The organism is Geomonas azotofigens (genome assembly GCF_018919395.1).
Taxonomy (GTDB): Bacteria; Desulfobacterota; Desulfuromonadia; order Geobacterales; family Geobacteraceae; genus Geomonas; species Geomonas azotofigens.
On sequence record NZ_JAHLME010000003.1, the window covers coordinates 575,697 to 631,025 of the forward strand.

Annotated in this window: 55 protein-coding genes and 1 riboswitch (1 of these 56 cut by a window edge); of the genes, 40 read left to right on the plus strand and 15 right to left on the minus strand. The window is 62.0% G+C overall.

Annotated features, from left to right (window positions below; all coding sequences use genetic code 11):
* From KOL99_RS12340 to gltX, 12 genes are all read left to right on the plus strand, one after another.
* A protein-coding gene (locus KOL99_RS12340) for a PhoH family protein (protein WP_216510761.1) crosses the window boundary here: on the plus strand, positions 1-101 show its 3' end. Its footprint begins 1,222 nt before the window's first position; 101 of the gene's 1,323 nt are visible here — the last part of the coding sequence; its start codon lies beyond the left edge, outside the window; the stop codon is at positions 99-101.
* A gap of 66 nt (positions 102-167) precedes the next feature.
* On the plus strand, positions 168-1,196 hold the full coding sequence (tsaD, locus tag KOL99_RS12345; RefSeq protein ID WP_216510762.1) for a tRNA (adenosine(37)-N6)-threonylcarbamoyltransferase complex transferase subunit TsaD: 1,029 nt from the start codon (positions 168-170) through the stop codon (positions 1,194-1,196).
* Complete coding sequence (gene rsmA, locus KOL99_RS12350) at positions 1,196-2,026, plus strand: 16S rRNA (adenine(1518)-N(6)/adenine(1519)-N(6))-dimethyltransferase RsmA (RefSeq protein WP_236026075.1); 831 nt, start codon at positions 1,196-1,198, stop codon at positions 2,024-2,026. Before tsaD ends, rsmA begins: the two co-directional genes overlap by 1 nt.
* A gap of 59 nt (positions 2,027-2,085) precedes the next feature.
* Positions 2,086-3,438: a UDP-glucose dehydrogenase family protein gene (locus KOL99_RS12355; RefSeq protein WP_216510764.1), complete on the plus strand. Its 1,353-nt coding sequence runs from the start codon at positions 2,086-2,088 to the stop codon at positions 3,436-3,438.
* Between the two features lie 134 nt (positions 3,439-3,572).
* Positions 3,573-4,508, plus strand: coding sequence for a UDP-glucuronic acid decarboxylase family protein (locus tag KOL99_RS12360; protein ID WP_216510765.1), 936 nt, complete (start codon positions 3,573-3,575; stop codon positions 4,506-4,508).
* A gap of 6 nt (positions 4,509-4,514) precedes the next feature.
* The gene (locus KOL99_RS12365) at positions 4,515-4,934 is read left to right on the plus strand and encodes an FtsB family cell division protein (RefSeq protein WP_216510766.1); all 420 of its coding nucleotides are present in this window, start codon (positions 4,515-4,517) and stop codon (positions 4,932-4,934) included.
* Positions 4,935-4,969: 35 nt separating this feature from the next.
* The gene (locus KOL99_RS12370) at positions 4,970-5,140 is read left to right on the plus strand and encodes a hypothetical protein (protein WP_216510767.1); all 171 of its coding nucleotides are present in this window, start codon (positions 4,970-4,972) and stop codon (positions 5,138-5,140) included.
* Positions 5,137-6,801, plus strand: coding sequence for an arginine--tRNA ligase (gene argS, locus KOL99_RS12375; RefSeq protein ID WP_216510768.1), 1,665 nt, complete (start codon positions 5,137-5,139; stop codon positions 6,799-6,801). Before KOL99_RS12370 ends, argS begins: the two co-directional genes overlap by 4 nt.
* 9 nt (positions 6,802-6,810) lie before the next feature.
* Entirely contained in the window at positions 6,811-7,620 is an 810-nt protein-coding gene (locus KOL99_RS12380) for an SPOR domain-containing protein (RefSeq protein WP_216510769.1), read from the plus strand.
* Positions 7,621-7,688: 68 nt separating this feature from the next.
* Positions 7,689-8,531 (plus strand): response regulator, encoded by an 843-nt coding sequence (locus tag KOL99_RS12385; protein ID WP_216510770.1) that lies wholly within the window; start codon positions 7,689-7,691, stop codon positions 8,529-8,531.
* 82 nt (positions 8,532-8,613) lie between these two features.
* Complete coding sequence (locus KOL99_RS12390) at positions 8,614-8,799, plus strand: DNA gyrase inhibitor YacG (protein WP_216510771.1); 186 nt, start codon at positions 8,614-8,616, stop codon at positions 8,797-8,799.
* Between the two features lie 83 nt (positions 8,800-8,882).
* Positions 8,883-10,289: a glutamate--tRNA ligase gene (gene gltX, locus KOL99_RS12395; RefSeq protein ID WP_216510772.1), complete on the plus strand. Its 1,407-nt coding sequence runs from the start codon at positions 8,883-8,885 to the stop codon at positions 10,287-10,289.
* Positions 10,290-10,435: 146 nt separating this feature from the next.
* Here gltX and KOL99_RS12400 read toward each other — a convergent pair whose 3' ends face one another.
* Positions 10,436-10,606, minus strand: a complete 171-nt coding sequence (locus KOL99_RS12400) for a DUF362 domain-containing protein (protein WP_183346266.1) — start codon at positions 10,604-10,606, stop codon at positions 10,436-10,438.
* A 230-nt stretch (positions 10,607-10,836) separates the two neighbouring features.
* Between KOL99_RS12400 and KOL99_RS12405 the strand changes: the two genes are divergently transcribed.
* Positions 10,837-12,102 carry an acetate kinase gene (locus tag KOL99_RS12405; RefSeq protein ID WP_216510773.1) on the plus strand — a complete coding sequence of 422 codons (1,266 nt, stop codon included), beginning with the start codon at positions 10,837-10,839 and terminating at the stop codon, positions 12,100-12,102.
* Positions 12,103-12,204: 102 nt separating this feature from the next.
* Here KOL99_RS12405 and pta read toward each other — a convergent pair whose 3' ends face one another.
* The 4 genes from pta to KOL99_RS12425 form a co-directional block, all read right to left on the minus strand.
* Positions 12,205-13,206, minus strand: a complete 1,002-nt coding sequence (gene pta, locus KOL99_RS12410; protein ID WP_216510774.1) for a phosphate acetyltransferase — start codon at positions 13,204-13,206, stop codon at positions 12,205-12,207.
* 89 nt (positions 13,207-13,295) lie between these two features.
* A complete protein-coding gene (locus KOL99_RS12415; RefSeq protein WP_216510775.1) occupies positions 13,296-13,793 on the minus strand; it encodes a MogA/MoaB family molybdenum cofactor biosynthesis protein in 498 nt (165 codons plus the stop codon).
* A 15-nt stretch (positions 13,794-13,808) separates the two neighbouring features.
* Positions 13,809-14,285: a cyclic pyranopterin monophosphate synthase MoaC gene (moaC, locus tag KOL99_RS12420; RefSeq protein ID WP_216510776.1), complete on the minus strand. Its 477-nt coding sequence runs from the start codon at positions 14,283-14,285 to the stop codon at positions 13,809-13,811.
* Between the two features lies 1 nt (position 14,286).
* Entirely contained in the window at positions 14,287-15,498 is a 1,212-nt protein-coding gene (locus KOL99_RS12425; RefSeq protein ID WP_216510777.1) for a molybdopterin molybdotransferase MoeA, read from the minus strand.
* A gap of 73 nt (positions 15,499-15,571) precedes the next feature.
* A riboswitch (molybdenum cofactor riboswitch) is annotated at positions 15,572-15,693 on the minus strand.
* 321 nt (positions 15,694-16,014) lie between these two features.
* Between KOL99_RS12425 and moaA the strand changes: the two genes are divergently transcribed.
* Together moaA and KOL99_RS12435 are read left to right on the plus strand one after the other, a co-directional pair.
* Positions 16,015-16,995, plus strand: a complete 981-nt coding sequence (moaA, locus tag KOL99_RS12430; RefSeq protein ID WP_216510778.1) for a GTP 3',8-cyclase MoaA — start codon at positions 16,015-16,017, stop codon at positions 16,993-16,995.
* Between the two features lie 17 nt (positions 16,996-17,012).
* Positions 17,013-17,441, plus strand: a complete 429-nt coding sequence (locus KOL99_RS12435) for an MOSC domain-containing protein (protein WP_216510779.1) — start codon at positions 17,013-17,015, stop codon at positions 17,439-17,441.
* 149 nt (positions 17,442-17,590) lie between these two features.
* Here KOL99_RS12435 and KOL99_RS12440 read toward each other — a convergent pair whose 3' ends face one another.
* Positions 17,591-19,579: a cache domain-containing protein gene (locus tag KOL99_RS12440; RefSeq protein ID WP_216510780.1), complete on the minus strand. Its 1,989-nt coding sequence runs from the start codon at positions 19,577-19,579 to the stop codon at positions 17,591-17,593.
* Positions 19,576-20,943, minus strand: a complete 1,368-nt coding sequence (locus KOL99_RS12445) for a sigma-54-dependent transcriptional regulator (protein ID WP_216510781.1) — start codon at positions 20,941-20,943, stop codon at positions 19,576-19,578. Before KOL99_RS12445 ends, KOL99_RS12440 begins: the two co-directional genes overlap by 4 nt.
* A 269-nt stretch (positions 20,944-21,212) precedes the next feature.
* Between KOL99_RS12445 and fdnG the strand changes: the two genes are divergently transcribed.
* From fdnG to KOL99_RS12475, 6 genes are all read left to right on the plus strand, one after another.
* Positions 21,213-24,242 carry a formate dehydrogenase-N subunit alpha gene (fdnG, locus tag KOL99_RS12450; protein ID WP_216510782.1) on the plus strand — a complete coding sequence of 1,010 codons (3,030 nt, stop codon included), beginning with the start codon at positions 21,213-21,215 and terminating at the stop codon, positions 24,240-24,242.
* Entirely contained in the window at positions 24,239-25,078 is an 840-nt protein-coding gene (locus KOL99_RS12455; protein WP_216498883.1) for a 4Fe-4S dicluster domain-containing protein, read from the plus strand. Before fdnG ends, KOL99_RS12455 begins: the two co-directional genes overlap by 4 nt.
* Positions 25,079-26,281, plus strand: coding sequence for an NrfD/PsrC family molybdoenzyme membrane anchor subunit (nrfD, locus tag KOL99_RS12460; protein WP_216510783.1), 1,203 nt, complete (start codon positions 25,079-25,081; stop codon positions 26,279-26,281).
* A 151-nt stretch (positions 26,282-26,432) separates the two neighbouring features.
* The gene (gene fdhD / locus KOL99_RS12465) at positions 26,433-27,833 is read left to right on the plus strand and encodes a formate dehydrogenase accessory sulfurtransferase FdhD (protein ID WP_216510784.1); all 1,401 of its coding nucleotides are present in this window, start codon (positions 26,433-26,435) and stop codon (positions 27,831-27,833) included.
* 72 nt (positions 27,834-27,905) lie between these two features.
* Positions 27,906-28,079: a twin-arginine translocase TatA/TatE family subunit gene (gene tatA / locus KOL99_RS12470; RefSeq protein ID WP_129126225.1), complete on the plus strand. Its 174-nt coding sequence runs from the start codon at positions 27,906-27,908 to the stop codon at positions 28,077-28,079.
* Between the two features lie 176 nt (positions 28,080-28,255).
* Positions 28,256-28,717: a bacteriohemerythrin gene (locus KOL99_RS12475; RefSeq protein WP_216510785.1), complete on the plus strand. Its 462-nt coding sequence runs from the start codon at positions 28,256-28,258 to the stop codon at positions 28,715-28,717.
* Between the two features lie 206 nt (positions 28,718-28,923).
* Here the strand turns inward: KOL99_RS12475 and KOL99_RS12480 are convergent, their stop codons facing one another.
* On the minus strand, positions 28,924-29,679 hold the full coding sequence (locus KOL99_RS12480; protein WP_216510786.1) for an SDR family oxidoreductase: 756 nt from the start codon (positions 29,677-29,679) through the stop codon (positions 28,924-28,926).
* 288 nt (positions 29,680-29,967) lie between these two features.
* On the opposite strand from KOL99_RS12480, the gene KOL99_RS12485 reads away from it, so the two are divergent.
* The 7 genes from KOL99_RS12485 to KOL99_RS12515 all read left to right on the plus strand — a co-directional run bounded on the left by KOL99_RS12485 (position 29,968) and on the right by KOL99_RS12515 (position 36,307).
* Positions 29,968-30,864, plus strand: a complete 897-nt coding sequence (locus tag KOL99_RS12485) for a DUF302 domain-containing protein (RefSeq protein ID WP_236026077.1) — start codon at positions 29,968-29,970, stop codon at positions 30,862-30,864.
* Positions 30,865-30,868: 4 nt separating this feature from the next.
* Complete coding sequence (locus KOL99_RS12490; RefSeq protein ID WP_216510787.1) at positions 30,869-31,222, plus strand: DUF488 domain-containing protein; 354 nt, start codon at positions 30,869-30,871, stop codon at positions 31,220-31,222.
* 68 nt (positions 31,223-31,290) lie between these two features.
* Positions 31,291-33,228, plus strand: coding sequence for an aconitate hydratase (locus tag KOL99_RS12495; RefSeq protein WP_216510788.1), 1,938 nt, complete (start codon positions 31,291-31,293; stop codon positions 33,226-33,228).
* Positions 33,221-34,198, plus strand: a complete 978-nt coding sequence (gene pdhA, locus KOL99_RS12500) for a pyruvate dehydrogenase (acetyl-transferring) E1 component subunit alpha (RefSeq protein ID WP_216510789.1) — start codon at positions 33,221-33,223, stop codon at positions 34,196-34,198. The genes KOL99_RS12495 and pdhA overlap by 8 nt, the downstream gene beginning before the upstream one ends.
* Positions 34,199-34,407: 209 nt before the next feature.
* Positions 34,408-35,592, plus strand: coding sequence for a tyrosine-type recombinase/integrase (locus KOL99_RS12505; RefSeq protein WP_216510790.1), 1,185 nt, complete (start codon positions 34,408-34,410; stop codon positions 35,590-35,592).
* A 177-nt stretch (positions 35,593-35,769) separates the two neighbouring features.
* Positions 35,770-36,003 (plus strand): type II toxin-antitoxin system RelE/ParE family toxin, encoded by a 234-nt coding sequence (locus KOL99_RS12510; RefSeq protein WP_236026198.1) that lies wholly within the window; start codon positions 35,770-35,772, stop codon positions 36,001-36,003.
* A complete protein-coding gene (locus KOL99_RS12515) occupies positions 35,993-36,307 on the plus strand; it encodes a helix-turn-helix domain-containing protein (protein WP_216510792.1) in 315 nt (104 codons plus the stop codon). The genes KOL99_RS12510 and KOL99_RS12515 overlap by 11 nt, the downstream gene beginning before the upstream one ends.
* Before the next feature lie 128 nt (positions 36,308-36,435).
* On the opposite strand, the gene KOL99_RS12520 is transcribed toward KOL99_RS12515, so the two are convergent.
* The 3 genes from KOL99_RS12520 to KOL99_RS12530 all read right to left on the minus strand — a co-directional run bounded on the left by KOL99_RS12520 (position 36,436) and on the right by KOL99_RS12530 (position 38,727).
* Entirely contained in the window at positions 36,436-37,290 is an 855-nt protein-coding gene (locus tag KOL99_RS12520; RefSeq protein WP_216510793.1) for a hypothetical protein, read from the minus strand.
* A gap of 131 nt (positions 37,291-37,421) precedes the next feature.
* Positions 37,422-38,243: a restriction endonuclease gene (locus tag KOL99_RS12525; protein WP_216510794.1), complete on the minus strand. Its 822-nt coding sequence runs from the start codon at positions 38,241-38,243 to the stop codon at positions 37,422-37,424.
* A 139-nt stretch (positions 38,244-38,382) separates the two neighbouring features.
* Positions 38,383-38,727 carry a hypothetical protein gene (locus tag KOL99_RS12530; RefSeq protein WP_216510795.1) on the minus strand — a complete coding sequence of 115 codons (345 nt, stop codon included), beginning with the start codon at positions 38,725-38,727 and terminating at the stop codon, positions 38,383-38,385.
* Positions 38,728-38,898: 171 nt separating this feature from the next.
* Here KOL99_RS12530 and mobF point away from each other — a divergent pair, with 171 nt between their 5' ends.
* The 7 genes from mobF (at position 38,899) to KOL99_RS12565 (ending at position 47,550) form a co-directional block, all read left to right on the plus strand.
* Positions 38,899-42,093, plus strand: a complete 3,195-nt coding sequence (gene mobF, locus KOL99_RS12535; RefSeq protein WP_216510796.1) for a MobF family relaxase — start codon at positions 38,899-38,901, stop codon at positions 42,091-42,093.
* Positions 42,094-42,356: 263 nt separating this feature from the next.
* The gene (locus KOL99_RS12540; RefSeq protein WP_216510797.1) at positions 42,357-42,710 is read left to right on the plus strand and encodes a hypothetical protein; all 354 of its coding nucleotides are present in this window, start codon (positions 42,357-42,359) and stop codon (positions 42,708-42,710) included.
* 4 nt (positions 42,711-42,714) lie between these two features.
* Complete coding sequence (locus KOL99_RS12545; protein ID WP_216510798.1) at positions 42,715-43,305, plus strand: hypothetical protein; 591 nt, start codon at positions 42,715-42,717, stop codon at positions 43,303-43,305.
* Positions 43,306-43,799: 494 nt separating this feature from the next.
* Positions 43,800-43,985, plus strand: coding sequence for a helix-turn-helix transcriptional regulator (locus KOL99_RS12550; protein WP_216510799.1), 186 nt, complete (start codon positions 43,800-43,802; stop codon positions 43,983-43,985).
* 305 nt (positions 43,986-44,290) lie between these two features.
* On the plus strand, positions 44,291-45,277 hold the full coding sequence (locus tag KOL99_RS12555) for an alpha-ketoacid dehydrogenase subunit beta (RefSeq protein WP_216510800.1): 987 nt from the start codon (positions 44,291-44,293) through the stop codon (positions 45,275-45,277).
* Between the two features lie 9 nt (positions 45,278-45,286).
* The gene (locus tag KOL99_RS21805) at positions 45,287-46,894 is read left to right on the plus strand and encodes a dihydrolipoamide acetyltransferase family protein (protein ID WP_216510801.1); all 1,608 of its coding nucleotides are present in this window, start codon (positions 45,287-45,289) and stop codon (positions 46,892-46,894) included.
* 260 nt (positions 46,895-47,154) lie between these two features.
* A complete protein-coding gene (locus KOL99_RS12565) occupies positions 47,155-47,550 on the plus strand; it encodes a response regulator (protein WP_216498868.1) in 396 nt (131 codons plus the stop codon).
* 67 nt (positions 47,551-47,617) lie between these two features.
* On the opposite strand, the gene KOL99_RS12570 is transcribed toward KOL99_RS12565, so the two are convergent.
* Positions 47,618-49,237, minus strand: a complete 1,620-nt coding sequence (locus KOL99_RS12570; RefSeq protein ID WP_236026079.1) for a methyl-accepting chemotaxis protein — start codon at positions 49,235-49,237, stop codon at positions 47,618-47,620.
* Positions 49,238-49,458: 221 nt separating this feature from the next.
* On the opposite strand from KOL99_RS12570, the gene KOL99_RS12575 reads away from it, so the two are divergent.
* Together KOL99_RS12575 and KOL99_RS12580 are read left to right on the plus strand one after the other, a co-directional pair.
* The gene (locus tag KOL99_RS12575; protein WP_216510802.1) at positions 49,459-49,881 is read left to right on the plus strand and encodes a PaaI family thioesterase; all 423 of its coding nucleotides are present in this window, start codon (positions 49,459-49,461) and stop codon (positions 49,879-49,881) included.
* A 195-nt stretch (positions 49,882-50,076) separates the two neighbouring features.
* Positions 50,077-50,499: a hypothetical protein gene (locus KOL99_RS12580; protein ID WP_216510803.1), complete on the plus strand. Its 423-nt coding sequence runs from the start codon at positions 50,077-50,079 to the stop codon at positions 50,497-50,499.
* A 3-nt stretch (positions 50,500-50,502) separates the two neighbouring features.
* Here the strand turns inward: KOL99_RS12580 and KOL99_RS12585 are convergent, their stop codons facing one another.
* Entirely contained in the window at positions 50,503-51,540 is a 1,038-nt protein-coding gene (locus KOL99_RS12585; RefSeq protein WP_236026081.1) for a rhomboid family intramembrane serine protease, read from the minus strand.
* A gap of 317 nt (positions 51,541-51,857) precedes the next feature.
* Between KOL99_RS12585 and KOL99_RS12590 the strand changes: the two genes are divergently transcribed.
* The gene (locus KOL99_RS12590; protein WP_216510804.1) at positions 51,858-52,253 is read left to right on the plus strand and encodes a pyridoxamine 5'-phosphate oxidase family protein; all 396 of its coding nucleotides are present in this window, start codon (positions 51,858-51,860) and stop codon (positions 52,251-52,253) included.
* A gap of 20 nt (positions 52,254-52,273) precedes the next feature.
* Here KOL99_RS12590 and KOL99_RS12595 read toward each other — a convergent pair whose 3' ends face one another.
* Together KOL99_RS12595 and KOL99_RS12600 are read right to left on the minus strand one after the other, a co-directional pair.
* A complete protein-coding gene (locus KOL99_RS12595; RefSeq protein WP_216510805.1) occupies positions 52,274-52,453 on the minus strand; it encodes a hypothetical protein in 180 nt (59 codons plus the stop codon).
* 30 nt (positions 52,454-52,483) lie between these two features.
* On the minus strand, positions 52,484-52,993 hold the full coding sequence (locus KOL99_RS12600) for a DoxX family protein (protein ID WP_216510806.1): 510 nt from the start codon (positions 52,991-52,993) through the stop codon (positions 52,484-52,486).
* A 484-nt stretch (positions 52,994-53,477) separates the two neighbouring features.
* On the opposite strand from KOL99_RS12600, the gene KOL99_RS12605 reads away from it, so the two are divergent.
* Positions 53,478-53,834: a response regulator transcription factor gene (locus KOL99_RS12605; protein ID WP_216510807.1), complete on the plus strand. Its 357-nt coding sequence runs from the start codon at positions 53,478-53,480 to the stop codon at positions 53,832-53,834.
* Between the two features lie 427 nt (positions 53,835-54,261).
* Entirely contained in the window at positions 54,262-55,161 is a 900-nt protein-coding gene (locus tag KOL99_RS12610; RefSeq protein WP_236026083.1) for a hypothetical protein, read from the plus strand.
* The last annotated feature ends 168 nt before the right edge of the window (positions 55,162-55,329 follow it).

Consider the following 55,329-nt stretch of genomic DNA (forward strand, 5'->3'; position numbering starts at 1 on the left):
ACGTGGTCGAGCGGCTGAAGGAGCAGACCATCTCCAGCCACGTCACCATGACCAAGGGGGAACGCAGCGACCTGGCCGAACTGGCCGCGAACCTGCTGTAGTTGACGCGACAACCTTAGAACGGGAGAAAAAAGGGGGCACGCTGCTGGTGCCCTCTCTATTTTTTTATGCTTTTACTTGCGCTGGAATCTTCATGTGACGAAACCGCGGCCGCGGTGGTGAAAGACGGCAGGACGGTGCTCTCCAGCATCGTGGCGAGCCAGATCACCACCCATGCCGAGTACGGCGGGGTGGTCCCCGAAATCGCCTCGCGGCAGCACCTGGAGGCCGTCTCCGTCGTGGTGGAGCAGGCGCTCCAGGAAGCCGGGGTGGCGATCGCCGACGTCGAGGGGGTGGCCGTGACCCAGGGGCCCGGCCTCGCCGGCGCGCTCCTGGTGGGCGTTTCCGCCGCCAAGGGGATCTCCTTTGGCAGGAACATCCCGCTCGTCGGGGTGAACCACATCGAGGGGCACCTTTTGGCCGTCTTCCTGGAACGTCCGGTCGAGTTCCCCTTCATCGCGCTGGCGGTGTCCGGGGGGCACTCGCACCTGTACCGGGTTGACGGCATCGGCCGCTACACGACCCTCGGGCAGACGGTGGATGACGCGGCCGGTGAGGCGTTCGACAAGGTGGCCAAGCTGATCGGCCTGCCGTACCCCGGCGGCGTGGCCATAGACCGGCTGGCGGCCGGGGGGGATCCGCACGCCATCAAGTTCCCGCGCCCGCTGCTGCACGACGGGACCTTCAACTTCAGCTTCTCCGGGCTAAAGACCGCCGTGCTCACCCATGTCAGCAAGCACCCGGAGGCGAAGGAGGCGGGCATCAACGACCTTGCTGCATCCTTTCAGGCCGCGGTCTGCGAGGTGCTTACCAAGAAGACCGCCGCCGCCGTCGCGCAGACCGGGATCAAGCGGCTGGTGGTCGCGGGCGGGGTCGCCTGCAACAGCGGCCTGCGCCGCTCCATGGCCGAGTACGCCCATGCGAACGGGGTGGAACTTTCCATCCCCTCACCGAAGCTGTGCGCCGACAACGCCGCCATGATCGCGGTTCCCGGCGATTTCTACCTGGGTGCCGGCTACCAAAGCGGATTCGACCTGGACGCCCTCCCGGTCTGGCCGCTCGACAAACTTGCCGCACGTTTCCAGGGAGGGAAGTGATGGAAAAAAAGATCAAGGCCAAGAAGGAGTTCGGCCAGAACTTCCTGGTGGACGACAACGTGCTGCACCGCATCGTTTCCTGCGTGGCGCCCGCCAGCGACGACTGTATCCTCGAGGTCGGTCCGGGGAGGGGGGCGCTCTCCCGGCTCCTGGTGGCCAGCGGCGCGCGTTTCGTGGCGGTCGAGTGGGACCGCGAGCTGATTCCCTTGCTGAACGCCGAGTTCGCCGGCAATGACCGCGTCGAGATCGGCCACGGCGATATCCTGAGGGTGGACCTTCCCCAGATCCTCACCAGCCGCGCTCCGGGGCGGAAGTGGAAGGTCGCCGCGAACCTCCCCTACAACATTTCCTCGCAGGTGCTCTTCAAGTTCATGGAGCACTGCGACCTCTTCGAATCCCTCGTGCTCATGCTGCAAAAGGAGGTGGGGGACCGCCTCACCGCCCCTCCCGCCTGCAAGGACTACGGCGCCCTCACCGTGCTGCTCAGGCTCCACTTTGACATCCGCCGGGAGTTCATCGTGAGGCCGGGTTCCTTCCGTCCCGTCCCCAAGGTCGACTCGGCGGTACTCACCTTCACGCCGCTGGCTGCGCCGCGGGTCGAAGTGGGAGACGAGGAACTGTTTCGCCGCGTGGTGAAGGGAGCCTTCAACCAGCGCAGGAAGACCCTGTTGAACTCGCTGCGCTCGGCGGGTTTCGACGACGGCGACGGCCTCCTCTCCGCCGCGCTCTCCCGCTGCGGTATCGACGGACTGCGGCGCGGGGAAACCCTGTCGCTGGAAGAATTCGCGGCGCTCTCCAGGGACTTGTGCTCCGGGAAAACTCTGGCATAAACACACATGAGTATGCTATATAAGAACGCTAATTTTTTATCCCGAGAGGAGTGCGCCTCATGAAAGTATGCGTGATCGGTTCCGGATACGTCGGCCTGGTGGCCGGCACCTGTTTCGCCGAGAGCGGCAACGACGTCATCTGCGTCGACGTCGACCAGGAGAAGATCGAAGGTCTCAAGCGGGGCGTGATCCCCATTTACGAGCCGGGGCTGAAGGAAATGGTGCTCAGAAACGGCGAGGAAGGGCGCCTGAAGTTCACCACCGACCTCGACGCCGCCGTCAAGGAGTCGCTGGTCTGCTTCATCGCGGTGGGTACCCCGCCGGGTGCGGACGGCTCCGCGGACCTGCAGTACGTTCTCTCCGTGGCCCGCAACATCGGCCGTGCCATGGAAAGCTTCAAGATCATTGTGGACAAGTCCACCGTTCCCGTGGGGACCGCGGACAAGGTCCGCGCCGCCGTGAAGGAAGAGCTCGACGGCCGCGGCGTGCACATCGAGTTCGACGTGGTTTCCAACCCCGAGTTCCTCAAGGAAGGGGCGGCCATCGACGATTTCATGAAACCTGACCGCGTGGTGATCGGCACCGACAACGTGCGCACCGCGGAAATAATGAAAGAGCTGTACTCGGCCTTCATGCGCAAATCCAACCGCATGCTGGTCATGGACATCAGAAGCGCCGAGATGACCAAGTACGCCGCCAACGCCATGCTGGCGACCCGCATCACCTTCATGAACCAGATCGCCAACCTCTGCGAGGTGATGGGCGCCGACGTGATGGCGGTGCGCGAGGGGATCGGCTCCGATTCCCGCATCGGCTACGATTTCCTCTTCCCCGGCGTCGGTTACGGCGGCTCCTGCTTCCCGAAAGACGTCAAGGCGCTGGTGCGCACCGCCGACGAGTGCAGCTACGACTTCATCCTCCTCAAAGCGGTGGAGGAGGCGAACGAGCGGCAAAAGCGCATCCTCTCCGACAAACTGGAGCGCCGCCTTGGTGAAGGTGGGGACAGGCCGCTCGCCGGCAAGAGCATCGCCGTCTGGGGCCTCTCCTTCAAGCCCCGCACCGACGACATGAGGGAGGCCCCCTCGCTTACCATCATCAACCGGCTCCTGGAGCTGGGCGCGACGGTGCGGGCCCACGACCCGGAGGCCCTCAACGAGGCGAAGAAGCATTTCGGCGACCGGATCGGCTACCACATGAACCCGTACGAGCCGCTCAAGGGGGCCGACGCCCTGGTCATCATCACCGAGTGGAACGAGTACCGTAACCCCGACTTCGACCGGATCAAGACGCTCCTGGTCAACCCGCTCATCTTCGACGGCAGGAACCTGTACCAGCCCGGCCGCATGCGCGAGATCGGGTACGAGTACCACCCCATCGGCAGAAACGGCGCCGCATCCTGCGAGATGGAATAACTACTAACTGCTGTTCTACGTTCTAAGTTCTACGTTACTGAAAAGGCAGGCGTTGCTGGGCAACTTCGGTGCGCCTGGTGGCGGCAGTTAACCTAGAACGTAGAACGTAGAACTGTTTCACGTTGCGAGGTTTTATGCGCATTTTAGTCACCGGCGGCGCCGGTTTCATCGGTTCACATCTTTGCGAAAGGCTTTTGAAGGAGGGGCACGACGTCATCTGCCTCGACAACTTCTTCACCGGCAGCAAGCGCAACATCGCCCACATGCTGGATCACCGCAGCTTCGAACTGATCCGGCACGACGTCACCGAGCCCATCCTTTTGGAGGTGGACCGGATCTACAACCTGGCCTGCCCCGCCTCGCCGATCCACTACCAGTACAACCCCGTGAAGACCACCAAGACCTCCGTCATGGGCGCCATCAACATGCTGGGGATCGCCAAGAGGGTCCGGGCCAGGATCCTGCAGGCCTCGACCTCCGAGGTGTACGGTGACCCCCAGGTGCACCCGCAGACCGAGGCCTACTGGGGCAACGTCAACACGCTCGGGCTGAGAAGCTGCTACGACGAGGGAAAACGCGTCGCCGAGACCCTGATGATGGACTACCACCGCCAGAATCACGTGGACGTCAGGATCATCAGGATCTTCAACACCTACGGCCCCAAGATGGCCGAGAACGACGGCCGCGTGGTCTCCAACTTCATCCTGCAGGCCCTCAAGGGTGAGGACATCACCGTCTACGGCGAGGGCGAACAGACCCGTTCCTTCTGCTACGTCTCCGACCTCGTGGAAGGGATGGTGCGCATGATGGAGACCCCCGGGTTCACCGGGCCGGTCAACCTGGGCAACCCGGCGGAAACCACCATCCTGGAGTTCGCCAAGAGGATCATAGAGCTGACCGGGTCCACCTCGCGCATCGTCTACCGACCGCTCCCCGCGGATGACCCGAAGCAGAGGCAGCCGGATATCTCCCTGGCCAAGCAGATGCTCGGCTGGGAACCCACGGTGAGCGTGGACGACGGGCTCAGGCAGACCATCGACTATTTCCGCTCCGTCCTCACCTCGGCATAGGAACGCATGCAGAAACGATTTTTCTTAATACCCGGCGCGGCGATCCTCTTCATCCTCTGCTTCACCGTTTTCGGTGACCGGGGACTGCTGCGCATCAACCACCTGCACCGCGACCTGGACGACACGCAAAAGCGCCTGAACGAACTGAAAGATGAAAACGACAAGCTGAAACGGGAGATCGCCGCCCTGCAGTCGGACCGGCGCTACCTGGAGAGCATCGCCCGGCGCGACTTCGGCCTGGTGCGCGGTAACGAGGTGATCTACCAGTTCTCCCCGGCTCCCGCAAAGCCCGCGACGGCCGGAAACGCTCCGGCTCAAGGGGACGCCCCTGGCGCGACGACACCCGCCGCCGCGACGCAGGGGGGGGTACCGGCTCAACGCGAGGCGGCACGCCCGGCCCAACCGGCGGCACGCTCCGGCAAGTAACCAACAGCCCCTGGCGGGGCGCTGAGGGAAATGGCATGAATCAAGCTGGCAAACAACACTGCGTGGTCTGCGCCTGGCGCGAACACTGCTCCAAGAAATTTTGCGTGGCCGACGGCGGCGCCCGCTGCCCGGACTTCACACGCGACGTGACCATAAAACCCGTGCCCGACGCGGAAAAGGATAAGGAAAGGGAGGAGAAGATATGAAGGAGCAGCTGCGCGCATGCATCCTGAAGGGAATCGAGGGGTGTTTCGCCGACGGCACGCTCACCTCTGGTGTGGTTCCGGCCATCAACGTGGAGAAGCCGGCGCACGCCGAGCACGGAGATTTCGCCACCAACGTCGCCATGCAGATGGCCAAGCAGGAGCGCAAGGCGCCGCGCGCCGTCGCGGAGGCCCTGGTCAAGAAGCTCGCCGAGGCGTCGGACCTGATCCAGTCCGTCGAGATCGCCGGCCCCGGTTTCATCAATTTCTTCGTTAAAGACGCGGCCTGGAGGCAGGTGCTCACCGCGATCGACCGCGCCGGCGACCAGTACGGCAAGAGCAGGGTCGGCGCCGGCAAGAAGGTGCAGGTCGAATTCGTCAGCGCCAACCCGACCGGCCCGCTGCACATCGGCCACGGCCGCGGCGCCGCGACCGGCGACGCCGTCGCCTCGCTCCTCTCCGCCGCCGGCTTCGACGTGCAGCGCGAGTACTACATCAACGACGCCGGGAACCAGATGAACACGCTGGGGCTCTCCGGCCTGTTGCGCTACAAGGAACTGCTGGGAGAGAAGATCGATTTCCCGGAGAACTGCTACCAGGGCGACTACATCAAGGACATCGCGCGTGACGCCATCGCCAAGCACGGCGACCGCTTCCTCAAGGCTCCCCAGGAGGAGGGGGTGGCCTTCTTCGCCAAGATGGGGGGCGACCTGATCCTCAAGGGGATCGACGACGACCTGCAGGACTTCGGCATCCGCTTCGACAACTGGTTCTCCGAGCAGTCGCTCTTCGACGACGGCAAGGTCACCTCGGCCATCGCCGAGATGCAGGAGAAGGGGCACATCTACGAGCAGGAAGGGGCGCTCTGGTTCAGGACCACGGCCTTTGGCGACGACAAGGACCGCGTCGTGGTCAGGAGTAACGGCGTCACCACCTACTTCGCCTCCGACATCGCCTACCACCGCGACAAGTACGCGCGTGGCTTCGACTGGGTCATCGACGTCTGGGGCGCCGACCACCACGGTTACGTGCCCAGGCTGAAGAGCGTGGTGCAGGGGCTGGGGCGCCAGGCGGACGATCTCGGCATCATCCTGGTGCAGCTGGTTTCGCTTTTGCGCGACGGCCAGCCGGTCGCCATGTCCACCCGAAGCGGCGAGTTCGTGACCCTGAAGGAGGTCGTGGACGAGGTCGGCCGCGACGCGGCCCGCTTCTTCTTCCTGATGCGCCGCTCCGACAGCCAGCTCGACTTCGACCTGGAGCTCGCCAAGCGCCAGAGTAACGACAACCCGGTGTACTACGTACAGTACGCCCATGCCCGGATCAAGAGCATCTTCGACACCGCCAGGGAGCGCGGCGTGGAGCCGAAGTTTAACGGCGTGCGCCTGGAGCTTCTGGAAAGCGCCGACGACATGAGCCTCGTCAAGAAGCTTTCCCTCTACCCGGAGATCCTGGAAGGGGCGGCGGTCAACTTCGAACCGCACCGCATCACCTACTACCTGCAGGACCTGGCGGGCGAGTTCCACAGCTTCTACAACAAGAGCAGGGTGATCACCCCCGAGGAGCCCGAGTTGACCCAGGCCCGGTTGTTCCTGCTGCACTGCGTCGCCGTCACGCTGAAGAACGCGTTGAGCGTGCTCGGGATCTCCGCTCCGGAGAGGATGTAGGAGGGGCGCATGCGGCTTGACTACAGCGACAAGATGAAGGCGGTCAGGGAGAGCGCGGAACGCGCCAAACCCGTGCAGAAGAACCGCCCGCGCCGCGAGCCGATCGGCACCTTCGCGGTGGTCGGCCTGCTGCTGCTCGTTGTCGGTTACGGCGCCGGGTTGTTGACCGGATGGTTCCTCTTCAAGGGGAAGGTCGACCCCAAGGCGCTCGCCGCCGCGCAGGCCGCCGCCCAGCCCAAGGCACAGGCCGCCGCGGCGCCGCAGGCCGCTATGCCCGCTCAACCCGGACAGCCGGCGCAGCCGGGGCAACCCGCTCCCGACGTGCCGCTCACCTTTTACAAGACCCTCCCCTCGGGCGGGAAGGGGGCCATGGGGAGCGGCATCAACACGAAGCTCCCCGAGGTGCAGTCCAAGGCGACCGTAGCGGCGCCTGCTCCAGCCGCCACCGCCGCGCCCGGCACTGAACCGGCACCCGCAAAACCGGCCGCCGCTGCCGCACCCGCCGCCAAGGCGGCCGAGGGCAAGCCCGCCGAGAAAGCCGGCGACAAGGCCGCGGCGCCGGCAGACAAGCCGGGAGCCGAGAAGCAGGGGGGCGAAGCGCGCTACCTGGTGCAGGTGGCGTCGTACAAGGACAAGAAAGAGGCCGACCAGGTGCGCGCGAAACTCGTCGCCAAGGGGGTCGCGGCCTATCTCGTGGAATCAAAGCTGCAGGACAAGGGTGTCTGGTACCGGATCAGGGTAGGGCGGCACCTCTCCAAGCAGGAAGCGCAACAACTGGCCGGGAAGGTGGGGAGCGGGGCGACGGTGGTCGCCGAATAGCTTTTTTGCCCTCCGGATAGTTTTTTTCTCTCCCCGAGCTACAGTTAACCCCGGGATGGGGAGGCACTATGGAAAAGCGAAAAAAGCTGGGTGAAATATTCGTCGAGAACGGTCTGCTCACCGAGAAAACGGTGGAGCGCATGCTGGCGCTCTCCAAAAAGCTCGGCAAGCGCTTCGGCACCGTGCTGGAGGATCTCGAGCTGGTTACCGGCGAGGAACTGGCCCAGGCGCTCGCGTCGCAATACGGCTGCCGCGTCGCCAGCAACTTCTCCGGGTACTGCTTCTCGCCGCAGCTGCTGAGCACCATTTCGGTGGACGTCGCCATGCAGAACAACCTCTTCCCGCTCAAGCTGGACGAGAAGAGGCTGGCGGTGGCCATGGCCGATCCCACGGAGACGCGGGTGGTGCGCAACATCTCCGCCAACCTCGGGCTGACCATCACCCCCTTCATCGCCACCAGGAAGGAGATCTACGCCGCCATCTGCAAGAACTACCTGCAGAAGGAGGTCAGCAGCGCCGCCGCCCATACCGTCCTGGTCGTCGAGGACGACAAGCTGATCGGGACCATGTTCGGCGACTTCCTGGGGCGGGAGGGGTTCCGCGTCATCCACGCCGTGGACGGGCTGGAGGCCTACAAGGCCGTCCTGACCGAGAAGCCGCACGTGGTGCTGACCGACCTGATGATGCCCAAGCTGGACGGCTACGGACTCTTCGACGCGCTGCGCAGCGTCCCCGATTTCAGCTCGATCCCGGTGATACTCATCACCAGCTCCCTGCAGCCCGAGGACGAGGTGAAGGCCTTCGAAAAGGGGTTCTTCGACTTCATCGAGAAGCCGGTGCGGGAGGAGACACTGATCACCAGGGTGAAGAGGGCGTTGCAGTACCGGGAGCGTTGCTACCAGCTGACTTAAGCCCCATCACGCCACAATTGGAAACGAACCACGCATCCTCCAGCCCCGCCGGACGCTGGAGGTATTTGTTTGAGGAAGCCCCATGTGCGCCATACAGACCGTTAAATGCCCGCACTGCCGCAAGGAAACGCCCCTGGCCGGGAACCCGTTTCGCCCCTTCTGCTCCGAGCGCTGCAAGATGATCGACCTCGGCACCTGGGCCAGCGAGGGGTACCGGATACCGGGCGAGAAGGCGTCGCAGCACGATGACGATGAGGACGAGGGCTGAGCGCTCGCGCCCGACCGGTCACACCACGAGATACATCATTTTATTGCAGCCATGCAATGATCAAAGCAGCAAAGGAGTCTTTCATGTCAGAAGTACGTCTCCGTTTCGCCCCGAGCCCGACCGGCTACCTTCACGTTGGAGGGGCGCGCACGGCGCTTTTCAACTGGCTTTTGGCCAGGAAGCAGCATGGTACCTTCGTGCTCAGGATCGAGGACACCGACGTGACCCGGTCCACCCAGGAATCGGTCGACGCCATCTTCGAGGGGATGAAGTGGCTGGGACTGGACTGGGACGAGGGGCCCTTCTTCCAGTCCGATTACTTCCCGGTTTACAAGGAGTACATCGACAAGCTGGTCGCCGAGGGTAAGGCGTACAAGTGCTACTGCAGCGTCGAGGAGCTGGAGGCGAAGCGCGAGAAGGCGCTCAAGGAGGGGGGGAAGCCGAAGTACGACGGCACCTGCCGCGACCTGCCGCCCCAGGAGGACGACGGCCGTCCCTACGTGATCCGTTTCCGGACTCCGAAGGAGGGTGCCACCACCTGGAACGACCTGATCAAGGGGAAGGTCTCCTTCGAGAACGCGGAGCTGGACGACCTGATCATCCAGCGCACCGACGGCACCCCGACCTATAACTTCGTCGTCGTCATCGACGACGTCACCATGAAGATCACCACCGTGATTCGCGGCGACGACCACGTCAACAACACCCCGCGCCAGATCCTGATCTACCAGGCGCTTGGCGCGCCGGTCCCGGTCTTCGCCCACGTGCCGATGATCCTCGGGGCCGACAAGGCCCGCCTCTCCAAGCGCCACGGCGCCACCTCGGTCATGGCCTACCGCGATATGGGCTTTCTCCCCGAGGCGATGGTGAACTACCTGGTCCGGCTGGGGTGGAGCTACGGCGACGAGGAGATCTTCTCCCTGCAGGATCTGATCGAGAAATTCTCCATAGAGAACGTCGGGCGTTCCGCCGGGGTCTTCAACCCGGACAAGCTCATGTGGCTGAACGCCCACTACATCAAGACCGGCGACCCGGTGCGCCTGGCCGAGCTCCTGATACCGTTTTTGAAGGAGCGTGGTGTCGATCCCGCCCTGGGTGGACCGGACCTGGTGCCCGTGATCAAGACCCTGCAGGAGCGCGCCAAGACCATGCTGGAGCTCGCCGACGGGGCGCTGTTCTACTACAGGGACGAGCTCTCCTACGACGAGCAGGGGGTGGCGAAAGCATACAACGCCGAAACGCCCGCGCTCCTCACCGCGCTGGTCGAGAAACTGGCGGCACTGCCGGCGCTGGACCAGGCGAACATCGAGCTGGCTTTCAAGGAGCTCATGGCCGAGAAGGGGATCAAGCTCGGGCAGGTCGGTCCCGCCGTGCGTCTCGCCCTCTCCGGCACCACCGCGTCTCCGGGGATCTACGAGATGATCGAGGTGCTCGGCCTCGCCGAGACCAGCAAGCGCATCGAGCGCGCCATCTCTGTGCTGGCGAAGTAGCGCGAGGGAAGGCCGGAAAAGAAAAGGAGGGCGCCCCGCCGGGACGCCCTCCTTTTTCCGTTGTTACGCGGCAAAAAATGAGGCCTGCAGCGGACGAGCCGGCTGCAGGCCATGGCATTACATGTTTCTTTTGGTGCGGTTACTGATTAGGCCGGGGAGATTGCGGACACCGGGCAGGTGTCGACGCAAGCGCCGCAGTCGATGCAGGTATCCGCAGCGATGGTCCTCTTGCTGCCAGCCTCGCTGATAGCGTTGACCGGGCAGGAATCGTCGCAGGCGCCGCAGTTGATGCATTCGTCGCTGATGGTATGTGCCAAAGTATTCACCTCCTTCACCTGGAGTTAAAAGTTGACGTGGAAACTAGCACAGCCCTCGAAAAAAGTCCACCATAAAGCTGTAGACAATAAACTCCTAATCGGGAGAAAAATCTTGAACTGAGGCCCACTCTCCTGTATATATAAAAAAAGGTTTTATTTGTGTACTTTTTGTCCGGTGTGGATCTTCCTCGTATCACTGGACAAACTACTATCACGGGGGATGCTAATCGATGGATATTCTGGCACTTAACTGCGGGAGTTCTTCTGTAAAATACCAGTTGTTTGACTGGGATAAAAAAGTGGTTGTGGCGAAGGGGATGGTGGAACGCGTGGTTATCGGCGACTCCTTCATCCTGCACGAGGTCCCGGGGCGCGAAACCTACCGGGAAGACTCCGATTGCCCGGATCACAAGACCGCAGTTGACCTGATCCTGAGAACCCTGACTTCCCCCACCCACGGCGTGCTGAAAGACATCAAGCAGATCGCCGCTGTCGGTCACCGCGTGGTACACGGCGGCGAGAAGTTCACCAAGTCGGTGCTGATCGACGACGAGGTGCTGGCCGCCGTCACCGAGGTGCAGCACCTGGCACCGCTGCACAACCCCCCCAACATCGCCGGCATCGAAGGCGCTATGGCCGTGCTCCCCGGCGTGCCGCAGATCGCCATTTTCGATACCGCGTTTCATCAAACCATGCCCGAGCACGCGTACCTGTACCCGCTTCCCTACGAGTGGTACGAGAAGTACGGCGTGCGTCGCTACGGCTTCCACGGCACCTCGCACCTCTACGTTTCGAAGCGCATTGCCGCCATCCTGGGCAAGCCCGCCAACCAGTGCAACGTCATTACGATGCACATCGGCAACGGCGTCTCCCACTGCGCCATCAAAAACGGCGTGTCGGTGGACACGAGCATGGGGCTCACCCCGCTGGAAGGCGCCATGATGGGTACCCGTTGCGGTGATATCGACCCGGCCATCCCCGCCTTCATGATGCAGAAGGAGAACCTCTCCGCCAAGGAGATCGACTCCATCCTGAACAAGAAGAGCGGTGTCATCGGCATCACCGGTCGTTTCACCGACCGCCGCGACGTGATCGAGAACGCCAACGGCGGCGACCGTCTCTGTTCGCTGGCGCTGGACATCGAGGCGTACCGCCTCAAGAAGTACATCGGCACCTACATGGCCGTTGTGGGCAGGCTCGACGCGGTGGTCTTCACCGCCGGGGTAGGGGAGATGGGGGCGCCGATCAGGGAGCGCGCCATCTCCGGGCTTGAGCACCTGGGCATTGTCCTCGACAAGGAGCGCAACGCCTCCGCCATGACCAGGAAGCGCGAGACGCTGATCACCACCGACGACTCCCCGGTCAAGGTCTACGTCATCCCGACCGACGAGGAACTGGTGTTCACCGAGGACGTGGCCGCCATCTTGAACGGCACCTACACCGACCACATGAACTTCGAGTACAGCTTCTCCAGGCCCGACTTCGTCAGGAAGTAGCGGCGCGGCAGGCGCTAAGAGAAAAGACAGCAAAAAGGCCGGCGGGGTAACCCAGCCGGCCTTTCTTGTTTTGAAAGCTTAGTCGGACCAGTCGGCGCGCCCCTAGCCTTGCGCCTGCACCGCGGTGATGGCGGTGACGTCCACGATGTCCTGGACGGAGCAGCCGCGGGAGAGGTCGTTGACCGGCTTGGCCAGACCCTGGATCACCGGGCCGATGGCCTTGGCGCCGGCCAGACGCTCGACCAACTTGTAGGCGATGTTGCCGGCATCGAGGGTCGGGAACACGAGGACGTTGGCCTTGCCTGCCACGCCGCTGCCCGGCGCCTTCTTGGCGCCGACCGCGGGGATGAGGGCGGCGTCGGCCTGCAGCTCGCCGTCGATGGAAAGCTCGGGATCCATCCCCTTGGCGATCTCCAGGGCCTTCAGCACCTTGTCCGCATCCTGGTGGCTCGCGCTTCCCTTGGTGGAGAAGGAGAGCATGGCGACGCGCGCGGGGACGTCGAGGAAGGATTTGCAGTTGCGCGCGGTGGCGATGGCGATCTCGGCCAGGGCCTGCGCATCCGGGTTCGGGTTCACCGCACAGTCGGCGAAGAGGATGACGCCGTTCTCGCCGAAGTTCGGGGTCTGGGTGGCCATCAGGAAGAAGGAGGAAACGGTCTTGATGCCGGGGGCGGGACCGACGGTCTGGAAGGCGGCACGCAGCACGTCGCCGGTGGTGCCGGTGGCGCCGGCTACCTCGCCGTCGGCGTCACCTTCGCGCACCATCATCCCCGCGAAGTAGAGGTTGTCCGGCGCGGTCAGCATTTCCTGTGCCTGCTGCGGGGTGAGCCCCTTGGACTTCCTTAGTTCCACGAGCTTCCCGACGTAGGCGTCGAGCTTGGGCGACGTGGCGGGATCGACCAGCTCCACGCCGGCCAGGTTGATCCCCTTGGCGGCGGCAGCGGCCTGGATCGCGTCCGGCTTGCCCAAAAGCACGATCTTGGCCAAACCTTGTTCCATGATCTGCTGGGCGGCGAAGAGCATCCTCTCGTCGTAGCTCTCCGGCAAGACCACCGTCTTCAGTTTCGATTTCGCCTTGTCGTGAATCTGCTTAACCAACGGCATGAGCGTTCCTCCGTAATTGAATTATAAAACCGCGTTAGTTATATAACCCAGCAGGCCGGATCGGTCAATAAAAAAGCCGTCTTTTGGGGTCAGCGGGGGAGCGGCGTGCCGCACTCCTCGGGGTCTCCCTGCAGTTTGGCGACCGCGTGCGGCACCGCGGCCCAGACGAAGCCGATGTTCTCGGTGGCCCCCTTCGGGCTCCCGGGGAGGTTGATGATCAGGGCGTTTTTGCGGATGCCGGCGACGGCCCGCGAGATGATGGCGTGCGGGGTCTTCTTGAGGCTCTCCATACGCATCACCTCGCCGAAGCCGGGGAGCAGGCGCTCCACCACGCGCTCGGTTGCCTCCGGGGTCACGTCGCGCGGCGAGACGCCGGTGCCGCCGGTGGTGAGGATGAGGTCGTAGAGGCCGCTGTCGGCCCATTCGACGAGCTTTTCCGAAATGAGGGGGCCCTCGTCGGGGATGACGTCGGTGCAGGCGACGGTGACGCCGCGTTCCTCGAGCCAGGCTCGCAGCGCCGGGCCGCTGCCGTCGGCGCGCTCTCCGGTGGAACAGCGGTCGCTGAGGGTGAGAATGGCTGCTCGCATGGTGGTCTTTCTCCTTTAGTCCTCGCGCTTGAAGACGCCGCTCTTGCCGCCTTCCTTGTAGTGCAGCTTCACGTCGGAGATGACGATGCCCTTGTCGGTCCCCTTGCACATGTCGTACACGGTGAGCGCCGCCACGGTGGCGGCGGTCATGGCTTCCATCTCCACGCCGGTGCGCTCGAAGGCGCGCACGGTGGCCATGACGCCGATGGTCCCCTTCGCCTCGTCCACTTCGAACTCTATGGCGACGTGGTGGATGGCGAGCGGGTGGGAGAGGGGAATCAGGTCCGGGGTTTTCTTGGCGCCGGCGATGCCGGAGAGCCGCGCCACGCCGAGAACATCCCCCTTGGCCATCTTGCCGGCAACGATCGAGTGAACGGTCTCGGGCTTCAGGGTCAGCACGGCGCCGGCTATGGCTGTGCGCATGGTGGGTGTCTTCTGGCTTACGTCCACCATGATGGCGTTGCCGCTGGCGTCGAAGTGGTTGAACGACATGTTAAACCTCCATTTCCAAAGTGGGATCGAGCAGGTGCAGGTCTACTGCCGCGCCGGCGGCGAACTCGGTCGCCTCGGCCGGGAGGATGGCCAGGGCGTTGCAGCGCAGCATGGTCTTCAGTATCCCGGTGTTCTGGTCGCCCGAGGTGCTGGCGACGAAGCGCCCCCCCTCGATGGCGACATGGACGCGCAGGAAGTTCACCTTGCCCGCCTTCTTGCGCGCCCCTTCCTTCAGGATGCCGCTCACGGTGCGACGGAACACCTTCTCGTGTCCCATCATGCGCAGGATGGCGGGACGGGCGAACTCCTCGAAGGTGATCATGGTGGAGACGGGGTTCCCGGGGAGGGAGAAGACCGGAACGCTCCCCTTCATGCCGAAGGCGGTGGGGCCGCCCGGCTTGATGCCCGGCTTCCAGAACTGTTCGACGACGCCCAGCTCGGCCAGTATTTCGCGCACCAGGTCGCGGTCGCCGGCGGACACCCCGGCCGAGGTGATCAGGACGTCCGCCTGCAGCCCTTGGGAGAGAAGCGCACGGTGGCTCTCCCTGTCGTCGCGGGCGATACCGAGGATGACCGGCTCGGCGCCGCAGAGCTTGACGGCGGTGGCAAGGGCCAGGGTGTTGCTGTTGACGATCTGGCTCTCCTTGGGCTCGGTGCCGACCTCGACCAGTTCGTCGCCGGTGGAGAGGATGGCGACCCGCACCCTGCGGTAAACCGGCACCAGGACCGCCGAGAAGGAGGCGAGCAGGCTCACCTGTGCGGGGCCGATCAGTGTCCCCCGGGTCATGATCACCTCGCCGCCGCGCACGTCCTCGCCCTGGAAGCGGATGTGGTCGTGCTTTTTCACCTGCTGCAGCAGCTTCACGGTCTCCGCCGTGTTCTCGGTCTCTTCGATGGGGACCACCGCGTCGGCGCCGGGGGGGATGGGGGCACCGGTCATGATCCTCGCGGCGCAACCGGGCGTCACCGCGTCGTCGGAACTGACGCCGGCGGGGATGTAGTCGGTTACCTTCAGTACGGTGCCCGGCGCGCAGTCGGCGCTCCTGACGGCGAAGCCGTCCATGGCGGAGTTGTCCCAGCGCGGCATGTCCTTGGGCGCCACGTAGTTCTCGGCCAGCACCCGGCCGGCGGCTTCCAGCAGCAGCACCCGTTCCACGCCGGCGGGCGCGACCTTGTCGATGACCATGCGTCTGGCTTGCTCGTAGTTCGTCATCTCGTCCTCTTTGCTTCTTAGTAATGGCAATAACGAAAAGGGCCCGACTCCGTGTAGGAAGATGGGCCCGTGCGCGATGCGGCGGTGCTTCTCCTTTCCAAGAGGGAGGCGGTGCCGTTTCCGGCAGCACCCATCGGCTGCGGCACCCTGGGGAGTTTCCCTTTAGACGGCCGCGGCTCGGAGACGTTCTGCGTATTTTCCCAAAGGCATAGCATATTTGCGGGAAAATAAACAATTATTTTAACTTAAGGGTGTGTTCCCGCTGGCATGGTGGTATCGCAAACTCGTTGTAACAGCGCGGTTTTACGGTGGAGCTCGATACCCTGGGTCGCCGTATACTTTGAGGGCCCCTCCGCGCCCCGCTCTCCAGGCATGTTCATTAAAGTGGTTGCTTTCCGTTTGACAAACAAGGTATGTTTTTTTAGCGTGTGTTCCAAAAGAAGTTTGCACCATTCATGCAGGGTGTATGCGCCGATTGAAGTTCGGCACGTCAACTACTCGTAATCAGGAATATTTATGTCGCTGATAGACACCTACGGCAGGCGCATCAATTACCTGCGCCTCTCGGTCACCGACCGCTGCAACCTGCGCTGCAGTTACTGCATGCCGGAAGAAGGCGTGGAGAAGCTCAGTCACTGCGAGATGCTCTCCTACGAGGATCTGCTGCGAATCTCCGCCGAAGCGGTTGCTGCCGGGATAGAGAAAATCCGTGTCACCGGGGGGGAGCCCCTGGTGCGCAAGGGGATCGTCGAATTCCTGGCGCGCCTTGCCGCGTTGCCGGGGCTGAAAGAGCTGGTGCTGACCACCAACGGCCTGCTCCTGAAGGAGATGGCCCAGGGGCTGAAGGATGCCGGGGTGCAGAGGCTCAACGTGAGCCTCGACTCGTTGAAGGCTGAAACCTTCGCCGCCATCACGCGGGGAGGCGACCTCAAACGGGTGCTGGACGGTCTCGATGAGGCGGAACGGGTCGGTTTCCCGCCGCACAAGATCAACGTGGTGGTGATGCGCGGGGTGAATGATGACGAGATCCTCGATTTCGCGGCGCTGACCCTGCAGCGTCCCTATGCGGTGCGCTTCATCGAGTACATGCCCACATGCGGCGACGCGAACTGGCGCGACCTCACGGTCCCTGGTGCCGAAATCAGGGAGCGCATCGCCCGCGAATACACCATCGAGGAGAGCACCAACAGCGATCGCTCCGGTCCGTCCAAGAACTTCAGAATCCAGGGGGCGCCGGGATCGCTGGGTATCATCACCGCCATGACCGGACACTTCTGCGACAGCTGCAATCGGCTGCGGGTGACCGCCTCCGGGGTCGCCAAGGGGTGCCTGTTCTCCGGCACGGGCGTGGACCTGAAACCGGTGCTGGCGACCGGTGACGACGAACTGTTAGGCAAGGAAATACGGCGCATCGTGGCGGCCAAACCGGGGCGGCACGAGGTGACGGACGAAGGTGTGGAAACCAAACCATTCGCCATGTCCCGCGTAGGCGGGTAGGGGCAGAAGGAGAACGCATGACCGGAAAGATCATCGCCGTCAATATCAGCAAGAACAAAGGGGAAAGAAAGACCCCGGTACCAGAAGTGACCCTGCGCGAGGAGCACGGCATCGTCGGCGACGGCCACGCCGGCGACTGGCACCGCCAGGTGAGCCTTCTGGCCCAGGAAAGCATCGCCAAGATGCAGGCGCTCGGGCTGGACGTGAAGGAAGGGGATTTCGCCGAGAACATCACCACCGAAGGGGTGGACCTGGTGAGCCTCCCCATCGGCGCCAAGATCGAACTGGGGGAGACCCTCCTCGAGGTGACCCAGATCGGCAAGGAGTGCCATACCCGCTGCGCCATCTACTACCAGGCGGGCGACTGCGTGATGCCCAAGGAAGGGATCTTCGCCAGGGTGCTGAAGGGCGGGGTGGTAAGGCCGGGGGATAAGGTGGTGGTGTAGGGGGCGGTGGGGGCGGCTGCGGCGGACTGGCGTGCACGCTTTTGGTGGACGACATGGACCCGGTGGACCTGGTGGACGCTGTGGACCTGCAAGAATTTGAAAACTGAACGGCCGCGAGGCGCTTTGCGCTCGCGGCCATTTGTTTCTGCTCAGTGCTCGCAGGGGAGCAGCACTGTGAAGCTGCTCCCGCGCCCGGGCACGCTTTCCACGTCGATGCAGCCGCCGTGCTCCCTGATGATGCCGTAACTCACCGACAACCCCAGCCCGGTGCCGTTGGCCTTGGTGGTGTAGAAGGGGTTGAATACCTGCCTCAGGTTCTCCAACTGGATGCCGACCCCGGTGTCGGAAATCTTCACTTCGTAGTTGTCCCCGCTCCCGACCGGCGCGCTCCTGATGTCGAGCACACCCCCCTCGGGCATCGCCTGCACCGCGTTAAGGATCAGGTTGGTGAACACCTGCCGTAGCTGGTCCTGGTCCCCTTCAACCACGGCCACTTCCTCGGCGTAAAACTCGAACACCTCGATCTTCTCCAGGGAAACCTGGTGCCCGATCTGCCCCACAATTTCGTGCAACAACTCGTTCAGGCGCACCTCGCCCCGCTCCATCTGCTCGCGCCGGGCGAACTTCAACAGGTTGGAGACGATCCGCTCCACCCGCTTCACCTGCTGGAAGATGGTGTCCACTTCTTCCCGGTTGGGCGCGTCCTCGGGGACCGAGAGCTGCAAAAGCTCGGTGTTGCCCCGGATGATGGCCATCGGGTTGTTGATCTCGTGGGCAACGCCCGCTGCCAGCTCCCCGATCGCCGCGAGCTTCTCCACCCGCAACAGCTCCTCGCGCGTCTGCACCAGGAGCCGGTTCTTCTCTTCCAGTTCCGCAGTCCTCAGATGCACCTTCTGCTCCAGGTTCCGGTTCAACTCGATGATGCTGTCCTCGCGCTCGGCGAGCGACTGGCTCATGTCGTTGAAGCGCTCGGCCAGATCGCCAATCTCGTCGCGCGAGTCGATGTTGCTCTTCACGTCCCGCTCGCCCGCCGCCACCCGCCGCGTCAAGAGCTCCAGTTCCTTTATCGGCTGCGCCAGCTTGCGCCCCAGAAAGCCCGACATCGACACCCCGGTCAGCCCGCTCAAAAGGAGCACGAAGCTCAACAGGACCGCCATGTCGGTCTTGACCGCGGAGTAGTGGCTCTCCAGCATCCCCACGTAGAGCGCCCCGATCGGGACCCCCTGCAGCGACAGGATCGGCTCGTAGGCGGTCAGGTACCAGTCGTTGACCACGAAGGCCCGTCCCACCCACTTGGCCCCCTTCAACAGGACGCGGTCGTACACCGGCGCCGAGAGCTTGGTGCCGATGGCGCGGCTGCCGTCGGTATTGGGGACGTTGGTGGCGATCCTGACGTCCCCCTGGAAGATGGTGGAATTGCCCACGTCGCGGCCGTTCAGCTTGGCCCCTTCGTAGACCACGGTCTTGATCTTGTCCACCAGCTTCTTGTTGTTGTTCAGCAGCATGCCGCCGTAGAGGGCGCCCACCACGTTGCCGGCCTGGTCGCGCACCGGGGCGGCAACGAAGAGGAACATGGCGCCGTTGAGCGGGGCGGGCGGGGTGGGGTCGGTGCGGGTTCCGGCCACCTGGACGTGCGCCTGGCGCACCAGTTCCTCCCCCTCCAGGGCGAGCTCGGCCGTCGGGATGATGGTGGTGCCGCTGACCAGTTCCCCCTTGAGCGCGCGTGCCACGAACTGGTTGCGCAGCTTTTCGTCACCGGACTGGCGCGGGTTGTTGGCGCGGAAGATCACCTTGCCGGAGGCGTCCACCGCGGCGAGGATGTCCAGGTGCTCGCTCTTGCGCACCGGCGAGAGGGTGGCCGCCAGGGCGTGCTGGTCGGCGGCCGCGACGGTTTCCGAGGTCCTGCCGAAGGAGGCGGAGAGCTTCACCGCGTCGTAGAGGCGGGTCAACTCGTTCAGGTAGGCCTCGCGCGCCACGGAGAGGTCGTAGCGCACCTTCTCCTGCGCCTGGGCGGCCACCTTGGCGCTCAGGATGAAGACGCCGGCCATCCAGCAGATCAGGATGGCGATGGCCAGCGGGATCAGGGTCGCGACCGTGAGCTTGGTCTTGATGGGGAAGCGGAGCCTTGGGATGTTCATGAGGGGATGGTGATCTCGTATTCGGCGATCTTGCGATCCAGCGTCTTCCTGGAAATGCCCAGGATCTCGGCGGAGCGGCTCTTGTGGTAGCCGGTACCGAGCAGGGTGCGCTCGATGTGCGCCTTCTCCATGTTCTCCAGGGAAACCAACTGCGGCTCGGCGGGCGCCGCCGCCACTTTTTGCTGCCTGCGCCAGATGGGGAGCTCCTTGGGGGTAACCAGCGGCGTGCGGGCCAGGATCACGGCGCGCTCCATGACGTTTTCCAGCTCACGGATGTTGCCGGGCCAGTCGTAGCCGCACAAAAGCTGCAGCGCCTCCGGGGTGACCCCGGTCACCTCCTTTTTCATCTTGAGGCTGTACTTCTTGAGGAAGTGCTGGGCCAGCGGTTCGATGTCGTCCTTTCTCTCGCGCAGCGGGGGGAGCGGGATGTTGATCACGTTCAGGCGGTAGTAGAGGTCCTCGCGGAACCTGCCGGCGCGCACCTCCTCTTCGAGGTCCTTGTTGGTGGCGGCCACGAAGCGGATGTCGGCGCTCTTGCTGCGGGTGGCGCCGACGGGTATGAAGTCGCGCTCCTGGATCACGCGCAAAAGCTTCGCCTGGATGGGGAGGCTCATGTCGCCGATCTCGTCCATGAACAGGGTGCCGCCGTCGGCTTCCTCCAGAAGTCCCTTCTGGTGCGTGATGGCGCCGGTGAAGGCGCCGCGCACGTGCCCGAACAGCTGGCTCTCCAGGAGGGTCTCGGTGAGGGCGGCGCAGTTGATGGAGAGGAAGCGGCGCTCGCGCCGGGGGCTGTTGTAGTGGATGGCCCCGGCGATCAGCTCCTTGCCGGTACCGGATTCACCCAGCACCAGGATGTTGGCCTCACTGGCCGCCACCTGCAGGGTGAGGTCGTAGGTCTCCTGGAAGACTGCGCTTCTGAAGATGATGGCGTCCTGCAGGATCGGCTTCCCCAGCTCGCTCTTGAGCGCCCGGTTCTCCTGCAACAGCTGCTCCTTCTCCAGGGCGTTTTTCAGGACGCTCAGGATCTTCTCCTTGGGGAAGGGCTTGGTGACGTAGTCGTAGGCCCCAAGCTTGATGGCCTCCACCGCGGCGTCGATGGTGCCGAAGGCGGTCATGATGACGATGGGGAGCGAGGGGCGGAGCTGCTTCACCTCCTGCAGCACGCTGATGCCGTCCAGGTCGGGCATCCTGACGTCCTGCAGGATCAGGTCGGCGTCGCCGGGATCCCCCTCGCGCAGGCGGCGCAGAAGCTGCGAGCCGGCGTTGAAGGTCTCCACGGAGTACCCCTGGGTCTGCAACAGCTTCTTCAGGTAGATGAGGATCCCTTCCTCGTCGTCACAGATCAGAATTCGTTCTTGTGTCATTTTGGGGCGTTCCTCGCTTCTTTCCCGCGCCGTTGCTAGAGGTGCCGTCTTGGACAAAATGTCACACATTTTGACAAAACGACACATTTGTTAATTAAAGTTAACGTTACCGAAATTCCCGACAAGCGCTGACAACATTATCATTTCGGAGGTTTACGGTACACAACTATTTTTATAGTAAACGTTTACGCGCTGGCATGGCAATTGCCGTATACGCGGTGCTTATCCGGCGTCGACGACGTTTATCATGGAAAAAGGAGAGATTCAACATGGCAGTTTCACGACGGGAGTTTCTGCAGGGGGGGGCGGCTGCGGCGGCACTGATCCTCTCCGGCAAAAAAGCGGAAGCGGGCGGCGCAGACGCCCCGCAGATGCGCACCAAGGGGCTGAAAAGCTCGACCACCATCTGTCCTTTCTGCGCGGTAGGTTGCGGGCTTGTGGTGCATACCAAGAACGGCAAGATCGTGAACATCGAGGGGGACACCCAGCACCCGATCAACCAGGGCGCGCTCTGCTCGAAAGGTAGCGCGCTGTTCCAGGTGGCCAACAACGAGCGTCGCCTGCAGAAGGTGATGTACCGCGCCCCCGGTAGCGACAAGTTCGAAGAGAAGTCGTGGGACTGGGCCCTGGAGCGCATCGCTCAGAAGATGAAGGACACGCGCGACAAGACCTTCAAGGCCAAAGAGATCAACAAGAAGGACAACAAGGAGTACGTGGTCAACCGCACCGAAGGGATGGCATTCCTCGGCGGCGCCGGTCTCGACAACGAGGAGTGCTACCTCTGGAGCAAGTTCGCCCGCTCCATGGGGGTTGCCAACCTCGAACACCAAGCCCGAATATGACACTCCGCTACAGTCGCCGGTCTGGCGGCTTCGTTTGGACGTGGGGCAATGACCAACCACTGGATCGACCTGAGAAACGCTGACGCGATTCTCGCCATCGGCTGCAACCCGGCCGAGAACCACCCGATTTCCATGAAATGGATCGAGGCGGCCATGGATCAGGGCGGCAAGCTGATCGCCGTCGATCCCCGCTTCACCAGGACCGCCTCGAAGGCGGACCACTACGCGCAGATCCGTCCGGGCACCGACATCGCCTTCCTGGGCGGCATGATCAACTACGCCCTCCAGAACAACATGATTCACGAGGAGTACGTCCGCGAGTACACCAACGCGGCCTTCATCGTGAACGAGAAATACGACTTCAACGAGGGGATCTTCTGCTCCTTCGACGACCAGGAGAAGACCTACGACCCGAAGGCCTGGGCCTACGCGGTCGACGGCGCCGGCAACCCCAAGCGCGACCACAGCCTTAAGGACCCGCGCTGCGTGTTCCAGCTCCTGAAAAAGCACTACTCCCGCTACACCGTGGACATGGTCTGCTCCATCACCGGCACCAAGAAGGAAGACTACATCGCCGTCGCCAAGGCCTTCTGCTCCACCGGCCGCGCCGACAAGGCGGGTACCATCCTTTACGCGATGGGTATCACCCAGTCCACCCACGGCACCCAGAACGTCCGTGCCACCGCCATGCTGCAGATGCTCCTTGGCAACATCGGCATCGCCGGCGGCGGCGTCAACGCGCTGCGCGGCGAGTCCAACGTCCAGGGTTCCTCCGACTACGGCCTGCTGTTCCACCTGCTGCCGGGCTACCTGAAGTCTCCGGAATTCGACAACGTCGACCTCAAGGCCTACCTCGAGAAGTGGACCCCGAAGACCAAGGACGCGAAGAGCGCCAACTGGTGGGGCAACACCCCGAAGTACACCGTGAGCCTCCTGAAAGCCTGGTACGGCGACAACGCCACCAAGGAAAACGGTTTCTGCTACGACTACCTCCCCAAGAGAAGCGGCAACTACTCCTTCATGAAGCTGATGGAGAAGATGGGCAAGGGCGAGCTGCAGGGTCTCATCTGCATGGGGCAGAACCCGGCCGTGGGCGGCCCGGATTCGCTGAAGACCCGCGAGGCTCTTGGCAAACTCGACTGGCTCGTCACCGTCGACCTCTGGGAGACCGAGACCTCCATCTTCTGGAAGCGCCCCGGCGTCAACCCGAAGGACATCAAGACCGAGGTCTTCATGCTGCCGGCAGCCTCTTCCGTCGAGAAGGAAGGCTCCATCTCCAACTCCGGCCGCTGGGCCCAGTGGCGCTACAAGGCCGCCGAGCCGGTCGGTGACGCGAAGAGCGACCTCTGGATCATCAACCAGTTCGCCAAGCGGATGAAGAAGGCCTATGAGAAAGGCGGTGCCTTCCCCGAGCCGATCACCAAGCTCTCCTGGAACTACGGGCAGGGCGAAGAGCCGGAAGTGCACATGGTGGCCAAGGAGATCAACGGCTACTTCACCAAGGACATGACCATCGTCGACAAGGACAAGACCCTGGAGTTCAAGGCAGGCGACCAGGTCCCGATGTTCAAGTACCTCCAGGACGACGGTTCCACCGTCTCCGGCTGCTGGATCTACTGCGGCTCCTACACCAAGGACGGCAACCAGATGGCACGTCGCGACCTGGCCGACCCGACCGGTCTGGGCATGTACCCGAAGTGGTCCTGGTGCTGGCCGGTGAACCGCCGCATCATCTACAACCGCGCTTCGGTCAACCCCGACGGCGTGCCGTTCAACCCCAAGCGCGTCGTCATCACCTGGGACGCCCTGGAGAAGAAATGGAAGGGCGACGTGCCCGACGGTCCCTGGCCGCCGATGAACGACGCCAAGGAAGGGAAGTACCCCTTCATCATGATCCCGGAAGGTCACGGTCGCCTCTACGCACTAGACATGAAGGACGGTCCGTTCCCCGAGCACTACGAGCCGGTGGAGAGCCCGGCCAAGAACCTCATGTCCAAGACCCAGACCAACCCGGCGGTGAAGATTCCGGCCAACATGTCGAGCGACACGGCCAAGTTCCCGTTCGTCGGCACCACCTACAGGATGACCGAGCACTGGCAGGCAGGCGCCATGACCCGTTCGCTCCCCTGGCTGGTGGAACTGGTCCCGACCATGTTCGTGGAGATCTCCCAGACGCTTGCCCGCGCCAAAGGGATCAGCAACGGCGACATGGTCAAGGTAACCACCGAGCGTGGTTCCATCGAGGCGAAAGCACTGGTCACCTCCAGGCTGAAGCCGTTCAACGTGCAGGGGAAAGAGATAGAGCAGGTGGGTCTCCCCTGGCACTTCGGTTATGCAGGTATGGCTACCGGCGACTCCGGCAACGTCCTTACGCCGTCGGTCGGTTGCGCGAACACAAGCATCCCCGAGTTCAAGGCATTCCTCTGCAACATCGAGAAAGGGGGTAAACGCGCATGAGCAGCGAGAACCAAGACTTCAACAAAAGCAAGGCATTTTTGATCGACATGACCAAGTGCACCGGCTGCCGCGGCTGCCAGGTCGCCTGCAAGCAGTGGAACCAGCTGGGCGCCGAGAAGACGGAGTTCTTCACCGGCGAAGGCTACCAGAACCCGCCGCTCATGTCGGAATACACCTTCACCCGCATCAAGTTCCGGGACTACGAGAAGAACGGGCAGAACGAGTTCGCCTTCTACAAAGAGATGTGCATGCACTGCAACGAGCCGGCCTGCGCATCGGTCTGCCCGGTAGGCGCCTTCAAGAAGACCAAGGAAGGCCCGGTCACCTATGACGCGGAACGCTGCATCGGCTGCCGTTTCTGCATGGTCGCCTGCCCGTTCGGGGTGCCCAAGTACGAGTGGAGCAAGGCGCTGCCGCTGGTGAGAAAGTGCACCGGCTGCTACTCCAGGGTGAAGGAAGGGCTGAAGCCGGCCTGCGCCACCACCTGCGTCTCCGCCATCACCTACGGCAACCGCGAGGAGATGATCAAGGAAGCCAACAAGAGGATCGCGGCACGTCCCGAGAAGTACCTGAAGAAGCTCTACGGCTCGGAAGAGGCGGGCGGCACCTCGGTCATCTACCTGACCGCGCTCCCCTTCGACGAACTCGGCTTCAAGCCGGTCACCAAGCGTCCGCTCCCGTCCTACACCTGGCAGGCGCTGCGCCTGGTCCCGGGCATCTTCCTCACCGTCGGCAGCTCGCTGTCGCTGCTTTCCTGGTTCAACCACAGGAAGGAAAGGATCGCCAAGGAAGAGGAGCAGAGAAAATCCGGTGCAACGCCGAAGGAGGAGAGCTAGATGACCGCTGCAAAGATAATCGTTAACGAAATCAAGGGCTACCACCGCTTCGTCAAGTTCCTGATCGTCCTGGTGTCCCTCGGCGCACTCGCCTCCCTGGCCCGCTTCGTGTTCGGCCTGGGCGTCACCACCAACCTGAACGACACCTTCCCGTGGGGTCTCTGGATCTCCTTCGACGTCGTCACCGCCGTACCGCTCGCGGCGGGCGCCTTCACCCTCGGGGCGATCGTGCACTGCTTCCACATCAAGAAGCTCGAGCCGCTGGTGCGTCCGGCCATCGTGACCGGCTTCCTCGGTTACTCCCTGGTCTGCGTCGGTCTGCTGCTCGACCTCGGCCAGCCGCAGCGCTGCTGGCACACCATGGTGTACTGGAACCCGCACTCCCCGATGTTCGAGGTTTCCATGTGCATCGCCGCCTACACCACGGTGCTCTTCCTCGAGTTCCTGTCGCCGGTGTGCGAGAAGTTCGGCTACCACGTACCGCTGCGCCTTCTGCGCACCATCGAGATGCCGCTGGTCGTTGCGGCCGCCTCCATCTCGACGCTGCACCAGTCGTCGCTGGGCACCTTCTTCCTGATCGCCGTCGACAAGCTGCACAGCCTCTGGTACAACCCGCTGCTGCCGCTTCTGTTCTGGCTCTCCGCCATGTGCGCCGGTATCTCCATCATCATCGTGGAGGCCACCATGAGCCACAAGTACATGGGGCAGCCGGACGAGAGCGAACTGCTCGAGACCCTGGCCAAGATCCTTCCCTGGGTCATCACCGTGTACCTGACCGTGAAGGTGTTCTCCCTCGTGGCACTCACCCAGGGGCCGCTCTTCAACCGTCCCGGCCTGCTGGTGCTCTTCGTCGTCGAGGTCGCGGTAGGGGGCCTGCTGCCGCTGGTCATGCTCATGAACGGCAACGTGCGTGAGAACAACCGTCTGCGCGCCACCGCCGCCTGGCTCGTGATCGCGGGGGTCATCCTGAACCGCTTCAACGTCTCCATGTTCGGCATGGAGGCTCCGGGAACCTTCTACTACCCCTCCTTCCTGGAGTCCGTGGTAACCATCGGCATCATCGCCGCCCACATCCTGTTCTTCGTGCTGATCGCGAAGTACTTCCCGATTTTCGAACACCACCCGGAGACCGTCGACTACTCGATCCCGGACCACTTCCACAAGACCGAGAAAGGCCACGCACACGGTGCCGCCAAGGCCTAGGGAAGTTGCAGCAACCGTTTGAATCTTACGTAGCAACAGCTTAGAAGTACGAGGAAACCCTCCGTAGTCCCCTCTCCCGCTCACGGCGGGGGAGGGGCAGGGCGGGGGACGACAAGAGGCTCATGCCAGATCAGATTCAAGGAGTCCGCAGGTGGCAACCATTTACAGTTTCAAGAAGGGCGTCATGGAGCAGGTGGAAGGCGGGGTGGTCAACGAGTACCCCCTGCAGCTGGTGGTGAACGGGCGCGAGATGGCCACCCTGATCGCTTCGCCGCACGACCTGCGTTTCCTGGTGGCCGGTTTCCTGCGCCTGCAGGGCTTCGTGTCCAAGGTCGACGACTTCCTGGCGCTGGCCATCTGCCAGGACTTCGGCGCCGCCAGCGTCACCATCCGCGGTGAGCTTCCCGAGCGCCTGAAGCCGGTGCTCACCTCCGGCTGCGGCACCGGGATCAGCTTCAACATGCCCAAGCCGGTCCAGAAGTCCAGTCCCACCCGGGTGCACGCGCCCGAAACCATCTTCGCCCTGATGCACCAGCTGGCGCAAAAGTGCGAAGGGTACCAAAACCACGGCGGGATGCACTCCGCGGGCGTGGGGAGCGACACGCTGCTCCTGCATGCCGAGGACATCGGCCGCCACAATACCATTGACAGAATCGCCGGCGAGGCCCTGTTGAAGGGGATCTCGCTGGCTGGAACCATACTAGTCACCTCGGGGCGCGTCTCCACCGAACTGGTCGCCAAGGCGTCGCTCCTGGGGATCGAACTGATCGCCTCGCGCACCTCGCCCACCGACATGGCGGTGAAGATGGCCGAGGAGGCCGGCATCACCCTGGTCGGTTACGTGCGTGCCGACAGCTTCAAGGTGTACACCCACGCCGGCGCGATCGGTGCGACCGGTCCCGAGAAGATCGCCGGGGTCACCGGCGTCATCCTCGCCGGCGGTGCCTCCAGTCGCATGGGGAGCAACAAGGCGCTCCTGCCGCACAAGGGGGGACGCTTCATCGAGAGCATCTACCGGGAACTCTCCGAGATCTTCCCCGAGGTGATCCTGGTGACCAACACCCCGGAGCAGTACCAGTTTCTTCCCTGCCGCAAGGTGGCCGACCTCTACCCGGGCATGGGGGCGCTTGCTGGAATCCATGCCGGGCTCGCCCAGGCCAACACTCCGAGCGTCTTCACCGTCGCCTGCGACATGCCGCACCTCGATCCGGCCCTGATCAGGCACATCGCCGGGCGTCGGGGCGGCTGCGATCTGGTGCTCCCCAGGAGCGAGCACGGCTACGAGCCGCTGCACGCCCTGTACAACAAGAGCGCGCTGGCCGCCATGGAAGAATGCCTCGAGCAGGGGAAACGGCGCATCGTCTCCATCCTGCCGCAGTTGAAGGTGAACGAGATATCGGCCGGCGAGGTGGCCGGCTTCGACCCGGGGTTCGACTCCTTCAGCAACATCAATACCCCGCAGGAATACTACGAGTTGAGAAACGGCGACAAGGTGAGGGCGGGCATCGAGAACCTTCCAGCCGCAGAGAAAGCACACAAAGCGCAGGCCTAGCCCAGGGTTGGCCTGAACCAAGAGGCGTCAACGCAACAGCTCCCCGGCGCGGGAGTTCAAAGGAGAAGGTAAATGTTTGGATTCGGTATGCCGGAAATGATCATCGTGCTCGTGATAGCCCTCGTGGTTGTCGGCCCCGCCAAGCTTCCCCAACTGGGGCAGGCCCTGGGGAGCAGCATCAAGAACTTCAAGAAAGCTTCCGCAGGCGAGGACGTGGTCCAGCTGAACGAGGAGAAAAAGGCCTAGCTTCAGCTAGACGCTTCAATACTTTCAAGGCCCTGGGCTCGCCCGGGGCTTTTTTTTTAACGAAAGTTCTCAAGGAAGTGACCTCGTCTGCCGATCTAAACGATAACCGGTAACAAAAGCCGGTTCTGCGGGGTCGGTGGCTGATTGCCGCCGTGTCGTGACAAGGAGACGGGATAATGTTGACGCAGTGGCATGATGACATGGCGACAGGGAGCCAGGCGGTGGACAAGCAGCACAAAGAGTTGCTGCGCCGTGTCGACGACCTGCTCAAGGGGGCCAAGAGCAGGAAAGGCGCCGAAGAGATCGGCAGGTTGATGTGGTTTTTGAAGAAGTACGTGAGGTGGCACTTCCGGGACGAGGAGAAGCTGATGCTCGAGGCCGGCTATCCCGGCTACCATTCTCATAAGACGCAGCACGAAATTTTTTTCCGCGAGGTGTTGCGCCTTGAATCGCTGCACGCCGAGCAGGGGGACAACACCCTGATGATCGTGGCCGTGATCACCGCCATGTGCGAGTGGCTTCGTTCCCACTTCAACAAACTGGACAAGGAATTCATCGACTTTTTGAAGGACACCGGCCATAACGGGAACGGGAACGGTGCCCACCGCGAGAGCCCAGAGGGGGACGGCGAGCAGTAACCGCGGATAGCGGGGACCGCAGCGGCTTCAAGTAAAAAGGGGAGCACCGATAAATCGGGCTCCCCTTTCTCGTGAAACTGCCAAATGCATTCTCCCCCTGGGAGAGGGTCCGAAGGCCGGGTGAGGGCGCCGCTCGCTGCAACCATACCCTCACCCCGCCCTCTCCCAGGGGGAGAGGGATAACTACGATCCGTGAGAGAGACCTGCTACGAGCGGTGCACCGCCAGCGGGCCCCAGGCCTGGTGCACCGACATCACCTCGACGCTGTTGATGTTGACCCGTGCCGGGACCGAGGTCACCCAGGCCACGATGTCGGCGATGTCCTCAGCCCGCAGCGGTTCGGTGCCGGTGTAGACCCGCTGCGCCTTTTCGTCCTCCCCCTTGAAGCGGACCTTGGAAAACTCGGTTTCAGCCATGCCCGGTTCGATGTTGGTGACCCGAACCGCGGTCCCCAGGAGGTCGGCGCGCAGGTTCCTGGAGAACTGCTGCACGAAGGCCTTGCTGGCGCCGTACACGTTACCGCCGGGGTAGGGCCAGCTTCCCGCAACGGAGCCGATGTTGACGACGTGGCCGCGGTTTCTGGCCACCATCCCGGGGAGGATGGCGCGGGTGCAGTACATCACCCCCTTCACGTTGGTGTCCACCATGGTTTCCCAGTCCTGCAGCGACGCCTGGTGCGCCGGTTCCAGTCCGAGGGCGAGCCCGGCGTTATTGACCAGCAGGTCGATCTCGGCGAAATCCTGGGGCAGACCGACGCAGGCGGCGGCCACGGCTTCGCCGTCACGGACGTCCAGCGTCAGCGTGTGCACCTTTGTTTTTGCGGCAAGTTCCTCGGCGAGCGCCTGCAACTTGTCCGCTCGACGGGCGCTGAGGACCAGCTTCCAGCCGTGCTCCGCCAGCGCCCGAGCGCAAGCGGCGCCAAATCCCGACGATGCTCCGGTAATAAAGGCACACTTTTCCATCCTGAAATCCTCCTGATAACAAATGGGGGCTGTTTGGGGCGCTATCTTAATGGAGATCGCCTCGCAACACAAGCCGCCGCTCGCGTATCTCGTTGCCGCGCGCGCCCCCCGTCGCCGGCAGGCCCGCTACCAGTCCCCTCTTGTCTCACTGATCCCACTGATCCCACCCCAGCCAGCAGCACGAAGTCGTGCACCCATTTCCCATGAAAAACCCTCGATACTTCGTTGCTGCCCCTCGACAATCGGGTAAAGTATTCAAGTTGTTTCGCAGGAGGGCTACAATATCTAATGAGCCCTAAAGGGCAGAGCGAGCGGGAGGTGCACGCCATGCGCAAAATCTCTCATAGCTGTGAAGTACACGCTGCGCTTGATACCGTCTGGAAGCTTCTCATTGAAAAGATGGAACAGCCCCATTCCTACCTGCCGGGTGTGACGCAGTCGCGTACCCTGCAGCACTACGGCAACGGGCTGCTGCGTGAAATAAGGGGGGAGGGGATCCTCATCATGGAGAAGGTCGTTCTCGACAAAGTGCACGGAGAGGTGCGCTACTTCCTCCTGGAGCACCCGCTCTTTACCGGCCGCGTCGTCAACCGCGTGGTGCCCTCCTCGGTGCAAAGCCCGGTGGCCCCGCAACTGTTGACCATAGAGGTCGACTGGGTGCCCAAGGACGACCGGGCCGAGCGGATGATCCGCAGCGACCTGCCTGAGCAAATCCAAAGAGAGGTGATCAGCTTGAAAGAGAAAGCGGAAGCACTTGAAGCCCAGGAGGCCAAGCCCCTGGCCACACCGTACGCCTTCGGCATCACCATGGCGCTCCCGTTCGCCGACGCGCTGCCCAAGGTGCACCAGGAACTGCAGCGGGAAGGGTTCGGGGTTCTTTTTGAGATTGACGTGAAGCAGAAGTTCAAGGAGAAGCTCGACAAGGAGTTCCGAAACTATCACATCCTCGGCGCCTGCAGCCCGGGTCTCGCCTACCAGGCCTTTGGCGCCGAGATCAACATCGGCACGCTGCTCCCCTGCAACGTCGCGGTCTACTCGGTGAGCGAATCCCGCACCGTGGTCATGGTCATGGACCCCGTGGCCGGACTGGCCCTGGTTGGCAACAGCCAGCTCAACGATCTCTCCTACACGGTGAAGCAGAGCCTGCAGCGGGTCATGGCGGGACTGCACCCGTTCTCGGCGTGACGCCATGGTGCGGCTGAAGCGGATATACGACGAGCCGGCGGCTTCGGACGGCCTGCGCATCCTGGTGGACCGGCTTTGGCCCCGGGGGCTCTCCAAGGAGAAGGCGCGCCTGGACCGCTGGGAGAAGGAGCTCGCCCCCTCGGACGAGTTGCGCCGCTGGTTCGGACACGAACCTGAGAAATGGCGGGAGTTCCGGGATCGGTACCGCCAAGAGTTGGCGGGTCAGGAGTCGCTGCTCAAGGAGCTTGCCGGGGTCGCTGCGCGCGGCACGCTGACCCTGCTCTATGCCGCGAGGGACGAGGAGCACAACAATGCAGTCGTACTGAAGGAAATCCTGGAGCACTCCAGCATCGGCTGATCAGGGGGACAGGCACCTGCGGGGCCAGTTCCCTGCCGCGGCAAGGGCCGCGGTTTTAGGAGGCTAAGATGGGAGACAATCTGGCTAGAAAGATATTGAAGGAACACCTGGTGGAAGGGGAACTGGTCCCGGGGCGGGAGATCGCCATCCGGATCGACCAGACCCTCTTGCAGGACGCCACCGGCACCATGGCGATGCTTGAATTCATGGCCACCGGCATCCCCAGGGTCAAGGTGGGGCTGGCGGCGCAGTACGTCGACCACAACCTGCTGCAGACCGACAACAAGAACGCGGACGACCACGCCTTCCTGGCCACGGCGGCGCAGAAGTTCGGGGTTTACCTCTCCAAGCCGGGCAACGGCGTCTCGCACCAGGTGCACCTGGAGCGTTTCGGTGTCCCCGGCACCACGCTCCTTGGGGCAGACTCGCACACCCCCACCGCTGCCGGGATGGGACAGCTCGCCATCGGAGCGGGGGGGCTGGACGTGGCGCTTGCCATGGCGGGGTATCCCTTTCATCTCACGTGCCCCAAGATCTTCGGGGTCAAGCTGACCGGGAGGTTGCAACCCTGGGTGTCGGGGAAGGACGTTATCCTGGAACTGCTCAGGCGCCACACCGTAAAGGGGGGGGTAGGGAAGATCATGGAGTACTACGGCCCCGGCGTCGCCACCCTTTCGGCCACCGACCGAGCCACCATCGGCAACATGGGGGCGGAACTGGGCGCGACCTCGACGGTATTCCAAAGCGACGAGAACACGCGGGCCTTTTTGGAAGCTCAGGGGCGCGGCGAGGTCTGGCGCGAACTGTTGCCTGATGCCGATGCTACCTACGACGAGTACGACGAGATCGACCTCTCCCAGGTGGTGCCGCTGATCGCCTGCCCGTCGTCGCCGGACAACGTGGTGCCGGTTGCCGAGATCGAGGGGCTCAAGGTGGACCAGGTCATCGTGGGAAGTTCGGTCAACTCCTCCTTCCGCGACCTGATGACCGTCTGCCGCGTCCTGGACGGGCGCCGCATCGCCCCCGGGCTTTCCTTCCACATCAACCCCGGCAGCCGGCAGGTGCTCGAGAACGTGGTGGCACACGGCGGTTTCATGATGCTGCTGCTGGCGGGGGGGCAGGTGCACCAGCCGGGTTGTCTCGGCTGCATCGGCATGGGGCAGGCCCCCGGCACCAACCAGGTCTCGCTGCGGACTTTCCCGCGCAATTTCCCGGGACGCAGCGGCACCAAGGAGGACCGGGTCTACCTCTGCTCCCCGGAAACCGCCGCCGCGGCCGGCGTCTTCGGCGTGGTCACCGATCCGCGCAAGCTCTCGGAGCTGCTCCCCTGGCCGGACGTGAAGAACCCCGATCGCTACCTGGTGGACGACTCGGGCATCCAGCCTCCCCCCGAAGACGGCGGCTTGGTGGAGATCGTCACCGGGCCAAATATCGTCCCGTTCCCCGAATTCCCAGCGCTGCCGGACCAGCTCGACGTCGAGGTGATCATCAAGGTCGGGGACAACATCTCCACCGACACCATCATGCCGGCGGGAAACAAGGTGCTCCCGTTCCGTAGCAACATTCCGGCCATCAGCAAGTTCGTCTTTGAGCAGGCGGACCCGGAGTTCGCGGAGCGTGCGGCCGAGAAGGGGGACGGCGCCGTGGTGGGGGGCGAGAACTACGGCCAGGGGTCGTCGCGCGAGCATGCCGCGCTGGCGCCGCGCTACCTCGGCATCAGGGTGAAGATCGCCAAGAGCTTCGCCAGGATCCACCGCTCCAACCTGATCAACTTCGGCATCCTCCCCCTGGTCTTCAAGGACCCCGCCGACTACGATCGCATCAAACAGGGGGACCGTATCACCATCCCGCGCCTGCGGGAGTTGACCCAGAGCGGCGCCACCGAAATCCCCATCCAGGTCGGCGGCGCCCAGATCGTGACCCTGTTGCACGCATCTGAGCGCGAGCGCCGCGAACTGGTGGCGGGGGGGCTGCTCAATTCGGTAAAGGAGGAGAACCATGGCTGATACTCTGAGAGAGTTGCTCTCCGATGAGGAACTGCTCGGCTTCTACGAGCAGATGGTACTCTGCCGCGAGTTCGAGGAGAGCTGCGCCGAGCAGTACTCCAAGGGGCACATCACCGGCTTCCTGCACCTGTATTCCGGACAGGAGGCGGTCGCGGTGGGGTGCACGGCCGCGCTGCAGCCAAAGGACTACATCCTATCCGCCTACCGCGACCACGCCCAGGCCATCGTGCGCGGCGCCGACCCCAAGAAGGTGATGGCGGAACTGTTCGGCAAGGGGACCGGGCTTTGCAAGGGGAAGGGGGGCTCCATGCACCTCTTCGCGCCGCAGTTCAACTTCATGGGTGGCTACGCCATTGTCGGCGGCCAGTTTCCCATCGCCACCGGGCTCGCCTGGGCGAGCCAACTGCTCGAGGAGGACCGCGTCACGGCCTGTTTCTTCGGCGACGGGTCCATGAACCAGGGGACCTTCCACGAGTCGTTGAACTGGTCCCGTCTTTGGGACCTCCCGGTTCTGTTCCTCTGCGAGAACAACTTCTACGGCATCGGTACCGAGGTGCACCGGGCCTCCGCCCAGGCGGCGCTGCACCGGCGCACCTGCGGCTACGACATACCCAGCGAGAAGGTGGACGGCATGGACGTGATCGCCATGTACCAGGCCACCAAGCGTGCCGCCGAGTGGGTCAGGGAGCGGCAGCGCCCGTACTTCATCGAGGCCGTCACCTACCGCTTCCGCGGACATTCCATGTCCGACCCCGCCAAGTACCGCAGTTCCTCCGAGACCGATGTCTGGAAAAGCCGCGACCCGATCGTCAACCTGTCGCGCCGGCTCCTGGAAGAGGGGATCGCTACCAAAGAGCGGCTCGACGAGATCACCAAACGCTGCCTGACCAGGGTCGAGGAAAGCGTCCGCTTTGCCGAGGAGTCCCCCTGGCCCGAGGACGCCGAGGTCTGGGAGGATATCTATGTCTGAAACGACCTATTGGTGATAACTAATTTTCAACCCGTTTCAGGATGTGTCAAAAATGTAGTTTAAGTGTTGAAATAACTTGGTAAAAACGGATTTCGGTGCTAGAGTGTCTTTCATGCCAAATCAGGGCAAACCACCCGCTATCGGGATAAAAAAGGTTGCTTTGAGGTTGCTTGAAGAATGGAGCAACCTTACCCGGCAGGAGGATACCGATGAAGTTCACCGACATGATGATCAGGAATCTGAAGCCGAAGGAAAAAAAGTTTTACCTCAGGGAGGGAAATGGTTTCGCCATCTGCGTCTATCCTTCAGGAGTGAAGAGCTGGATGTTCATTTACTCTATCGACGGCATGAGACGCTACATCTCCTTGGGCAACTACCCTGGTGTCTCCTTGGGCGATGCCAAGAGCAAGTACCATAAGATGTGGGAGGTCTGGAAAAACGGGAAGGACCCCGGGGCAAAGCCGATTAGGGAGGTTGTGCCCACGGTCAAGACGCTGGTCGAGGAATACCTCACCAAGCACGCCAAGCCGAAGAAGCGATCCTGGAAGACGGACGAGCGGCTGCTGAGGAAGGAGCTGCTACCGCTTTGGGGAAAATTGAAAGTCAACGACGTTCGGAAGAGGGACGTGATTCTGCTCTTGGAAGGGGTGGTCGAGCGAGGCGCGCCTGCCACCTCCAATGTCCTATTGATGGTCAGCCGCAAGATGTTCAACTTCGCCGTGGAGCGTGACATCCTGGACGCCCGTGACAACCCCTTCCTGGGAGTAAGGCCGCTAAGCGCCATCGTCCGCAGGGACCGGACCCTTTCAGTTACAGAGATCAAAACCTTTTGGGACAAGCTGGAGTCACTGCCAATCGAGGACAAGACCAGGCGGGTGCTGAAGCTGATCCTGGTCACCGGGCAGCGCCCAGGGGAAATTTCCGGGATGCACGCCCGCGAGATCGACGGCGACTGGTGGACCATTCCATCGGAACGCTCTAAAAACAAGAAGGCACACCGGGTCTTTCTGACGCCGCTAGCCAAGAGCCTGATCGGCAACTCCACCGGCTACATCTTTCCGGGCCGTAACGACGCCGAAAAGCCGATAGGGCGCATCACGGCCACCAATGCCGTGAAAACCCACTGTGAAGAGGGAACTTTCGGGATTCCCCCCTTCACCCCGCACGACCTCAGACGCACGGTCGCCACTCACATGCCCCGTATCGGGGTCCTGCGCGAGCATCGGGAGGCCGTCCTGAACCACACCATGCCGACCGTCGAAGGGACCTACGACCTTTACTCCTACGATAAGGAAAAACAGCGTGCTTTAGAGCGGTGGTCCCGGGAGCTGGAGCGGATCGTTACCGGTGAAAGTGGAAAGGTAATTTCAATAGGCACCTCCCTTATGCCATGAACGGAAGAGTCCCGGCCTCAGCGTGCGATAGTGCCCTGTTCATAGTACTTTACTTTATAACAAGGATGATATATTTTTATGGGGTTCCGGCTATTTTTTTACAACGTAGAAGTCGAGGCCGAGCTTGACGCCTGGCCTGTTGGCTTGCGTGCTCGATTTCGAGCATTGACCGTACGGATGGAACAATATGGGCCAAATCTTGGCATGCCACACACCCGGGCCCTGGGCAACGGACTCTTCGAGATCCGCGCCAAGGCGGAAGAGGGAATCGGAAGGGCTTTTTTCTGCACCATGGTCGGGCGGAAGATCGTTATTCTTCACAGTTTCATCAAAAAGACGGACAAGACGCCCAAACGGCAACTCGAGATAGCCCTTACCAGGCTGAAGGAGGTGATAACTCATGAGCTATAAACCGGTGGCGTACCACCCCGAGAAAAAACTCGAAAAAGAGCTTCAAAGCCCTGATTTCAAAAAGGCGTTGGACGCTCTGGACGATGAATTTGCCGCACTGGATGCGCTGCTATCGGCACGAAAACAGGCGGGACTGACCCAAGAGCAGGTTGCGGCCAAGATGGGTGTTTCACAGCCATCCCTGGCGAGGGTTGAAGCATCGCTGGGATCTCGTCGCCATTCTCCCTCACTGGAGATGCTTCGCAAGTACGCTGCCGCAGTTAATTGTAAGCTTGAGATAAAACTGGTGCCGAAGCATTCCTAACGGCTCGGCCGGTGACCCGGCGCAGGTTTATCGCGACCGGGTCCACTGGCCTTGTTAGGCATTCATTTCTGTTTTTAAACTTTCAAGGACAGACCCTTGCGAGGTCGTGACCCGATTGTTACCTTTCCTCAAAAGCGCTCGAGCAGCTGATGAATTAGTTTAGAATCTCTGTCTGGAACGTTGTCACTCCACTCAGGGTGCTGCTCTAGTATTGAGTATGCCATCATCCCAGCGTAGTAATTTACCAGGTACAATGTATTCGCTATATATTTTCGATTTCTGGAATTATCGCAACCGTATTCTGAATCATCAAATGTAAGAGAAAGGCCGTAAACACCTGTGTGAACATGGTTTGACATCACCTTGTATAGTGCATCAATCAGTTTGTAATTATCTGTGTAATTTTTTGTGATATCTACCCTGTTAATGTACGTACTGGATTTGCCATTGATCATATCATTTTGTTGTTTTTTGCTAAGGTTCTGAAAAAATGGGTGACTAAAAATAGCTTTTTGATGTTTATCTAATTTTAACTTGTTCGACTCCAGTCTCTCTGAGTCAATTTCCATTTTCACGCCTACCTTATGATGTTCTTGGTGGCCGTGATAAATGGAACACATCAGTCTAAACTCCCGCTCAACTCCAGTAATCTTGTCTAGGTGTAAATAATAAAAAAGGTTGAAGATTTCAATAAGATTACGACCTAGTGATGCTATGGTGGCGACATCCGCTGATGTTTTTGCGCGAGGTTTATCATCTTCAGGGAGTAATCTATACAGTGAGAAAGCTGTCAATACAAACTTACAATAAAGAGTGGCTGTAGAGTCAAATTCCTTCTTCTTCATTCGGTCGGTAAGGTAATCAGACACTAGTCCCATCCGGTACAAAATGTAACCCAATACATCCCGTTCATGGACGTAATCAAACTCTTTGGCCATTCCACACCAGTACGATAGTTTCTTTAGAGTTGCTTTGAGTTTCAATGTGCAAAATTTCCCTATAGGCCAACGGCGCATGGCTTTGACCGGCGGTTTTGGCCGGTCCTAAGCCTTGGTTGGGACACTCACTTCATGTGTGACAGTGTTTAGGCGCGATACCGTATATTGTTAGACAGTTACCAATAAGAATTGAGGAATTTTGCCCATGGTTTATTATCCTCTGAGCCTGTCGCATGCAGCATCTGAACAAAACGCTTGAAGTCAACCAGTTCGAACCGGTTTAAAAGAGAAAGGTCCTCTGCCTTCAGAGCAGCTTCACTGGCCTCCCTTGAGAAATGATCTGCGGTCGAGACTAAAATTGCCTGTTGGCTACTGTTGAGCATGACTGCGCCGAGGAACTCCCGTACTGTGGATACGGCTTCCACGTGAGATGGTGTCTCGCGGCGTTTAACTTGTACCAGTGTTGGTTCATCTGCCGCCACAAGAATTAGGTCAACTCCTCCGTCGTGAGACTGTCCACAGTGGATAACTTCTGTTGAATAGAATTGAGAAAAAACATGGGCAACTAACTCTTCCATTTTCTTTGGCGCGATTCGATACAGAATGTCTTTTCTCTTGTTGACTTCTTGTAATAGAACATTCAATGGAAGCTGTTTGTCCGACGCGTCGAAGCGCCTTACTATGCCATTCAGAAAGAATCCTTTAGAGACCACCTCGTCCATACAGCCGCCAGGACTACTAAATTCTTGTTTCAACTGCCACCAACCGCAGTTCGGACACTCTTGCACAATTGTCTCTACCCCAAGGCCACCGGGAGGTCGGTAATATGGTTGTGACAGTGAAGCGTGGCAGAAAATGCATTTATCTACTAGTTGGGTCTTGAAGAACTCTATATTGGCGTGGGACTGGGCATCTGGACCACAGCCGTCCTCGACAACGACGTAGGGTGCATTGACTCGTCGATTTTCTGCAAAGTCCAAGATTATGCCAGAGTCCATATATTTCTCGTCGTCCAACTACTTATTAGGCAGTTACACAAAGCATCTCATTTGGGATGCCGGCATCTTATATGGGATATAAGCATCCTGGTGAGGATGCATTATTTGCATCTTGTTCAGGATGCATTTACCTGCCAAGCTATCTGGTCTCGTCGAGGATCCTGCACTCCAAATCCGTGCCGCGAATGGCGCCGTAACGAACCTGCCAGACCTTATCCATCGCATTCCATCTGCCACCTGCGGCTTTCAGCTTGGCCCGAAGGGCTTGTTCGGAATACCCAACCATCACCTTCACCATCTCCTCCTCACGGAAACGGGCAGGGGGGCGCCACGGCTTTTCCTCCACGACGATTTCCACCGTTTTCAGCCTGACGCCGCGCTCCTCGTCGTAACGATACCGGACGTAGAGCAGCGCAGCGCCGTACTTTTCCACCAGACGTTTGGTTCCTCTCTGCCCGGGCTTGAGATTCAGGCGCGATTTCATACCTCCCCCTGGCGGGCGCAGCATAGCATGTAAGGTTAATGAATAACAATAAGAATCTGTTCCTGCGGCGCCTATTGGAAAGTCTTCGTTTTTTGTTAGAATGCGCCAATGCCGTATGGGTCTTTGGAGTAAACTCTACCAGCTTTTGGAGCGGGGGCGGGAGGTCTGGCGATGATATCGGTATCACCGGGGATGGCTGCAGGGCAGGCCGGCGGGTATTTCTCCCGGGAGGACTACTACCTGCGGGGCACCGAGAACGAGGGGGCGAGCCACTGGTATGGGCGGGGGGCGAAGGCGCTGGGACTCGACGGCCCGGTCGGGGAAGAGGAATTCCGGGCGCTCTGCCGAGGGGAGGATCCGGAGGGGAACCGGATCGTCGCTCCCAAGCTGACCCGAGACCCGGAGAGCGGTTTCATTATTGAGACCCGCCGCGCCGGCAACGACTGCACCTTTTCCGCCCCCAAGTCGGTCTCCATCGCCTATGCAGCAGGTATCGACCAAGTCAGGGAGGCGCACGACGCGGCGGTGGAGTCGGTCCTCTCGCACATGGAGGAGCACTACTGCCATTTCCGCAGCTCCGAGGGGATCAGGTGCGGCGAGATGGTTGCGGCCAAGTTCGACCACGCCACCTCCCGCAACGTCGACCCGCAACTGCACTCTCACGTCTTCGTGGTGAACGCGGTGCACGTCGGGGACGGGATCTTCCGAGCGAACGAGCCCAGGGCCATCTTCCAGGACCAGAAGTCGCTGGGGCTCTTGTACCGGCAGGCGCTCGCCCGTGAGCTTTCGGAGCGGGGCTTCGAGGTGGAGGTCCGGGACCGCGCGCAGATGTTCATCGAGCTGAAGGGGATCGACCCACTCCTGGTCGAGCACTTCTCCTCCCGGCGCCAGGCCATCGAGGAGCAGGTGGAGCTCTGGAGGTCGGAGGGGAGGTTTGCCGAGGTTCCTCACGCCCGGCTCTACGAGATGGCGGCGCTGGAAAGCCGGGACTCGAAGCGCAGCATCAGCAGGGAGGAGGTGACCCGGATCTTCGAGCAGGGTTTCGAGGAGTGCGGCACCTCTTTTCTTCAGGTCAGGCGGGATCTGGAATGGGGCAGGGAGGTTCCGGTCTCCCACACTGCTCCTGAAGCCTCACATGTGGTGGAGCTGGCGGTCCGGGATCTGACCGAGCGCGAGGCCGTGCTGGACCGGGCGCGTCTTCTGGACCAGACGGTGCTCATCTCCGGGGGGGAGCACTCGCTTTCGGAGCTGAACCTCGCCATCGACGGCGGGACGGACGGGGTGCTACGGCTCGGGCGGGACACGAGAGGACGGGAATTCTACACCACCCGGGAGATGCTGGCGCTCGAGTCCCGGAACCTGGAGCGGATCAGGGAATTTCCTCCCTTTCAGAGTGTCGCGCGGGTCCCGGAGGTCGAGGCGTACCTGGAGCTTTGGCAGGAGGAAAGGGGCGTCCGGCTGACGGCCGGACAGATAGCCGAGGTTCACCTGGAACTGACCGGGAGCCGGAGCGTCGCACTCACCATCGGGGACCCCGGGACCGCCAAGACCTCGACCCTTGAGATCGTCGAGCGGTTCAACGAGGAGGTATTACGTCCCGAGGGGAGGGAGCATCTTTCTGTCAACCTCTCCTATACCGGAAAGGCGGCCCGGGAGTTGTCCTTTGCCACCGGGAGGCCCGCCCTCACCCTCGAAAGTTTTGAAAATGCAAATCCGGCTTCCAAATTTGCCCTACAGAGGGCGAACGGCGAGCCGCCCATGCTAGTGGTCGCGGGTGAAAAAATCCTCATCCCAGAGGGGCGGGAGACCCAGGTGGTGCTCCGGGTGGACGAGGCGGGCTTTCTGGGAGCGAGGCAGGCGGAGCGTCTGCTCGACGTGGCCGATGAGCTGCGGCAAAGGGGCATTCGGGTAAAGCTTCATCTTTTGGGAGACTCGAAGCAGATGCAGGGGATCCAGGCGGGGGACCTGCTGCGCCAGGTGCGGGAGCTGGGTCTCAAAGAGGAGGTCGACTACGCGCACCTGACCGAGATCCTCAGGCAGCGGGACCCCGGGCTTTTGGAAATCGCGAAGGGGCTGAACCGGGAGGATCGCGAGCTTGCCGTGAACGCCCGGGAGGCGCTCCACTCTCTTGAGAGGCGCCAGGAGGTGCAGGAAATAGCCGACCCCTTGGAGCTGCGCCGGGCCGCCGTGGAGCACTACCTGGAGGAGAGTCGGAAGCTGTCGCGCATGCCCGAGCGGGCGGCGGCGGGGGAGACGCAGCAGGTGCTCCTCGTCACCACGACCAACGAGGCGCGCAGGGATCTGAACCGTGATATTCGCAAGGCACGCGTCGCGGGACGCGAGATCGAGGAAGGGAGGAGCTTTCCGGTACTCACACCGGTGCGCCAGGGTCTCACCGTCGAAGGGTACCAGCTCGGGGACACGCTGCACTTTTCCGGCGAGCGGACCGAGGACGGGAGGACCGTCGCCTGGGGAGCTCGGCTGCACGCCGAGGGAAAGGTGGTCGGACTCGACCGGGAGCGTAACCGGGTGCGGGTCGATTTGTCCTTCGAGACCCTGGACCGGCAACGGCGCAAGGTGGTCCGCGAGGTGGTGAAGGATTTTTCCGCGGCCGAGCTACCGGGGAGGACCACCCTTCTGCGGGAGGAGGAGCGCAACTTTTCCGTTGGCGACCGGATCGTCACGCTGAAAAACTACCGGGGTCTGGGGGTGCAAAACGGCTCGCTCGGGGTGGTGCGGGAGATCGATGCCACGGGGCGGATGCGGGTCGATCTGGAGGGGCGCGAGGTGACGCTCGACCTGAAGACCTACCGGCACGTTGATCACGCCTACGCCCTCACCATCCAGAAAAGTCAGGGGGCGACCGTGGAGCACTCCATCCTGTACGCGCCGGTGCAACGAAAGAAAGGGATGGACCTGGAACCGGGACACGAGCTCGGGGAAACCTATGGGCGTATGAGCTACAACGCGCTCAACGTCGCCGTCACCCGGGCACGATTCGCGGCCCGCGTCTTTACCAATTCCATTGAGGAGCTCGGGAGGTCGGTGGAGTTAGTCGACCGCAAGAGCTCGACGCTCGACAAGACGAGAGAACCGGTGCGGCAGATCACGCGCGCGCAGCAAAGGGAGATCACCGAACCCGCGCACGATCTGCACAGGAGCATCCGTGATCTTGAGCGGGTCATGCTGAAGCGTGGGGACGGTGTGCGCCGGGCTCCGTCACTCGAGCATGTCGTCCCGCTGGTGCGTGCTCCTGGGCTGAGGATTCCGGAGCAGGTGCTGCAGGTCCGGGTGGTGCAGAAGGTGGTGGAGCGGCAGTTGGAGTTGAAGCTCCCGAAGCTTCCCGGCATGGGGATAAAGATGTAGGCGCTGGGACGTTCGGGCGCAGTTGCGGCGTGCTTTACCTTGGTGCAGGCAGCGGTCAGGCGGGCCTCGCTTCGCTCGGCTGATTTTCCTTTCACACCTCACGCAGCTAAAGCTGCGGCGCCGGATCATCCTTTCGGCGCGATCACCAGTCGCTGCGCGTATGACAGTCGTATGCGGGTTGGTAGCACAAATATGCTTAACCCTATGCAATCCTTAATGATTCGGCATAATACACAGTGTGACCTTGGATTGGAGGTGCAAAGATGGAAACAATCAGCCTGCGCCTGGCACCGGAAACCTCGAAAAAGCTGCACCTAGAGGCCGGTAAATTGAGCGAGACCTGTGGCGAAACGGTCACCATTTCCGACCTGGTCCGCGCCTGCATCGGCGAAAAGCTCCCTCAGGTTTGCACGAAAGTCAGGAGCGAGCGGGCGGGGATTTCGGAACTGCGCGACGAGGTCGCGGCCCTCAGGGAGGACAACGCCCGGCTCCAGGAGGACGTGACAAACCTGGTGCAGACCCTGTCGAAAATCTTCCCGCTGCTTTCCACCCGGGAGCAGATCGACGCGCTCACGGAGGCGATCGAGGCCGTGTTCAAGGCGCTCAGGGAGAGGTGAAGCCATGACGGACAAGACCCCTAAGGACAGACTCCTGGAGGCATCAGGAACCAAGGTTCCCAAGGTGCGGGAAGGCGAGTTCTCCCCGGAGATGATGCAGAAACACCTGGAACAGATGCAGCGCACGGTGGAGACGGTGATGGCGGATGTGAAGTGCGCCGCAGCCGCCGCAAACGCCGCACAGGATAACGGCAAGCGCATCCTCGCCTTCTTCAACGATTATTCTCAGCAGAGGATGCCCCAGCAGATGCGTGAGGCCTTCGAGCAGGTGGCGCAGCAGGTGGTCAGGCAGACCTTTGCCCAGCTCGAGATGGAGATAGTAAATGCGACTGTCAAGGTTAACGAGATGGGCCGGGAGGTGTACAGGTGGACGTGGTTTTGGCTGCGCGACTTCGCCCTTTGCGCGGTCGCCATGGGGTTGATCGGATCGATGATGGTGCGCTGCACGTTGAACGGGAAATTGGAGCAGATGGACGAGGCGAAACAGTACGAGCTTTGGGGGCGCATGGTGGAGAAGAGGATTGCCCAGCAGCCCCCGGAGAAGCAAAAGAAGTTCCGGGCCTGGCTTGGAGTCCCCGGCGATGACCCCAAATGACTTTGCGTTTTGGACCAAAGCAGCCGGCAAAAACGCCGGCAGCTTGAGCGGTCCCAGCCCGTTCTGTGTGGGACGGCTGCGCCTGTGCTGCGCCGCCCCCCTCCGAACCGGCTTTGTTTTAGCAGGGCCCCGCTTCTTCCCCTTTTGCCTGCTTCTCGCGGTCAGTGCCCGAGCATCTTGATCCACCCCTTCGTCTCTGGTCCGTGGCAAGTTCGGCGATGGCGCCCCGGCCGATATCTGACTTGTTCAAATGCTGATCTCCTCTGTTCAACTGCAACTCCATTACTTCACATTACTTTTCGGTGTTGCTGCGCCTGCCTGTGCATTCCTAGACCTTAGCCTCCCACGTGGCGGATCTGGGTTTGTTCTGAAAGATCATGTAATTCTGCACTGTTATGCTTTTTTTAGAATTGACTAATTTTTGGCACCGATGTTGCCTCGATATTGAGAGATGTTAATTCGGATGGCTGCTTTCTGGCCGGGGGAGGTGGCGGATGAACACGTCTTTCAAGGTCATCAGGCGCAAGGAACTGTTGAATCTGACGGGGTTAAGCTACAGCACCCAGTGGAGGCTGGAAAAGGCTGGGCTGTTCCCTGCCAGGGTGAGGCTTGGGAGAGGCTCGGTTGGGTGGCGTCTCTCCGAGGTCGAGGCGTGGGTGCTCGGCCGGGAGCGGCTTTAAGCCGAACCGGGTTTGGCCGGCTTCGCCGCCGATGAGCGGGGCCGGCCTGCGGAGGATATGGCTGGAAGCGGTGGCAGCCTAGACCGTGCTTGCAGTCGTAATATGGTGTGAATACCTTGCCTCGCGTTGTGTTTGCGAGCCGTTTTGATAAGCTTGGAAACCGGAAAACGTGGGGTGTGCACCTCGAATAAAGGTTGCTTCAGAGGTTGCTTTTGCCCCAAAGCAGTTTTGTGGTCTTGAAATAATCAGGTCAACCAGCTGATATCACAGTGTATAATTACTTTGGGTTGGATTGGAGAAAGTTTATGTCTGAGATGACCTACCGTGACGCCATCAATTTGGCGTTGAAAGAAGAGATGCGGCGCGACAAGACGGTCGTCACCTACGGCGAGGATGTGGCGCTGTACGAGGGGGCCTTCAAGGTGACGCGGGGGCTTTTGTCGGAGTTCGGGGAGTTGCGGGTACGTGACTGCCCCATCTCCGAGAATACCATCGTCGGGGTCGCCGTGGGCGCCGCCATGGGTGGGGTCCGCCCGGTGGCGGAGCTGATGACGGTGAACTTCGCGCTGCTCGCCATGGACCAGATCGTGAACCACATGGCCAAGGTGCGCTACATGTTCGGCGGCCAGACCAAGGTTCCCATGGTGGTGCGTATGCCTGGCGGCGGGGGAAGCCAACTGGGCGCCCAGCACTCGCAGAGCCTCGAGAGCTACTTCATGCACTGCCCGGGCATGCTGGTCGCCTATCCCGCGACGCCGGCCGACGCCAAGGGGCTCCTGAAAAGTTCGATCCGCGACGACAACCCGGTCATCTTTCTTGAGCATGAGCTCCTCTACAACAGCAAGGGGGAGGTGCCGGACGATCCGGAGTTCCTGGTCCCCTTCGGCAAGGCATCCGTCATGAGGGAGGGGGGGCAGGTGACCCTGGTCGGCTATGGCAGGATGTCCACCCTGGCCCTGCAGGCCGCCCAGCAGCTGGAAAAGGACGAGATCTCCTGCGAGGTGATCGACCTGCGCACGCTGGTGCCGCTGGACATGGAGACGGTGCTCGCCTCCGTGCGCAAAACCGGTCGCGCCATGGTGATCGAGGAGTGCTGGAGGAGCGCGGGCCTTGGCGGCGACATCGCCTCCCGCATCTACGAGGGGTGCTTCGACACGCTGCTGGCGCCGGTGCGCCGCGTCTCCGGACTCGACGTGCCGATGCCCTATTCCCGAAAGATCGAGAAGCTCTGCATCCCGCAGCTGGAGGGGATCGTGCAGGGCGTACGCGACCTTCTTAACGAACCGTACTGAGGAGCCGCCATGAACGAGATCGTCATGCCTAAACTCTCCGATACCATGACCGAGGGGAGGCTGGTCAGTTGGAAGAAGCGGGTAGGGGATGAGGTGCGCCGCGGGGAGGTGATCGCCGAGGTGGAAACCGACAAGGCGAACATGGAACTGGAGGCCTTTGTGCCGGGGGTGCTGCTGGAGATCAGGGTGCAGCCTGGCGAAATGGTGCAGGTGGGGACGGTCATAGCTCTGGTCGGCAAGGCTGGAGAAAAGGCTGGCGGCACGCCGGGCGCTCCAACCGAGGCGGCGGCGCAGCAGCCGGAAGCGGGCCAGCAGGAAGCGGGGCAGCAGGAAGCGGGGCAGCAGGAAGCGGGCCAGCCGGAAGCGGGCCAGCCGGAAGCGGGGCAGCAGTCAGCGGCCGGTAGTGAGACCGCCGCTGGGCCACCGGCGAAAGGGGAGACGCTGGAAACGGTGCGTGGGCAGGGAACAGGAGCGCCCCGGGAGGCCGATGCGGGCGCCGAGCAGGGAGGCGCCGCCTCCACCATTGAGCCGGCCCGGGCGGAGGATCTCGCCGTTCAGGAGGGTGAACACCAGGCCCCGGCCGCGCCTCCTGTACCCGGTGAGGAAACGACCCAACCGGCGACCGAGTTGCCCGGCGCCGCCAAACAATATATACAGACCGGGGCTCCCTCTCCCGGTGGACCCGCTCCGGAAACGGCACCCCCGGGGAGAGAACGGGCCGCGCCGGTTGTGCGCCGCAGGGCCAGGGAACTGGGGATCGACTTGGCCCAGGTCCAGGGGAGCGGCCCAGAGGGGCGCATCCTGCTCCAGGACTTGGAAGGGGAGGGGCGCAAACCTTCGGGAGCTGTCGAGACCGCGCGTCCGGCACAGGCGCACGAGCAGCCCCAAGGGCAGGCTCAGCCGCAGCCTCAGGCGGGATCGCGGGCCCAGGGACCGAGACTGGTGCAGGAGGTGAAGGAGATGTCCAGACTCCGGGCGGCCGTGGCCAAGACCGTCGCCGAGTCGTGGGCGCACATCCCGCACTTCACGGTCACCATGGACATCGCCATGGACGAGGCGGAGTCGGTTCGGCGCCAGTTGAAGCAGGGGGGGGTGCGGGTCACCGTCAATGACATCATCGTCAAGGGGGTCGCGCTGGCGTTGACCAAGTTCCCGCAGCTGAACGCGTGCTTCGCCCAGGAGGGGTTGCAGTTCCACGGGGAGGTGAACGTCAGCGTGGCGGTGGGGGTACCCGAGGGGGTGCTCATGCCGGTGATCCATGGCTGCCAGGATCTTTCCCTTCCGGGAATCGCCCAGGAGGCCGACCGGCTGGTGCAGCGGGCCAGGTCCGGCGCCCTCACCGAGCAGGAGATGAGCGGCGGGACCTTCTCCGTGTCCAACCTCGGCATGTTCGAGGTGAGCAGCTTCAGCGCCGTCATCCCTCCAACCCAGGCGGGGGTGCTCGCGGTCGGGGCAGTGGTCGACGTTCCGGTGCTCCGCGCTGGCGTTTTGGCGAGCGCAAAGGTGATGAAGGTCACCCTCTCCGCGGACCACCGCGTGGTCGACGGTGCCTACGCGGCGCAGTTCCTCGTCGAACTGCGGGACGTGCTGGAAAACCCGGTGCGCCTGCTCATGTAAATAGAAAAGGGGCAGGCCTTTCGGCCTGCCCCGCCTCTTAGTGCTCTTCCCGGCTTTCCTTCAAAACCACCCCCCGCCCATCCACCCTCTGTCCCGCGTCTGTGCCGGCCCCGAATCGAAGTGTCCTCGCCCCGCCGTTTTTTTCATTATGACGCTAAAGAAAGGTCTTCATGAGCCGATAGGAAAAAGTGCTGCCGGACGCGACACTCCCAACGGGAAGCCTGACAGCACCAAAACCACACCAAAACTGGGGGAGAGCTATGAAGTGCTTGATAGTAGATGACGAGGCTTTTTGTCGTGACTTTGTCGCCACCTTGCTCAGCGCGACGGCGGACTGTCACCAGGCCAGCAGCGGCATGGAGGCTCTCGAAAAATATAACGCCGCGTTGGCATCAGACGAACCGTTCGACCTGGTGATCATGGACATCATGATGCCCGGAATGAGCGGCCACGACGCGGCCAAGGCGATCAGGCATATAGAGAAGGAACAAAAGCCTGCCAAGCGGGTGAACATCGTCATGCTGACCGCGCTGAACTCCTCCAACGACGCCATGGAGTCCTTCTGCAACGCGCAGTCGGCGGCCTACCTGGTGAAGCCGGTTTCCAAGGAGGGGCTCTTCAACGTGCTCTCCAAGCTCGGACTGATGAAGCGGTAAGGCCTTTCTGCGTGGGGTGGAACTGCGGTTGCCCAAGACAGGGATGCCGCAACTCCGCCCTGATCTCCTATGCCATCTTGAACTGGGTCACCAGCGTGCCCAGATCGTCCGAGAGCCCCGCCAGTTCGGCGGCGGCCATCGATGAGTCGTGGGACCCCTGGACCGTGAGCTGCACGATCTCTGAGATCCTCGTTATGTTGCCGGTGATCTCGCTGATGGTGGCCGTCTGCTCCTCCGCCGCCGTCGCGATCTGGTTGACCTGCATGCTGACCGCGTTGATCTGGTCCAGGATCTCCTGCAGCGCAGCCCCGGACTTGGCCGCTTCCTCCGTCCCCTGCTGCACCTCGCGCACTCCTTCTTCCATCGCCAACACCGCCCCCTTGGTTTCCCCTTGAATCGCCTTGATCATTTCCCCGATTTCCCGCGTCGCCTTCGTGGTCCGTTCAGCCAGGGCGCGCACCTCGTCGGCGACCACCGCGAAGCCGCGTCCCTGCTCACCGGCTCGGGCCGCCTCTATGGCGGCGTTGAGCGCAAGCAGGTTGGTCTGGTCGGCGATGTCCTCGATGGTCCCGACGATGGCGCCGATCTGGTCGGAACGCTCGCCGAGGCTTTCCACGGTATGGGAGGTGGCATTGACCCGGTCGGCGATCCGGTTCATCACCTCGACCGTCTGCGCCACCACTTGTGCACCGGTCTCAGCTGCGTTGCTGGCCTGTTTGGAGTTTCTGGCCGCCTCGTGACAGTTGAGCGCGATCTCGTTGGAGGTGGCCGACATCTGCTCGCTTGCCGTCGCCACGGTCTGGGCCTGGCATGCGACCTGCTCGGCGCCGCTCGCCATCTGCTCGGAACTGCGCTGCAGCAGGCACGACGACGCGGCGATGCCGCTGGATATGTCACTGGTACGGGTCACCACGTCCCGCAGATGCTGTAACATGCTGCCGATGGCGGCCATGAGCCGACCCGTTTCCGCCGCATCGTCGCCCTCGACCTTGGCGGTCAGGTCGCGTTGCGCGATGCGCGCGGCGGTAGCTACGGCAACTTGGAGGGGGGCGGTGATGCTCCTGTCAAGCCACAGGGCGCCGGCGAACGCGCCGCCGATGGCGACCAGCAGCAGCGCGAGGACCGCCAGCCGGGCTCCCCGCACGCTTGCCGGCGCCTGGGCCTGCATCGCCCCGCGCTCGGCCGTGGCAGCGTTTAGCTGCCCCAACGTTTCCTGGATCTCCCCACGGCGCACCTTAAGATCCCGCAATGCCTGGAGCGCCAGGTCCCGGTCCCCCATGTTTATCAGCTGTAACGCCCTGCTGCGAGCCGCTTGTGCGGCGGCAACCTTCGCGGACAGAGCCTGGAGCAGCGCCTTGTCCTTGTCCGTGGCTGGCGCAGCTTGCAGCTTGGCAACCTGGTCGGAAACCGATTTTTCAGCAGGCGCGGCGGCACTCAATTCGGAGCGGGCCCCCGTCATCCCCCCGGTCGCCAGCGCCTCTGCCAAGCGCTGTCCCGCGCCTGCGTTGGCGGTTCCTATTTCCGCGATGGTCCGCATCCGCGCCAGTCGTCCATCGACCTGGCTTGACGCGCTGTCGGCCGCGACACTCATGCCGTACAGGGCGGTTACTGCCAGTGCGACCGACAGTACGCTGCTGATGCCAAAACCGACGATGAGTTTCGCCCTGAGGTTCAAGTTCGTGCGCATCGGTTGCCTCCCTTGAGCTGCCACCTGTCGTGAAAATTAAAACAAATTCACAGTATAGGGTCGGATGCCGGCCTGTCAAGGCGGGGCGGTGACGGATGGCACCAGGCTTTTGGGTGTGCCGCTGTGTCAGAAACGGCGTCATTTGTCTTTGCAGGTGTCTCCCCATGTGTTAGGTTGCGCCAACAGGCCGGGCCTGAAATGACCGACAAGGAGTCAGCTGCATGGACGAGATCCTCAAAGAGGCTATTTTTCGGCAGGTTGAGCGGGAACCTTTCGCGCAGGCGTTGAAGATGACGCTGATACAACTCGAGGATGGATTTTCCGCGGTGGAGATGCCTTACGACGCGGAGGTGATGAACAACATGTTCGGACGGGCACACGGCGGCGCGATCTTCTCCCTCATCGACGAGGCCTTCGAGACCGTATGCCAGACCGTCGGCAGCGTCACCGTCGCCCTCAACGTGGCGGTGAACTACGTGGCGAGCCCGGAGTTTGGAGCGAGGCTCAGGGCTGAGGCGCGTGAGGTGAACAGCACCAGGAGAACGGCCAGCTATGACATAAAGGTCCACGACCAGGACGGAGTCCTTATCGCGGTCTGTCAGGCACTGGCATATCGCACGGGCAAACCGCTTCCTTTTCTCTGAGAGCATCGGCCGTGGCCGGAGAAAACACTCCGGCCAGCCGGTAGTGACAGGAACTCCCTGGCGGAGTTATAATGACCGTGGTCCGACTGAAACGCAGGGCGCTGGTCCAGACATGGACTTCATCTGATTGAGAGCCCTGACGGATGGGAAGTATCAGCCGGAAGAGGGAAAACCTGTAATGGTTGAGGAGGAGTTATGAGAAGAGCTTTTCTGATTCTCGTTGCGCTTTTGTCGATCGGCCTGTCGGGGCACGACGCCGCTGCACAGGTCAGCCTCAGCATCAACATCGGTCCGCCGGTTGTGGTCGGTGCACCGTCGGCCATGGTCATGGTGCCGGGGAGCAGCGTCTATTTCGCGCCCGGTTTCGACGTCGATATCTTCTTCTACGGAGGCTACTGGTGGTCGCCGCGCGGCGACCGCTGGTACCGTGCGGGGGACTACGACGGTCCGTGGCGCATGGTGTCACGCAGTTCGGTACCGCGCCAGGTGTACCGGGTGCCGAAAGAGTACCGCGAGATGTATGGCAAGGAACGTCACATCCCCTACGGTCAATGGAAGAAGGAACGGGGGGGACACGGCGATAGCCGCGGCCGCGGTCATGGCCGTGGCCATGACTAAGGCTCACCCCGACTGGACGATGGCGAGCCACCATGCGTAAAGCACCACCGAGGCGGTGGCCAGCGCGAGCAGGGCGTTGGCCAGGCGCCCCGGCCTGCCCAGGTATCCCACCAGCAGTTCAGCGACAAACCCCAGCAGACAGCCGAAAATGAAACCGAAGAGGTGGGCTCCCAGGTCGGTCCTTTCTCCTTCCGTGCCCAGAAGCACGAGCAGCGACAGCGCGGCGGCGATCGGGAGCGGCCAGCGCCTGCGCAGATGGTGCCGGTAGCGCATCATGGTGAGGGCGCCCAGGATGCCGACCGCGCCGAAGACCGCCGTGGAGGCACCCACCGAGGTGTGGCTGGGGAGCTGGACGTAGGCGTTGGCCAGGTTGCCGAGGACGCCGGAGGCGAGGAGCAGGGTCCAGGCGAGTCCGGAACCGAGGTCCCGGCAGAGGTAGATGATGAAGACCCCGCCGATGGCGAGGTTGCTGATCAGGTGCAGCGCGTCGGCGTGCAGGGTGAGGGCTGTCACCAGGCGCCACCACTCCCCCTTCAGGATCAGCCCGGCATGGGCGTTGCCGATGTCGAGCCAGTCGACCGGGTAGTGCCCCAATATCCTCAGGTCCAGGCTGGTCAGGTTGTGGAAGGTGGCCAGCAGGATCAGGATGGAGAGGGTGGGGAGGGTGTTTTCCTTCACGGGGTGCATCGGGGGCAAAAACGGCGGCCAGTTGCGGTTCTCCTCCACGTAGAGGTGCAGTTCACGGCAGGCGGCGTCGTAGTTCTCCGGGGCGACCCACACCTGCCACCCGCGCGGGCCCGGCTCCAGCCGACACTCGATGTAGCGGGATTCCAGCACCAGCGCCCAGACGCGGGCCTGGCGCAGGGAGAGCTTGCGCCCCCGCTCCTCGACCCGCCAGACCGGGACGATACGCCAATCATCCCGCGGCTCTACGCTATGATCCTGGTCCTCGGTCATGCCGGGCAGTATGTCAGATCCTTCCCGCGTAGTCACCAATAAAGGGGAGGCGCCGCCGCCGGTTTCCTCTTCTTGTCGCTCCATCTCGCTTTACCTGCAACGGCCTGCCGCGACAGCGGCTCCCGGCCCCCTTTCTTGACTATTTTTTCCGCAGTGCTACAAGAACCTAATGCTGACGCACGGTTAAATCAAGGGGCTGACGGAAAGATTGATCCCAAGGAGAAACGAGGATGCGATCGAGAGTCAGACTGACTAAAGCGGCGGTCCCACAAGTGATGCGGTTTGTCGGTGAAGCCCGTGGCGCTCTCCGCGGCAGGAGCCGTCACCCTTCACGCCGGTGGCCGATCAGGATGCGCTGGCATCGCCGGTTGATCCGCATCGGCAAGAGGAGGTACGTCAACATGATCAGCGAAAAGATACGGGATCTCGCCGAGCGGGTGGGGCATGCCTTCGTGGCGACCTGCGATACCGGCGGTCACCCGCACCTCGCGGCGGGGAAGGGGATCGCCCTGTTCGAGCCGAACCGGCTGGTTTTCGAGTCCTGGTTCTGTCCCACCACCATGAAGAACCTGCAGGACAACCCGCACGTCTCCGTGGTCATCGCCGACACTGACACGGGAAACGGTTACCAGTTCGTGGGGAAGGTTGAGAAGGCGACCGACACCGCGGTCTTGAACGGATATATCCCTGAGCTCGAGCCCGCCGGGCTGCCGCAGGTGCAGTGGAGGCTCGAGATCAGGGTAGAAGGGGTGATGGCATTTACCGCCGATGCTCATTCGGATCGTCCGCTGGGGTAGGGGGCGGGCGCATTGTTTCACTACCTCGTTTTGAGGAGCAGTTCCTCGGCCCTGGGCAGGTCTTCCTCCGCTACCTCGATCTCACCAGACACATCTTCCTTGGCAAGGCCGGTCACGCAATACTCGACCCCGCCCTGTTTCAGCACCGCCTCGACGCGGGCCAGTTCCGCTTCGCTCTTGGCATCGTAGAACTTCACCATGGTTCCATCCTCCTTGTTCGTCGCCGCGCCTTACAGGTGCGAGGGGGGCTGAACGGTCAGTTCCGCCTCTCGTGCCGCGCGTTCGCGGCTGATCCTGCTGCGTGGGCTTTCCAGGGCGCGGTCGATTGACCAACGGCCGGCGCCCCAGATCATGATGGTGGCCGCCACCGTAATCGCCAGCAGCTGAAACTCCACCCCCGGCGACAGTTGCTTGCCGCTCCAGGTGGTCAGAAAGCCGTTGCCGTAATCGAGCACCCCGAATGATGCCAGCATCACCAGGATCACGGCGGCGGCCGCGATACGTACGTAGGCTCCCAACATCAGCGCGATTCCTCCGAAGAACTGGGTCATGACGATCAGTACACCGACGATCTTGGGCAGCCCAAGCTGTGTGGTCATCACCGCCATGGCATGCTCAAACCCCAGTCCCCAGAACCATCCTAGCAGATTTTGGGCCCCGTGGAGAAACATCACGAGCCCCAGTCCAGCTCTCAGTATCGTGCCCGTCCAGCTGTCGTTGGTCAGCAGTAACCTTTCCATTGTTCGTCCTCCTTTAGTTGTCCTTGTCCTTTGGTTGCTTCACGTGGGTTGGTTCAGAGCGGCGCCGGGCAGGAAGTGCCCCCGGAATTTTGACTTAGCAAATTCTAATCACATCGCTTGCAAAAGCAAGAGAGTTCGCGGAACCGATGGTGCTGAGCCCTATCGCCTGCGGGCTACGTTATTTCGCGCAGGCCTGCGCCAGATTCAGCGTAAAGGCCGGACGCGCGTCCGCTGAGACCGCGTCGAGGCGCCGTGGCACCGCCGTGTCGCCGCGACCGCGGATTAAATTCACCCGGAAGTCGCGGCGAAATCTGGAAGAATTTCCGAAAGTTGGCCGGCGGCACCGCCAGCCGATTTTTAATAAAGCCATTGGTCATCCTCAGATGTGCGAACTTTGCACAATTTGGGCACGTTTTAGGCAGATAATATGGTCAAATGCCCACGGGGCGCGGTCATTATTCGATTGAATGCATTGGGGTGTGAAATGAAGAGAAGGGTCCTGATAGTTGATGATGTCGAAGACATCAGGGTGATGCTGCGCTACATGGTGGAGAAGGAAGGGCACATCATCGTGGCTGAGGCCGCCAATGGTGTCGAGGCCGTCGAGAAGTACCGCGAGCACCTTCCCGACATCACCATCATGGATATCGACATGCCTTTGATGACCGGGGTTGAGGCGGCTCGCGAGATCCGCGACATGGGCGGCAGCACGCGGATCGTCTTCTGCAGCGGGGGGTATTCCAAGTTCGAGACGCCTCCCCAGGAACTGCGCAGTGAAGGCAGCACTTTTTTGAGGAAACCATTTTTGCCCGCTCAGTTGTACCAGGCGCTGGCCGCCTGAGCTGCACCTTTCATGTGGTGATGCGAATGCTCTTGTAATGCAATGTTCTGTATTGGTTTCAATGGTTGTTATGCGATGAATTGTAATGTTTTGTTGTGATTTGGTGAATGCAATGTTCTTTTAAATGTTCCTTGCTTTGTTTTTATTTGATGGAGATCCTGGAGTTTTTGATGTTATGGCCGTTGAGGCCGCGAATGTTGTCTGATTATTTAGTTACTATAGTTGTGGTGAGTGGGAGCCCCTTTTCGGCTCCCATTTTTTTATCCAATGGCCGTGTCCCGGTCCCGCTTTGACATGCGTCGCGTCGCCAGTCGGCCCGGTGGTGTTCAGCCGATACCAATTTGATGTATGCGATTTGCCCCTGCTTGTGCTAGGGTAGTGTTTTGCCAAACGGCGGCCGTCACTGCGTCTGGCCAAGAGAAATACAATGAATGGTAGGGATGGGTATTTCATCATGACCACAGAACATCTGCAAAAAGTTACCGACCAGCTTGCCAAGCTCCACGGTCACGCCTATTTCCGGGTGGAAGAGGGCGTGCTCAAGGAGTGCCTGACCGGGATGATCCTGGAGGCCGTAGAAGGTGACCTCGCCGAGCAACTGGCAACCGGCGCCTTCGATCTCGAGGTGAGTATCGGCGTCCAGGAAGGGGATAGCGAACCGACCGTCGATTATCGTGTCGATCGGCCCGGTGTGGTCTATCGCTCCGATACCCCGGTCTCGCGCCTCAGCGTTGCCGCGCTGGAGGACCTCGGCCGTTACCTGGAGCAGTTGTCGCAGCTTGCCCAGGCGGCGCCGTCTGTTGAGGAAAAGGGGGCCGTCGGCAACATCGTTCGCAAGAAGCAGGACCACGACCACCACGAGCAAGAGGCGGCCGCTGCGCGGCTCAAGGTCACTCCGCAGTGGCTGAAAAGCGTGGTTCCCTGCACCGATTACAGCTACGACGAGATCGACGGCAAGAAATACATCAGGGAGTACTACTGGTCCCGCGAGCTGATCGAGCGCCTCTTCAAGATAAAATCGAGCAAGACCACCCCCGAGGACCTGCAATACGTCGCCACGGAGTGTTGCGACGGCGATACCGATTGGGCGCGCGACCTGATCGCCCGGCTCAAATCGCCCAACCGTCCCGAGCAGCAGCAAAAAGAGCAGCCGCAGAAGAACCAGCCTCAGAAGGAAAAGGAGAAGGGGGGGCAGCAGCAACAGCAGGCCAAGCCGGCACCCGGAGAGCGCCCCCGCGGCCGTTCCCGGCACAGAAAGTCGTCCCGGCACGGCAAGGACGGCGCCCGCAAGTCCGAGGGCGCGGCCGAGGCGAAGAAACCTTCGTAAACCTCCACGCTGAGCCCTCACCACGGCCCTCTCACCCAGGGGGGTGATGTGGGCGCCAGGCGCATAAACGCACGTATCCGTATCAACGGGAAAAGGTCCTCCTCGGTGCACGAGGGGGACCTTTTCCTTTTTTGCCTGGTGGCAGCGGGATGGCCTCTCTTGCTGGCC

What these genes read in the sequence shown, in the direction of transcription:
- KOL99_RS12505 (WP_216510790.1), top strand. Translation starts at nt 34,408, where the DNA reads ATGAAGTTCACCGACATGATGATCAGGAATCTGAAGCCGAAGGAAAAA.
- tsaD (WP_216510762.1), top strand. Translation starts at nt 168, where the DNA reads ATGCTTTTACTTGCGCTGGAATCTTCATGTGACGAAACCGCGGCCGCG.
- KOL99_RS12590 (WP_216510804.1), top strand. Translation starts at nt 51,858, where the DNA reads ATGATCAGCGAAAAGATACGGGATCTCGCCGAGCGGGTGGGGCATGCC.
- moaA (WP_216510778.1), top strand. Translation starts at nt 16,015, where the DNA reads ATGTCGCTGATAGACACCTACGGCAGGCGCATCAATTACCTGCGCCTC.
- KOL99_RS12385 (WP_216510770.1), top strand. Translation starts at nt 7,689, where the DNA reads ATGGAAAAGCGAAAAAAGCTGGGTGAAATATTCGTCGAGAACGGTCTG.
- KOL99_RS12600 (WP_216510806.1), bottom strand. Translation starts at nt 52,993, where the DNA reads ATGGAAAGGTTACTGCTGACCAACGACAGCTGGACGGGCACGATACTG.
- KOL99_RS12390 (WP_216510771.1), top strand. Translation starts at nt 8,614, where the DNA reads ATGTGCGCCATACAGACCGTTAAATGCCCGCACTGCCGCAAGGAAACG.
- pdhA (WP_216510789.1), top strand. Translation starts at nt 33,221, where the DNA reads ATGGCTGATACTCTGAGAGAGTTGCTCTCCGATGAGGAACTGCTCGGC.
- KOL99_RS12425 (WP_216510777.1), bottom strand. Translation starts at nt 15,498, where the DNA reads ATGACGAACTACGAGCAAGCCAGACGCATGGTCATCGACAAGGTCGCG.
- KOL99_RS12455 (WP_216498883.1), top strand. Translation starts at nt 24,239, where the DNA reads ATGAGCAGCGAGAACCAAGACTTCAACAAAAGCAAGGCATTTTTGATC.
- moaC (WP_216510776.1), bottom strand. Translation starts at nt 14,285, where the DNA reads ATGTCGTTCAACCACTTCGACGCCAGCGGCAACGCCATCATGGTGGAC.
- KOL99_RS12445 (WP_216510781.1), bottom strand. Translation starts at nt 20,943, where the DNA reads ATGACACAAGAACGAATTCTGATCTGTGACGACGAGGAAGGGATCCTC.
- KOL99_RS12595 (WP_216510805.1), bottom strand. Translation starts at nt 52,453, where the DNA reads ATGGTGAAGTTCTACGATGCCAAGAGCGAAGCGGAACTGGCCCGCGTC.
- KOL99_RS12555 (WP_216510800.1), top strand. Translation starts at nt 44,291, where the DNA reads ATGTCTGAGATGACCTACCGTGACGCCATCAATTTGGCGTTGAAAGAA.
- KOL99_RS12575 (WP_216510802.1), top strand. Translation starts at nt 49,459, where the DNA reads ATGGACGAGATCCTCAAAGAGGCTATTTTTCGGCAGGTTGAGCGGGAA.
- KOL99_RS12475 (WP_216510785.1), top strand. Translation starts at nt 28,256, where the DNA reads ATGTTGACGCAGTGGCATGATGACATGGCGACAGGGAGCCAGGCGGTG.
- mobF (WP_216510796.1), top strand. Translation starts at nt 38,899, where the DNA reads ATGATATCGGTATCACCGGGGATGGCTGCAGGGCAGGCCGGCGGGTAT.
- KOL99_RS12405 (WP_216510773.1), top strand. Translation starts at nt 10,837, where the DNA reads ATGGATATTCTGGCACTTAACTGCGGGAGTTCTTCTGTAAAATACCAG.
- KOL99_RS12370 (WP_216510767.1), top strand. Translation starts at nt 4,970, where the DNA reads ATGAATCAAGCTGGCAAACAACACTGCGTGGTCTGCGCCTGGCGCGAA.
- KOL99_RS12495 (WP_216510788.1), top strand. Translation starts at nt 31,291, where the DNA reads ATGGGAGACAATCTGGCTAGAAAGATATTGAAGGAACACCTGGTGGAA.
- KOL99_RS12605 (WP_216510807.1), top strand. Translation starts at nt 53,478, where the DNA reads ATGAAGAGAAGGGTCCTGATAGTTGATGATGTCGAAGACATCAGGGTG.
- gltX (WP_216510772.1), top strand. Translation starts at nt 8,883, where the DNA reads ATGTCAGAAGTACGTCTCCGTTTCGCCCCGAGCCCGACCGGCTACCTT.
- rsmA (WP_236026075.1), top strand. Translation starts at nt 1,196, where the DNA reads ATGGAAAAAAAGATCAAGGCCAAGAAGGAGTTCGGCCAGAACTTCCTG.
- KOL99_RS12525 (WP_216510794.1), bottom strand. Translation starts at nt 38,243, where the DNA reads ATGGACTCTGGCATAATCTTGGACTTTGCAGAAAATCGACGAGTCAAT.
- KOL99_RS12550 (WP_216510799.1), top strand. Translation starts at nt 43,800, where the DNA reads ATGAACACGTCTTTCAAGGTCATCAGGCGCAAGGAACTGTTGAATCTG.
- KOL99_RS12530 (WP_216510795.1), bottom strand. Translation starts at nt 38,727, where the DNA reads ATGAAATCGCGCCTGAATCTCAAGCCCGGGCAGAGAGGAACCAAACGT.
- KOL99_RS21805 (WP_216510801.1), top strand. Translation starts at nt 45,287, where the DNA reads ATGAACGAGATCGTCATGCCTAAACTCTCCGATACCATGACCGAGGGG.
- KOL99_RS12415 (WP_216510775.1), bottom strand. Translation starts at nt 13,793, where the DNA reads ATGCGAGCAGCCATTCTCACCCTCAGCGACCGCTGTTCCACCGGAGAG.
- KOL99_RS12485 (WP_236026077.1), top strand. Translation starts at nt 29,968, where the DNA reads ATGAGCCCTAAAGGGCAGAGCGAGCGGGAGGTGCACGCCATGCGCAAA.
- KOL99_RS12510 (WP_236026198.1), top strand. Translation starts at nt 35,770, where the DNA reads ATGGAACAATATGGGCCAAATCTTGGCATGCCACACACCCGGGCCCTG.
- argS (WP_216510768.1), top strand. Translation starts at nt 5,137, where the DNA reads ATGAAGGAGCAGCTGCGCGCATGCATCCTGAAGGGAATCGAGGGGTGT.
- KOL99_RS12570 (WP_236026079.1), bottom strand. Translation starts at nt 49,237, where the DNA reads ATGCGCACGAACTTGAACCTCAGGGCGAAACTCATCGTCGGTTTTGGC.
- KOL99_RS12380 (WP_216510769.1), top strand. Translation starts at nt 6,811, where the DNA reads ATGCGGCTTGACTACAGCGACAAGATGAAGGCGGTCAGGGAGAGCGCG.
- KOL99_RS12355 (WP_216510764.1), top strand. Translation starts at nt 2,086, where the DNA reads ATGAAAGTATGCGTGATCGGTTCCGGATACGTCGGCCTGGTGGCCGGC.
- KOL99_RS12585 (WP_236026081.1), bottom strand. Translation starts at nt 51,540, where the DNA reads ATGGAGCGACAAGAAGAGGAAACCGGCGGCGGCGCCTCCCCTTTATTG.
- pta (WP_216510774.1), bottom strand. Translation starts at nt 13,206, where the DNA reads ATGCCGTTGGTTAAGCAGATTCACGACAAGGCGAAATCGAAACTGAAG.
- KOL99_RS12490 (WP_216510787.1), top strand. Translation starts at nt 30,869, where the DNA reads ATGGTGCGGCTGAAGCGGATATACGACGAGCCGGCGGCTTCGGACGGC.
- nrfD (WP_216510783.1), top strand. Translation starts at nt 25,079, where the DNA reads ATGACCGCTGCAAAGATAATCGTTAACGAAATCAAGGGCTACCACCGC.
- KOL99_RS12515 (WP_216510792.1), top strand. Translation starts at nt 35,993, where the DNA reads ATGAGCTATAAACCGGTGGCGTACCACCCCGAGAAAAAACTCGAAAAA.
- KOL99_RS12480 (WP_216510786.1), bottom strand. Translation starts at nt 29,679, where the DNA reads ATGGAAAAGTGTGCCTTTATTACCGGAGCATCGTCGGGATTTGGCGCC.
- KOL99_RS12540 (WP_216510797.1), top strand. Translation starts at nt 42,357, where the DNA reads ATGGAAACAATCAGCCTGCGCCTGGCACCGGAAACCTCGAAAAAGCTG.
- KOL99_RS12365 (WP_216510766.1), top strand. Translation starts at nt 4,515, where the DNA reads ATGCAGAAACGATTTTTCTTAATACCCGGCGCGGCGATCCTCTTCATC.
- KOL99_RS12580 (WP_216510803.1), top strand. Translation starts at nt 50,077, where the DNA reads ATGAGAAGAGCTTTTCTGATTCTCGTTGCGCTTTTGTCGATCGGCCTG.
- KOL99_RS12435 (WP_216510779.1), top strand. Translation starts at nt 17,013, where the DNA reads ATGACCGGAAAGATCATCGCCGTCAATATCAGCAAGAACAAAGGGGAA.
- KOL99_RS12360 (WP_216510765.1), top strand. Translation starts at nt 3,573, where the DNA reads ATGCGCATTTTAGTCACCGGCGGCGCCGGTTTCATCGGTTCACATCTT.
- KOL99_RS12440 (WP_216510780.1), bottom strand. Translation starts at nt 19,579, where the DNA reads ATGAACATCCCAAGGCTCCGCTTCCCCATCAAGACCAAGCTCACGGTC.
- KOL99_RS12545 (WP_216510798.1), top strand. Translation starts at nt 42,715, where the DNA reads ATGACGGACAAGACCCCTAAGGACAGACTCCTGGAGGCATCAGGAACC.
- tatA (WP_129126225.1), top strand. Translation starts at nt 27,906, where the DNA reads ATGTTTGGATTCGGTATGCCGGAAATGATCATCGTGCTCGTGATAGCC.
- KOL99_RS12565 (WP_216498868.1), top strand. Translation starts at nt 47,155, where the DNA reads ATGAAGTGCTTGATAGTAGATGACGAGGCTTTTTGTCGTGACTTTGTC.
- KOL99_RS12610 (WP_236026083.1), top strand. Translation starts at nt 54,262, where the DNA reads ATGAATGGTAGGGATGGGTATTTCATCATGACCACAGAACATCTGCAA.